Here is a 57671-nt window from a genome sequence, read left to right as displayed (position 1 = left end):
GCGTAAGGGTTGGCAGCGGTTTCCAGGCACCCCAGGCCGCAGGCAATGACGAACAGCGCAAACAGGAAGGCGCCGAAGCTGTTGGCGGAGGCCGCCGGCACAAACAACAGCGCCCCCAGCGCATACAGACACAGCCCTACCAGAATGCCGGCCTTATAGCCTTTCCTGTCCATAAAATAACCGGCGGGCAACGCCACCAGGAAATAAGCGCCGAAATACGCCGCCTGCAGTAACCCCGACTGCGCCTTGGTCACGTGCAGTGTTTCCTGAAAGTGTTTATTCAATACGTCCAACAGGCCATACGACAGCCCCCACATAAAGAACAGGCTGGTGACCAGGATAAAGGCCCAGCGTAAATTGGAGATCGCCTTGACGCCCAGCTGTGGCGGGGCCGCACTTTTTTCAGCAAGCATTGATATATCCTCGGGTAGGGTAATGAGATGTTGTTATTGCTGTTGCAAAGAGAATATCCGCTCCATCGCCACCCATTTTTCGCCCTGCGGCGTCCAGGGGGTAGCCACCTGGTATTTCCACATCAGGGCTTCCCAGCGCTGAACATGGGGATTGCTCAGACCGGCGGCGTCAAACCGCCCGGCATCGAACGCGGCGCTGACCTCGACGATCATGAACAGCCGGGTGCCCAGCCGGTAAATCTCCATATCCAGGATGCCGTGCTCACGCAGATGTTCGGCAATGTCCGGCCAGATGCGTTGGTGGTGGCGCTGATACTCCTCAATCAGCGCCGGTGAATCGACCAGATCGAGCGCCTGGCAAAAGCGCCGCGGCAACCCCGCCGGGCCGCTCATGTGATCGCCCGATCAAGGTGCAGGTAGCCGCCGTCCACCGACAACCACTGCCCGGTGGTGTGCGACGATCGCGACGAGATCAAAAACACCACGGTGTTGGCGATTTCCTGCGGCGTGGTCATCCGCCGTTCGAACGGAATGCGCGCGGTAATTTTCTCAAGCTGCTGCTCCGGCTGTTCGAAGGTATTGATCCAGCGCTGATACTGCGGCGTGATCACTTCCGCCGGCACTACGGCATTCACTCGCACTCCGTCATGGCGCAGCGACACCGCCCACTCACGCGTTAACGCCAGCACGGCGCCCTTGGCGGCGGTATAACCGCTGGTGCCGCCCTGCCCGCTGAGTGCCGTTTTGGAGGCGATGTTGACGATGGCCCCCTTGCTGCTTTGCAACGCCTGCTGGCACAGGTGCGCCATCAGATAGTAATGAACCAGGTTTTTCTCCAGCGAGCCGACAAACGCCTCTCGCCCCGCTTCCAGCCCTACGCCGTCGTTCACCCCGGCGTTATTCACCAACCCGTCGAGGCGGCCGAAGGTTGCCAGGGTTTGCGCCACCGCTCGCCGGCAGTCGTTTTCTTCACAGAGATCGGTGATGATCACTTCGCTCTGCGGCTGCAACCGGCGCAGCGCCGTCAGGAAACCCGCCTCCGGGGCCGCGTTGGTGACTATCACCGGAATAGCCCCTTCTTCCGCCAGCAGGCGGGAAATGGCCGCGCCGATGCCGGAACCGCCGCCGGTGACAATCACCACCTTCTCGTTCAGATACAAATCCATAATTCCACTCCGTTAATCCGTAGCTAGCCCCTGGCCAGGCTGTACACGCGGCTGGCAGTGCCGCCCCAAATCGCCGCCTGCTGTGCAGGGCTCAGCGTGGCGACGGCCTGTTCGCACAGGCGATAAACCTGGCCGTAATCGCCGGCCAGCAGGCACACCGGCCAGTCGGAACCGAACATCAGCCGCTGCGGGCCGAATGCCTCCAGCGCCGCCTCAAAAAACGGCAACAGCTGCTGCGCCTGCCAACCGCCGCCGGGCGCTTCGGTAATCAACCCGGACAGCTTGCAGGCTACGTGGGGCAGCGCCGCCAGCGGTTTGATTTGCTGCGCCCAATGCTGCGCGCCACGGGCAATATCCGGCTTGCCGAGATGATCCAACACCAGCCAGTAATCGTCGTGCCGGGCGGCAAACTGCGCCGCAGCCGCCAGATCCCGGTGAGTGACCAGAATGTCGTAGACATAGCCGTGCCGTTGCAGCGTCTGCATGCCGCGCCGCACCTCCGGCCGTTCCAGCCAGGCTGCCGGCTGCGGCTCATCCTGAACCAGATGACGCAGGCCGCGCAGCAGCGGCTGTTGGCGCAGTTGATCAAGCCGCTGCGGCAACTGAGGCGCGGCAATGTCCAGCCATCCCACCACGCCGCATATGCCGCGGCTTTTCTGCACCTGCGCCAGCAGCGTCTGGGTTTCCTGCTCGCACTGGCGGGCCTGCACCACCAACGCGCCGTCGAAACCGTGGCGTTCCAGCAGCGGTTCGAGTTGCGCCGGGCCGTAGTCCTGGCGCAGCACCGCCATCTGTTCGCTAATCCACGGATAACTCTGCGGCCGGTAGCGCCAGTAGTGTTGGTGGGCGTCGATGCGCAGCATGCCGTGCCCCCGCTTCAACCGCGAAACCGGTACTGTTCGATCGACGCAGGATGCATCTCGATCGAATACCCAGGGTGTTGCGGCGGCATGTAAGCCGCGCCCCGGATATCGCAAGGATGAATAAAATGCTCATGCAGGTGATCTACATATTCGATCACTCGCCCGTCGTGGGTACCGGCGATGCACAGGTAATCGATCATCGACAGATGCTGCACGTATTCGCACAACCCCACGCCGCCGGCATGCGGGCACACCGGCAGGTTGTATTTCGCCGCCATCAGCATCACCGCCAACACCTCGTTGACCCCGCCAAGGCGGCAGGCGTCGATCTGCACCACGTCAATCGCCCCGCGCATGATGAACTGCTTGAACATAATGCGGTTCTGGCACATCTCGCCGGTGGCGACCTTGACCGGATGGATCCCTTCGCGGATGCGGCGATGCCCCTCGACGTCGTCCGGGCTGGTCGGTTCTTCGATAAACCAGGGTTTGGCGAACGCCAGGTGCTTCACCCACGGAATGGCGTCGTTAACTTCCCACACCTGGTTGGCGTCGATCATCAGTTGGCGATCGGGGCCGATCACCTCGCGGGCGATGCGCACGCGGCGGATATCGTCTTCCAGGTCGCGGCCCACTTTCAGCTTCAGGTAGGAGAAACCGGCGTCGACCGCTTCCTGACACAGCCGGCGCAGCTTGTCGTCCGGGTAACCCAGCCAGCCGGCGGAGGTGGTGTAGCACGGATAGCCTTCTTCCAGCAGCCGCGCCAGTCGCTGTTCTTTACCTTCGGCCCGCTGTTTCAGCAGGTTGAGCGCCTCCTGCGGCGTAATGCAGTCGGTGATATAACGGAAATCGATGCAACGCACCAGCTCCTCCGGCGTCATCTCCGCCACCAGCCGCCACACCGGTTTGCCCACGGATTTGGCCCACAGATCCCATAGCGCATTCACCACCGCCCCGGTCGCCAGGTGAATAGCGCCCTTGTCCGGCCCAATCCAGCGCAGTTGGCTGTCGCCGGTAAAGCGCCGCCAGAACGCGCCCATGTCGGCGGCGATCTCCTCAAGCCGAACGCCGACAATCTGATGCTCCAGCGCGCGGATCGCCGCGCAGCAGATCTCGTTGCCGCGGCCGATGGTAAAGGTCAGCCCGTGGCCGCGCAGATCGGCGCGATCGGTCTCCAGGATCACGTACGCCGCCGAATAGTCCGGATCCGGATTCATCGCGTCGGATCCGTCCAGCCCCAGCGAGGTGGGGAAACGAATATCTTCAACCCGCAGTGCGGTAATCGTCGTCATGGTGCGGCTCCCCATCAGGCCTGTACGGTTGTTTGACGCTGTTCACCCAATCCCTCGATGCCCAGGCGCATCGTCTGCCCGGCCTTCAGGTAGATGGGCTGCGGCTTCTGCCCCATACCCACACCCGGTGGCGTGCCGGTGGAGATCACGTCGCCCGGTTGCAGGCTCATAAAGCGGCTCAGGTAGCTGATAATGTATGGAATGCGGAAGATCATGGTGCTGGTGTTGCCGTCCTGATAGCGTTTGCCGTCCACCTCCAGCCACAGGTTCAGGCGGTGAGGGTCGGCAATTTCATCGGCGGTTACCAGCCAGGGGCCGGTGGGGCCGAAGGTGTCGCAGCCCTTGCCCTTGTCCCAGGTGCCACCGCGCTCCATCTGGAATTCACGCTCGGAAACGTCGTTAATGACGCAATAGCCGGCGACGTGGCGCAGGGCATCCTGCTCACTGATATAGCGCCCGCCCTGGCCGATGATCACGCCCAGCTCCACTTCCCAGTCGGTTTTGACCGAATCGCGCGGAATTTGCACCTCGTCGTTCGGCCCCACCACCGCGCTGGTCCATTTGCTGAACACCACAGGTTCACCGGGGATCGCCGCACCGGTTTCCGCCGCGTGATCGGCGTAATTGAGGCCAATGCAGATGAACTTGCCGATCTGACCGACGCACGGCCCCAGGCGCGGCTGCCCCTCGACCAGCGGCAGTTGGTTGATATCCAGCGCACGCAGTTTTTCCAGTGACGCCGGCAGCAGCGCCTCGCCGCCGACATCAGTGATATGCTGCGAAAGGTCGCGGATCTGGCCGTTATTGTCCCATACCCCTGGGCGCTCCTGCCCCGGTGCGCCATAGCGTAAAAGTTTCATGTCATCCTCTCTAAGAAAGTGGAGGGATGAGTCAGCAGGCATCCTGAGCGCAGGGCCCGGAACGTACACGGCGTACGTGAGGAGTCCGAGCACTGCCCAAGCTCAACAGCCTGATGGCCCATCCCTCAGTTGCTCCAGCCGCCGTCTATGATCTGCACCGTGCCGGTGGTATAAGCGCTGGCGTCCGAGGCCAGATACAGCGCCAATTGGGCGATCTCGGCAGTAGTGCCGATGCGGCCAATCGGCTGGCGGGCGACAAACGCCTGGTAAACCTCTTCCTCGCTGCGCCCCTGTTCACGCGCCTGCTCGGCAATGCGCTGGCGCAGCGACGGCGACTCCACCGTGCCGGGGCAGATGGCGTTACAGCGAATGCCCTGGGTAACGTAATCCGCCGCCACCGAACGCGTCAGGCCGATCACCGCCGCCTTGGTGGTGCCGTAAGCAAAGCGGTTCGGCACCCCTTTCACGCTTGAGGCAACCGAAGACATATTGATAATCGAGCCGTTTTTACGCGCCAGCATGCCGGGCAGGAAGGCGCGGATCATGCGGAACATCGCCGTCACGTTAAGCTCGTTGGCGAACGCCCACTGCGCTTCGCTGCATTCCAGAATCGACCCGCTGTGCACCACGCCTGCGCAGTTAAACAGCACGTCGACTGGCCCGAGGGTTTCCGCCGCCACGGCTATTGCGGCCGGGTCGGTCACGTCAAGCGCCAGCGCCTGAATGCCGGGCAGCCCCTGCAGTTGGCCGGTGTTGATATCGGTGGCGATCACTTCCGCGCCCGCCTCGGCGAACAGCCTGGCGGTGCTGAAACCGATCCCCTGTCCGGCAGCGGTGATCAGCACGCGTTTCCCGGTTAAATTCATTTTCGCTCCCTTGGCCTAAAGGTCCAATGGTCAGGCCATTAAAGGCGGTTAAAGGTCAGGCCTTTAACATGACAAAAGACGCTTTACGCGTTATCGTTTGGTGAGAATGTTATGAGACACAGTTAAAACAGCATTTTGATTAACCAACTTTTTACACTTGATTAACCATTACTCAAGCGAGTTGACCAATAACTGTGCGCTGAATCACTTATCGCTAAACAGCTCAAGGTAACCCATGCCCATTACCAGACTGGAAAATCCTCGTATTTACAGACAGATAGCTGATCAATTAAAACGACTCATCGAAAACAACGAATTTCCCCCTGGCAGCCGCCTGCCGTCCGAACGGGATCTGGCACAGCAGTTACAGGTCAGCCGCGCCTCGGTACGTGAGGCGCTGATCGCGCTGGAAGTGATTGGTCTGGTCGACGTGAAAGTCGGTAACGGCGTGATCGTCCGTTCGCAAACGCCGCTGGCACCGTCGCAAGAGCCGGTGATGGCGCAGGCCGGGCGCGGCCAATGGGCGGAAATCGATGATGAACTCAATATCGAGCTGGATTTTAACGCCGAACTGCCGCCGTTCTCGCTGCTGCAAACCCGCCTGTTGATCGAACCGGAAACCGCCGCACTGGCGGCGCGCCACGCCACCGACGAAGAGCTGGCGGGCATTCGGGCGGCCTATGAGCAAAACTGCCGCGATAATCGAGCCGGATCGGCTACCCACCCCGGCGACCGGCTGTTCCATATCCGCATTGCCCAGGCCAGCGGCAACCCCGCCTATGCGTTCATTATCGGTCACCTGCTCGGCCACCGCTACGGCAGCATGTTCCGCGTACTGCAGCGTCACTATACGCCGGACGATATGCCGCACCGTTCGGAACAGGAACACAGGGCGATCCTGGAGGCGATCGAGGCGCGTGACGTGCGCGGCGCGCGCAAGGCCATGAAAGCGCATCTGGATGAAGTGATCGCCATCTTTACCCGTGCGCAATAGGCCGTTTCGGCACGGCGGGGGCAAGGGTAAAAATTTTGACGGACCGCTCTTTTTTCCACATGCAGCAGGGGCCAAGGCACATTACACTGGCAGCATATTGCACCCTATGGCTTTCCAGTTGCGGCGACGCCGCAGCCTGAAAGACGACGGGTATAGGCCGTGTCAGTCACGCCGCGGCCCGGCCCTCTCCCTGCAGCCTTTTAACATGGATAACGATCGTTGAAGAACTCTTTCCGCGCTTCATTGCTGGCGCTGAGCCTGTGCGCCGCGCCACTGGCCGCTCAAGCCGCCGACCCGCAACTGGCCTCGCAAATCGTCGACCAGTATGCCGAACACATTTTCTTCAACAGCGGCGCCACCGGCATGGCGCTGGTGGTGATTGATAACAATCAGGTGGTCAACCGCAGCTTTGGCGATACCAAGCCGGGCAACGATCTGCGCCCGCGCCCGGATTCGCTGATCCGCATCGCCTCGATAACCAAGCTGATGACCAGCGAAGTGATGGTCAAAATGGCGGCGGAAGGCCGGGTCAAGCTGACCGATCCGCTGCGAAAATACGCCCCGCAGGGCGCCTTCGTGCCGGCCTATAATTCGCGCCAGCCCATCACCCTGCTGAGCCTGGCGACTCACACCAGCTCGCTGCCGCGCGAGCAACCGGGCCAAAAACCGGCGAAAACGCCGGTGTTCACCTGGCCGACCAAGGCACAGCGCTGGCAGTGGCTCGAACATGCCAACGTCACGGTGCCGCCGGGCGTGCGCGCCGCCTATTCCAACCTGGCCTATGATCTGTTGGCGGATGCGTTGTCGCAGGCGGCAAACAAACCCTACAGCGCCCTACTGCGCGAAAAAATCACCGCGCCGCTGGGCATGGTCGATACCACTCTCACCCCCAGCGCCGAACAGTGTTCGCGCCTGATGGTGGCGGCCGCCGGGCCAAGCGCCTGCCGCGACACCACCGCAGCGGGCGGCAGCGGCGGGGTTTATTCCACCCCGCGCGACATGCAGCGCTGGATGCAACAGTTCCTCTCTTCCAACACCGCCGGCGCGCGTAAATCGACGGCGGCCAGCGAACAAACCATGTACTTCCAGCGCAACGATCTGGTGTCGCTGAAAGGCATGGACGTACCGGGGGAAGCAAGCGCGTTGGGATTGGGTTGGGTATATATGGCGCCGAAGGACGGCCTGCCGGGCATTATTCAGAAAACCGGCGGCGGCGGTGGCTTTATTACCTATATGGCGATGATCCCGCAGAAAAATATCGGCGTCTTCGTGGTGGTAACCCGTTCCGAACTGACCAAATTCACCAATATGAGCGATCCGGTTAACCGGCTGGTGGGGGATTTGGCCGCCAACAAAAGTTAGCGCCGCAGAGTGAATGTCGGGGCGAGCAGGCTCGCCCCGACAATACTCACGCCAGGGTCATTTCGTGCATCACCGGGTGGAAGTTGCGTTTGAAGTAGATCAGACCGTTACCGGCAGCGTTCACCAGGATCTGGCGGATCTGCACCAGATACACCTGATGGGTGCCGATGCTCTGGATCTGCGCGATCTCCCCTTCCAGGCTGGCCAGCGTATTGCGCAGCACCGGCTGGCCCAGCGGCCCACTTTGCCACTCCTCCAGCCGGAAGCGATCCTCCATGCTGACGTCGGTCATGCCGGCGAAATGGCGCGCCATCAGTTCCTGTTCATGGTTCAGCACGTTGACGCACAGCCGTTGATTCTCCTGGAAGACCGGGTTCATCGCGCTGTTGCGGTTAATGCATACCAGCAGCGTCGGCGGCGTATCTGTCACCGAGCAGACCGCCGTGGCGGTGATGCCGCAGCGCCCCGCCGGGCCGTCGGTAGTCACAATATTCACCGCGGCAGACAGGTTGGCCATGGCGTCGCGAAACAGCAGACGGTGTTCATTTTCCTGAGACATACAACCCTCCTCCTGAATTACTTCAGCAGATTATCCAGCTGATTAATATCGTCATTGTTATGCAGGTGCGGCACTTTCCAGCCGTGCTGATCGTAATCGGACAGGCACTTGTCGACCATCTGCATCATCTGATCCATGGTGCCGGATCCCTGCGCATGGCGCAGACACTGCAGGCGGATCTCGTCCTGGCTGCCGGCATAGTTGATCTCATACAGCTCATGACGGCCGCCGAACTCGCTGCCGATCGCATCCCACATCAGCTTGAGGATCTTGATGCGCTCGACGTGATCCATCCCATCGGATCCGCGCACGTAGCGAGCCAGGTATTTGTCGATCTCGGGGTTGTTCATATCGCGCACGCTGGACGGCAGATAAATCAGCCCGCTGGTGACGTTCTTTTCGATGATGTGCTTCACCTTGGTGTAGGCCATCGGCGCCATCACGCGGTAGGTCTGCAACGCGGCGGAATCCGGCAGATAAGCGCCGTTTTCCCATTTTGTGGACTCCGCGCACATCGCATCGCTCAGCGACCAGAACAGGTTGCGCCAGGCCACCACCTCGCCGAGATCGGCCTGCACGCCGCGGAACTCCAGCACGCCGGTACAAGACAGGCTCTTTTGCAGCAGCGCGGTGATAAAGTCCATCTTCACCGCCAGGCGCACGCAGGCCTGCAGCGGGAACAGCCGGGCGAAACCGCCCTGGGTGCTCCAACGGCGACAACGGTCGAAATCGCGGTAGATCAGCACGTTTTCCCAGGGGATCAGCACGTGATCCATAATCAGGATCGCATCGTTCTCGTCAAAACGGCTCGAAAGCGGGTAATCGAACGGCGATCCGGTCGCGCCGGCCACCAGCTCATAGGAGGCGCGGGAGATAAGCTTCACCCCTTCGGCGTCCATCGGCGCCACAAACATCAGCGCAAAGTCCGGGTTATCGCCCATTACCTGGGCGGATCCGAAGCCGATAAAGTTGTAGTGGGTCAGCGCCGAGTTGGTCGCCACCACCTTGGCGCCGCTGACGATAATGCCGGCGTCGGTCTCTTTCTCCACCTGGATGTAAACGTCTTTCACTTCGTTGACCGGTTTGTGGCGGTCAATCGGCGGATTGACGATGGCGTGGTTAAAGTACAGACCGGTTTCCTGAATGCGTTGATACCAGTGGCGGGCATTATCGGCGAACTGGCCGTAAAACTCCGGGTAAGCCCCCAACGCGCAGCCGAAGGCCGCCTTGTAGTCCGGCGTGCGCCCCATCCAGCCGTAGGTCTGGCGCGACCAGTCGGCGATGGCGTCACGCTGTTGGCGCATTTCTTCCGGGCTGCGGGCGTAGCGGAAGAACTTGTGGGTGTAGCCGCCGTTGCCGGTGTCGGTATTCCAGCACAGGCGATCCTGGCTGACCGGATCGTGCAGCGCGTCGTACAGTTGGCCGACCGAAGCCGCCGCATTGCGGAACGCCGGGTGGGTGGTGACGTCCTTCACCCGCTCGCCGTAAATATAGATTTCGCGGCCATCTTGCAGGCTTTTCAGGTATTCGGCGCCGGTGAACGGGCGTTTGCTGTCGGCACGAAAGTCTTCTGGTTTCATCGGGTCTTCCTCGTAATCGGCATTTTTCAGGCCGTGGAGTCGGCCATTTGTTAAAATAATGTTTTCTTTTGGTTGCTTAATTGAAGCTGTCAAAGCCGGTTTCGAGAAGAGACTTTTGCGGCAATCGCCGGTACTTTTCAGGTCAGTTTGCCGCTTTCGCGGCAAACTGTGATCGCAGTTACGAAAGGGGATGTTGTGCGGCGCGGTAGGTCGAAGGCGAACAACCTTCCAGACGATTGAAAAAACGGGCGAAATAGGCCGGATCCTTGAACCCCAGGCTGTAGGCAGTCTCATGCACGGTACAGGCGCTGAACAGCAGCATGCGCTTGGCCTCGCGCAGCAGCCTGTCGAAGATCAGCCGTTTGGGGGGCTGGTTGGCGAAGCGCCGGCACAGATCGTTCAGCCGGGATTCGGTCACCCCCAGCGCCTGCGCATAGTCCGGCACCGGCAGATGATCGCGGAAACGTTCATCCACCATTTTGTTGAAACGCTGGAACAATTTCAGCTCGCCGCGCACCCCGCTGGCGGCGGTATCCTCCAACGAGGCATTGCGCAGCAGCAGAGTAAACACCGCCTGCGCCAACAGCGCCAGCGTCTGCTCGCGGCCGGCCAACTGCTGGCCGAACTCGCGGCGGATCAGCGCCCAGTAATGGCTCAGCGCCGTCAACTCCTGCGGGGCGTCCGCCATCGACAGACAGATGCCCGGCATATCGAGCGCCAGATTGCTGCCGGGGTACAGCCGCTCCAGCAGCGGCCAAATCAGCTCCTGGCGCACCGTCAGCACGTGACCGTCACTGACCGGCTCGGTGAAGAACGCATGCGGCACCGAAGGGGGCGTCAGGATAAACAGCGGCGCCTGCACCGAATAGTGCTGGCTGTCCAGCTGCAACTCAATCTTGCCGGTCTCCAGAAAATGCACCTGGAAGAAACGGTCGTGCCAGTGCACCTGCATGTCGCGGCCAAAAAACGCCGCCAGCCCGGCAAAGGTTTCGTAGTGCACCTCATCGGCGGCGTAGCGCGCATCGTACTCTTTGCAAATATCGATGTTGGCGATAAAGCCGGTACTTTTCCGCACTTCATGACCTCCTGCAATCATGTCCACTTACGTATCAAGGTGTCGCTCTCGGACGCGCCCCCTGCATCGGAATGCGCCAGACGATCAACGCCCCGATGACCAACAGCGCCGCCACGAAATACAGCCCGGCGTTGAAACTGCCGGTCAGATCCTTAAGCCAACCGATCAACAGCGGGCTGACCGCCGATCCTATATTGCCGGTGGCGTTGATCACCGCGATCCCTATCGCGCGCGCCTCCAGGCTGATGGATTGATCCGGCGTGGTCCAGAAGATCGCCATCGCGGTGAAGGACCCCACCGAAGCCATGACGATCCCAAGCAGTTGGATCAGGCTGTGATCGGTAGCCGAGGCCAGCAGCCAGCCGGCGGCGGCAAACAGGTACGGCAGCGCGGTATGCCGCTTGCGCTCCTGCAGGCGATCCGATCTTTTGCTCCACCACACCATGCCGGCGATGGTGCAGATCTGCGGGATCGCCGCCAGAATGCCGATCACGATATTGCTGCTGCCCTGATTGAAGCTCTGCAGGATCTGCGGCGTCCAGATGTTGATGGCGCTCAGGGTATTGGTCAGGCAAAAATAGGCCAGCGTGTACATCAGTACGATCGGGGTGAACACCTCACGCCACAGGCTGCGCTGCTGCATCGCCCGGTGGCTGCGCGGCCCGTTCGGCTGCACCAGTTGCAGCTTGTCGGCGTCCATCATCGCCTTCAGGCTGGCTTTTTCTTCGTCGGTCAGCCACCTGGCCTTGGCCGGCGTATCGTCGAGATAGAACCACACCACCACGCCCAGCAACACCGAAGGAATGCCTTCCAGCAGGAACAGCCATTGCCAGCCCTTGAGGTTCATCACCCCGTCCAATGCCAGAATGTAGCCCGAGACCAGGGAACCGATCGCCATCGTCACCGGCATGGCAATCATAAACAGCGCGTTGGCACGGGCGCGGTAAAACGCCGGGAACCAATAGGTGAGATACACCAGAATACCGGGCAGGAAACCGGCTTCGGTGATGCCGACGATCATGCGCAGCACGTACAGGCTGGTCGGGCCGGTGGCGAACAGCGTGCAGGTCGAAGCGATGCCCCACAGCACCATGATGGTCGCTATCCAGCGTCGCGCGCCGACGATCCCGAGCATGATATTGCTCGGAATGCCGAAGATCACATAGGTGACGTAAAACAGCGTCGCCGCCAGGCCAAACATGGTCGAACTGAGGCCGAGATCCTTGCCCATCGTCAACCCGGCGAAGCCGATGTTGATGCGATCGAGGAAAGAGAAAACAAACAGCACGAACAGGAAAATAATCAGTCGCCGAAACAGCTTTTTAATCACCGATTGCTCGGCGGCGGTTAACGCTTTATGTTGCTGCGCCGGGTTGACCGGCGGCAGCGAATCGACGTTGCTCATGGTGGCTCCGATTAATAAACGCTCGGGGATGGCGGTTGCGCCGGCGGCAGATCCTGTTTAAAACGGCTCGCCAGGGATTCCGCCGCGCGCGCCAGCAAGGTGGTATCAACCCCAACGGCGACAAACAGCGCGCCGGAGGCCAGGTAATGCTGCGCCAGCTGCGGATGGGCCATCAGAATGCCCGGCGCTTTGCCGGCCGCGCTGATACGCGCGATGGCGTCGTCAATGGTGCGTTGCACTTCCGGGTGCTGCGGATTGCCGGCAAAACCCATATCGGCGCTCAGATCCGCCGGGCCGATAAACACCCCGTCGACGCCTTCCACCTGCAAGATGGCGTCCAGATTTTTCACCGCCTCGCGGGTCTCGATCTGCACCAGCACGCACATCTGCGCATCGGCCTGCTGCAGATAATCCGGCACCCGATTCCAGCGAGAAGCCCGCGCCAGCGCGCTGCCGACGCCGCGTACGCCGTGCGGCGGATAACGGGTGGCTCGCACCGCCTCGCGCGCTTGTTCGGCATTCTGAATCATCGGGATCAGCAGGGTTTGCGCACCGACGTCCAGCAGCTGTTTGATGATCACCGCATCGTTCCACGGCGGGCGCACCACCGGGTGGCTCGGGTAAGGCGCTATCGCCTGCAACTGGCCCAGCACCGTCTGCACGTTGTTGGGCGCGTGTTCGCCGTCGATCAGCAGCCAGTCGAAGCCGGCGCCGGCCAACAGCTCCGCGCTGTAGCTGCTGCACAGACCCAGCCACAGGCCAATCTGCGGGCGCTTTTCCTGTAATGCCCGTTTGAAATGGTTGGTTAACATGGAACCCCCTTAAACGAACCGGCAGCTGATACAGCCCATAGGGCCATAATCGACGTGGAAGGTATCGCCGCGCCGCGCGGGCACCGGCCGGGTAAAGGAGCCGCCGAGGATCACCTGGCCGGCCTCCAGCTCCACGTCATACGGGAACAGTTTGTTGGCCAGCCAGGCGACGCCGTTGGCCGGGTGGTTGAGCACCGCCGCCGCCACCCCGGACTCTTCGATCACCCCGTTGCGGTACAGCAACGCGCTGATCCAACGCAGGTCCAGCGCGTCCGGTTTGATCGGCCGGCCGCCCATCACCACCCCGGCGTTGGCGGCGTTGTCGGAAATGGTGTCGAACACCTTGCGCGGCCGCTGGGTCTGCGGATCGACGTTATGGCTGCGCGCATCGATGATCTCCAGCGCCGGAATGATGTAATCGGTGGCGTTGTACACGTCGAACAGCGTGCAGTTCGGCCCGCGCAGCGGTTTGGCCAACACGAACGCCAGCTCCACCTCAACGCGCGGCACGATAAAGCGATCGACTGGAATGTCGCTGCCGTCGTTGAAAAACATGTCGTCCAGCAGCGCGCCGAAATCCGGTTCGCTGATCTGCGAGCTGACCTGCATGGCGCGCGAGGTCAGGCCGATCTTATGGCCCTTCAGCGTACGGCCTTCGGCGATCTTCAGCGCCACCCACTGCCGCTGAATGGCATAGGCGTCTTCAAGGGTGATCTCGGGATGGTCCAGCGACAGCGCGCGGATCTGTTCGCGGCTCTGCTCCGCCTGATGCAAGCGCTGTACGGCGCGGCTAATCAGCTCTTTATCCAACATTTACGGCCCCTTACTCTTTGCGAAATAGCGCATGGACATTGTTTTGCTTGTAATTCAGCACCGGATCCAGCTCTTCCATGGTGAAAGAGAGCGCCAGATAACGGCTGGCCATCAGCGCGGCAAAGTGTTCCTTGATCAGCGCGAACAGCATCTCCCCTACCTGCTCGCGGCTCTCCAGGCTGCGGCCGTGGCCGATTTTCAACGTCATGTGCACGAAGGCGTAATCCTGCTTGCCGTCGGCCATTTGCCAGGTGTCCAGCCAGATGGCGCGGCTGCGTACCCCGGCCAGCGGGAAAATGCCGGTGTCCGCCAGCGCCTGATTGACCCTGGCGAACAGGGCGGGAAGATCGGCCTCTTCGCGGATGTTGTTGGTGCATTCAGCATAAAAATGCGGCATAGCGATCTCCGAACGGCGAATTTGCGCGGGCAAGCCGCCCGCGCGGCGGTGGTTACAGGGTGTTGCCGAGTTTGAAGCCTTTTTCCGTATCGCCCTCGCGGGTGTAGGAAAAACCATCGGCACCGATGGTGACAGCCATTTCGCTTGGCGCGCTGCGTTCGATAACCGGCTGCGGCTTGCCGTCGAGATCCAGCACCAGCGAGCCCTCGGTGTACCAGCTCGGGACCACCGGGTTACCCCACCAGTCGCGGCGCTGGTTGTCGTGCACATCCCAGGTCACGGTCGGGTTATCCGGATCGCCGGTGTAGTAATCCTGGGTATAGATCTCCACCCGGTGGCCATCGGGATCGCGCAGATAGAGATAGAAAGCGTTGGAGACGCCGTGGCGCCCGGGGCCGCGTTCGATCACATCGGATTTACGCAGCGCGCCGAGCTTGTCGCAAATGGCCAGAATGTTGTGCTTTTCATGGGTGGCGAAGGCGATATGGTGCATGCGCGGCCCGGCCCCGCCGGTCATCGCGGTATCGTGCACCGTGGCTTTGCGGCGCATCCAGGCGGCGTAAACCACGCCGTTTTCGTCACGAATATCTTCCGTCACGCGGAAACCCAGCCCCTGGATGTATTCCACGGCGCTCGGGACGTCGGGCGTAATTTGGTTAAAGTGGTCGAGGCGCACCAGCGCGCCCGGCGTGTAGAGATCGTAACGCCAGGCCAGGCGCTCGACGTGCTGCACGTCGTAGAAAAATTCGTACGGGAAGCCGAGCGGATCTTCAACCCGCACCGCATCGCCGATGCCCTTGACGAAGCCCTGCACCCGGCGCTCGGTGCGACAGCCCAGCGCGTTGAAATAGGCTTCGGCGCGGTCGACGTCTTCCGGCGTGCGCACGCGGAAAGCAAAGGCCGCAACGGCGGCCACCGGGCCTTCACGCAGCACCAGGTTGTGGTGGATAAACTCTTCCATCGAACGCAGATACAGGGTTTTCTCATCCTCGGCGGTGACCACCAGGCCAAGGATGTCGACGTAGAATTCGCGTGCCGCTTTAAGGCTCGTTACCTGAATTTCCATATAGGCACAGCGCACAACGTCGGGAGCAGGGACAGCTTGGGTGGTAAGTTTTGTCGTCATCGTTCTCATCTCTTTCGTTTTTATTGTGGCCTGAGGCTTAGACGCCCCATTTCGGGATTGGGTGGTCCCCCATGGAAATGCACACGTTCTTCATCTCGGCGAACACTTCAAAGCTGTATTCCCCGCCTTCGCGGCCGGTGCCGGAAGATTTCACGCCACCGAACGGCTGGCGCAGATCGCGTACGTTTTGGGTGTTGACGAAAACCATGCCCGCTTCAATATTGCGGGCCAGACGCAGAACCTTGCTCACATCTTGCGTCCAGATGTACGACGCCAGGCCGTACTCCACGTCGTTGGCCATGCGCAGGCCGTCTTCTTCCGATTTGAACGGCAGCAGGCAGGCCACCGGCCCGAAGATCTCCTCCTGCGCGATGCGCATCCGGTTATCGACATCCGCCAGCACCGTCGGGCGCAGGAAGTTGCCGTGGCTCAGCCCGGCCGGTTTATCCGGGCCGCCGGCCAGCAGGGTCGCCCCTTCCTCTATCCCAAGGCGGATATAGCCGGAGACCTTTTCCCAGTGCTGCGGGCTGATCAGCGCCCCCACCTGGGTATTGGGATCCTGCGGATCGCCCACGCGCAGGCGGTTGGCGCGCTCGGCGAAACGTTTGACGAATTCCGGGTAAATGCTTTCCTGAATGAAAATGCGCGAACCGGCGGTGCAGCGTTCGCCGTTGATCGAGAAAATGGTGAACAGCGCGGCGTCCAGCGCGCGTTCGATGTCCGCATCCTCAAAAATCAGCACCGGCGATTTGCCGCCCAGTTCCATTGAGAATTTCTTCAATCCGGCGCTCTCGATAATACGGCGGCCGGTGGCGGTACCGCCGGTGAAGGACACGGCACGCACGTCCTTATGGCGCACCAGCGCGTCGCCGGCGGTGGCGCCGTAGCCCTGCACCACGTTGAGCACCCCGGCCGGGATGCCGGCTTCCAGCGCCAGCTCCCCCAGACGATCGGCGGTCAGCGGCGACAGCTCGGACATTTTCAGCACCGCAGTATTGCCCAGCGCCAGGCAGGGCGCGGTTTTCCAGGTGGCGGTCATAAAGGGCACATTCCACGGCGACACCAGCGCGCACACGCCAACCGGCTGGATCAGCGTGTAGTTGAGCATCTTGTCGTCCACCGGGTAGGTGCGGCCGTTCATCTGCTGGCAGATTTCGGCGAAAAACTCGAAGTTGTGCGAGGCCCGCGGGATCAGCACGTTTTTGGTCTGGTGGATCGGCAGGCCGGTATCGGCGGTTTCCAGCTCGGCGATCTGCGGCACGTTCTCGTCAATCAGCTCGCCCAAACGGCGCATCAGGCGCGCGCGCTCTTTCATCGGCGTATTGGCCCATTTCGGGAACGCGGCCTTGGCGGCGGCCACCGCCTGGTCGATCTCCTGTTGCCCACCGGACGCCACCTCCGCCAGCACCTCGCCGTTGGCCGGGTTGCTGGTAGTGAAATACTCTTTGCCGGCGACGTTCTTGCCGTCGATCCAATGGTTGATGGTTTTCATCGCAAACTTTCCTCGTAATCTTTTTCACTGATGATGTGGTTAACCAGACGGCCGATGCCCTCGATTTCCACCACCACCTCGTCGCCCGGCTGCACGTCGGCCAGCCCTTTCGGCGTGCCGGTGGCGATCATGTCGCCCGGTTGCAGCGTCATAAATTCGCTCAGGTAGCCGATCAGGAACGGGATATCGAAAATCATGTCGGCGGTGCTGCCGCTCTGGCGCAGCTCGCCGTTGACGTAGGTGCTGAGCGCCAGGCGGTGCGGATCGGCGATATCATCGCGATCGACGATGTACGGCCCAATTGGCGTCAGGGTGTCGCGGCTTTTCACCCGCAGGTTCGGGCGGTAGTAGTTTTCCAGATAGTCGCGGATGGCGTAGTCGTTGCACAGCGTGTAACCCGCCACATATTCCATCGCCTGTTCGCGGCTGACGTTGCGGGCGGTTTTACCGATCACCACCACCAGTTCGGCTTCGTAGTGCATGTATTCCACACCGGCCGGGCGTACCGACACCTGGCGGTGGCCGGTCAGGGTGTTCGGCGCTTTCAGGAACACCAGCGGCTCTTCCGGCGCCTTGAATTCCAGCTCGCTGGCGTGGTCGGCGTAGTTGAGGCCCAGGGCAAACACCGTGCCCTGCGCCGGCGGCAACCATTCGGCGTCCCGTTCCTGCAACACCGTGCCGTCCGGCAAGGTAACGCGCAGCTGGTCATCCACGCGGGCGTTAACGATCTGGCCGTGATGGCGAATACGGGCGTGTCTCATGATAATTCTCCTGCCTGCGTCACGCGGTTGGTCAGGGTGGGCAGACCGGCGGCGCGCACCGTCACTTCATCCCCAGGTTTGATCTCCACCCGCTGATGCGGCGTGCCAATCAGCACCGCGTCGCCCGGTTGCAGGGTAATAAAATCGCTGAGGGCGGCGATCAGTTCAGGCACCGAGCGCACCAGATCGGCCGTCGACCAGCGATCCTGCTCCACCCCGTTGATTTCGGTGACGATCTCAAGCTTGCCGGTTGCCGACAGCTGGCCGATATCCCCCAGCGGGCAAAAACCGTCGCGGCACTTCGCCTTGATCGCCGGGCGGTAAAAGCTGCTTTCCGGCAGGCTGACGTCGTTGGCCAGCGCATAGCCCGCCAGATAGTCCGCCACCTGCTCGGCCGGCACCTTACGGGCGGTATTGCCGATCACCACCGCCAGCGTAGCGCCGCTTTGCACCTTTTCACCGGCCGGGAACGGGATCGCCCCGCCGTTGGCGAGGTGGGTATTGCGCGGTTTGATAAACCACACCGGGGTCTTGGGCGGGGTCTGATACGGCGGCTCATGAAACGCCTGATCCCAGGCGTCAATCTGGCTGCGGTGGTTCAACGCGACGGAAAATACGGTGCCTTTCATGCAAACTCCTCTTGTGACAGAACATGACAACCGGCATTCATTAATATATTAACGATTAGTTTTATACGCTGTTTACGATTTACGCAACGCGGTTGGATTGATTTGTGATCCTGATAACAAAATATTCACAATTGCGGAACATTAGCGTTATTATTCAAATGATTAATCGTTTTTTGGCGTATTTTCACCCGCCAACTGCTTTTTCGCTTTATCCGTTGGGGTAAATCTGGCTATTATTAAGTTATTAACAAATCAGGCTTTGCAGGGGCGCGCTCTATTGCGCTCGTGGTCTCAGCATGCTGAGGCCCTGCGATAAGAGCCGACATATCGAACACCTTGATAGTAAAGGCCAAACCTATGCATGAGTCCTTAACCATTGCCCTGTTGCAGGCGCGTGAAACTGCCATGGGCTTTTTCCGCCCGATCCTGAAAAGCCACAATCTGACGGAACAGCAGTGGCGCATCATCCGCGTGCTGGCCAACAATCGCTCGATTGAATTCCACGAGTTGGCGGCGGAAACCTGCATCCTGCGCCCCAGCCTGACCGGCATTTTGTCGCGCATGGAGCGCGATAAGCTGATCTTCCGCCTGAAGCCGGTCAACGATCAGCGCAAGCTGTACGTTTCGCTGACCCAGCCGGGCCAGGAGCTGTACGACGTGGCACGCCATCAGGTGGAACAGGGTTATCGCGAGATTGAAGCCGCGTTTTCGCAGCAGAAGATGGATCAACTGATGACCTTGCTGGACGAGCTGATCACCCTGGGCGACAAACTGCCGGCCAACGTGACGGCCCATCCCGCCAAGAAATGATTCATCTCAAATGAATGGGCGTTGCCGCTAAATAGCTGCGTTTAATACCGCTACACCCAAGCTTGCGGTGGGTGGGCGTTCTGCATGACCCCCACCTGTAGCACGATTCGTGCGCAGCTATGTAGGCCAGCAGCCAACAACGCTACCGCTAGATAGCTGTGTTTAATACCGCTACACCCTAAGCTTGAGGAGGGTGGGTCATGGCAGGTCAGCCGACCGTTGAGCGCAGGGATGCGCGATACGAGCCCCCAGGGACGGGTTCACGGCGTGTCGGCGTTCTGCATGACCCCACCTGTAGCACGATTCGGCGCAGCTATGTAGGCCTGCAGCCAACAACGCTACCGCTAGATAGCTGTGTTTAATACCGCTACACCCTAAGCTTGAGGAGGGTGGGGTCATGGCAGGTCAGCCGACCGTTGAGCGCAGGGATGCGCGATACGAGCCCCCAGGGACGGGTTCACGGCGTGTCGGCGTTCTGCATGACCCCACCTGTAGCACGATTCGGCGCAGCTATGTAGGCCTTCAGCCAACAACGCTGCAGCGTCAAGTAAGCAGAGAATTCACTTCCGGCAGCAAGGCGCCGCCGTCCACCACCAGCGTCTGGCCGGTGATATAGGCCGCCGCCGGCGAGGCGAGAAACACCATCGCCGCGGCGATGTCTTCCGGCTCCCCCAGCCGCCCGAGCGGGACTGCGGCGGCAATCGCCTGATTGACCGCCGCGCCGCCCAAATTGGCCATTGCCGGCGTGCGGATCATCCCCGGCTCCACGCCGTTAACCCGAATGCCCGCCGGTGCCAGCTCCAGCGCCGCCGCGCGAATAAACCCGTTCACGCCCGCCTTTGAAGCGGCGTAATGCGCCAGCCCCGGATAAGCCACCCGCGGCCCGGTCACCGACGAGGTCACCAGCATGCAGCCGCCCTGGCGCCGCATCCACGGCAGCGCCGCCTGCGCCAGAAAGAACGGCGCCATCAGATTAACGCTCAGCGTGCGTTGCAACAGCGGGGCGTCAATGTCGGCAAACGGCGTCAGCGGGAAGTAGGCCGCATTGTGGATAACCACGTCCAGCCGCTGATATTGCTCCCCCACTGCCGCGACCCGTTCGGCAATCTGCACCGCGTTAGCCACATCGCAGGCCATCGCCTGCACCCGCCAACCTTGCCGTTGCAAAGTCTCCGCCGCATCCTGCGCCTTGCGCAGTTGCAGATCGGCCATCACCACCGTCGCGCCCAGGCGGGCAAAGGCGCTGACAATCGCCAGCCCAATGCCCTGAGCGCCGCCGGTCACCAACACCACCTGGCCGCTGAAGGCATCGGCCGCATAGGTTGCGTTCATCGGCTTATCCTCTTGGATGGCGAGTGATGTTCAGCACCTGCGCATGGGCGCCCACCGCAAAGTTGCTCAGCGCGCTGAAGTCGCTGCCCTGATAGCCGAGGATCTTGCCGTCGGTGCGCATCGCCTGCAGATCGATCATCACCACCCCCAGCGTCGGCACGATCTTCTCGCGCCACACGAACAGGTACAGCTGCTCGGCGACTTTCACGTAATGGCAACGATCGACGTCCGCCAGTCCTTTCTCTACCCCGTCCAGACACTGCCAGGCGTAAAAATTGTCGTTCAGGTAGATGTGCTCGTAACGCTCGGTCGGGCTGTAGGTGTACATATTGCGCATGCCGATCAGTTCGTCGGTGAAATGCGGCAGCGCGGCGGCCGCACTATCCAGCGTGCCGAAGCGGAACTCGGCGTTGACCGCCGTGAGCGGCAACCCTTGTTCAACGCGGCTAAACGCATCCAGCCGGGTTTGCTGCTCGTCCGGCAATTGACCGTACACCAGGGTGAAATTGCCCTGATTGCGATCGCATACCAGCGTCATGCTGGCGTTGTCTCGTGAAGGATCGAGAAAATCGATAAACAAAATGCCGGAACGAATGCTGGTGGCGCGATAAGCGATACCCGCGTGCGCGCCCCAGTTCAGCGTTTGGTCATCGGTAAAATGGCACTTCAGCGTTTCGCCCTCGGCAAAATGCAATGTCAGCGTGCTGCCGCTCAGCCCCAGTTGCCGTTCCAGCGTATTGCTGTGCGGCGCAAAGCCCTCAGCCAGTGCGCCAACCTGAATAAATACCGCTTCTGAACTCATCTGACTCTCCTTAAAGGGAAGTAAAAGCCAACGTCGGCACGTCGACGACGGTAGAGCCGCCATCGGCCACCAGCGCCGCACCGGTAATGATTGACGCCTCGGCCGAGCAGAGAAAACGGCAGATGCCGGCGATTTCCTCCGCGCTGGCCGGGCGACGCAGCGGCACGTCGCGGCACACCATCCGGTAAGCCTGCTCCAGCGAGATCTGATGGGCGTCCATCAGCAGTTGCATCTCCTCGTCCGCCATTGGCGTGGTCACCCAACCGGGGCACACCGCATTGGCGCGTACCCCGAGCGGGCCATAATCGCGGGCGATGGAACGCATCAGCCCGATCAGCGCATGTTTGGCGGTGACGTAACCGCACACCTCCGGCCCGGCGGCCAGCGAAGCGATAGAGGCGACAAACAGCAGGTTGCCGCCGGTTTTCACCAGTTCCGGCAGGCAGGCGCGCGCGCTGGCGAACGCGCTGTTGAGATTGCTGTCCAGCGCGCCTTGCCACTGCGCGTCACTCATCTCGGTAATGCGCCCAAACCCCATACCGCCGGCGCAACCGATCAGACAATCTATGCGCCCGGCCTGCTGCAAAATGGTCGGCAGCAGGGTGGCGTTCCAACTTTCACCGCTCGACGCGTCGCCCACCAGCGCCACGGCGCCGATGTCCTCCGCCAGCAGCGCCAAGGGTTCGCGGCGGCGGCCGACGATAAACACCCGATCGCCCTGGGCCGCCAGCAGCCGGGCGCAGGCGGCGCCCACGCCGGTGCCGCCGCCGGTAATCACTACGACTCTACTCATTGAGCTTCTCCATCAGTTGGCCGATCATCAGCAGGCTGCTCAGCAGCAACCGCCGCTGTTCCGGCTCCAGCCGCAGGTAGCGACGGCCGGCCGGCAAACGGCTGACCACTTCAGACGCGGCAAAATGTTCGATATCCAGCCGCCAGCGGCCGTCGGCCACCCTCAGTTGGATACTGCGGAAATCGAGCTGCGTCAGCGTCTGGCCAATCTGCGGATAACGCTGCAAGGCGTCGATCACCCGCTGCGCCGTGGCATTGCCGCGGGTGGCGCGATAAACCACGTCCCGCCGCCGCAGCCAACCCCCGGCGGTGACGCGCAGCGTCAGCGGCTCGGCCAACCGGCTTGCCCCCTGCAGGCGGAAGCGGTGGCTGACGATATGCGCCATAAACAGCGAGCTGACCCGTTCGCTGACCTCAACCACCTGTCCCTGCGGCAGCGTCAAGCGCAGTTGGCACGGCGCCAGGCGTTCGCAGGCATAGGGCTGCAGATTTTGCGCCAGCCGAGTGAGCGTCACCCCCGGCTGATAACCCGCAGGCGCCCGCTGCCACACGCGATTAAGTGAGGGAAGTAAGCCGATCATACTGCGCCTCCTCGTTTTCCGTTTTGGCGAAGGCGGTTTCCAGCACCTGCTCGACCGGCACCGGCTTGAACGGGTTGACCTTCTGCACGCACAGCGTCCAGAACAGCGCATAGACGGCGGTCAGGCCGATCATGATGCTGAAAGGAATATAGACGTCACGCGGATTCATGCCCGGCGGAGTGATGTAGATAATCGCCAGCACAATGCCGATGCTGGAGACGATTTGCGGCAGCGGGAACCACGGCGATTTGTAGGCGCGCGGCAGATCCGGCCGGCGGATACGCAGGATCACCACTGAGCAAGTCACCAACAGATAGGCCACGCCCCAGGCGCACACCGCCGCCAGCACCAGGGGAATGATGCGCTCGAGATTGCCCTGAATGACGAAGGCGTGTACGCAGGGGATCAGCACCGCCACCAGAATGCCCACCACCGGGGTTTTAAAGCGCGGATGCAGATAAGCGAAGATGCGCGGCAGCGCGCCGTCCAGCGCCATGCCGTACAGAATGCGCGGCACCGCCGCCATCAGCGTATTAATGGTGGCGGCCCCGGCCAGCAGCAGCCCGATACCGAGCCAATATTTGCCGAACTCGCCCATAACCTGCCCGGCAAAAGCCGGGATCGCCATCGGCGTATCCAGCAAGTGAACGCCGTTGGCGGCATCCACCACCACGTTATCCACCTGATGGCTGAGCGCGGCGCCGTAAAGCGCCATGCAGACCGCCACGCCGCACAGCCCCAGCGACATGGCGCGCGGGATCACGCTGGCGGAGCCTTTGATCTCCGGCGCCATCGGCGTCACCAGTTCACAACCGACAAACATAAACATCGCCATACCGATCAGGCTGAACACCGCAAAGGGATCGCTCAGACTCAACGTGCTGCCGAACCAACCTTCCAGCGGCACCGCATGCGGCGACAGCAGCCCGGCGATCCCGAAGATCACCAGCGTGCTCCACATGGCGAAAGTCAGCACGATCTCCGCCTTGCCGAACGCCTCGATGCCAAACGCATTGAGCAGGCCGAACAGGATCACCAACCCGACGCCAATCATCCAGGAGGTGTTGTGGGTTTCCATCAGGGTGTTGAGGTGTTCGAAATTCACCAGCGCCATGATGCCGGAAAGAATGGTTTCGGCGGTGCCGGCAAAGATATGCACGATCAGATAGGCCGACAGCGCGCCAGTAATGGCAAAAAATCGCCCCATGCCGCAGGCGATATAGTCATACACCGAGCCGGAGGTCGGCAGCATCGCCGCCGCCTCCGAGAAGGTGGTGAGCTGGGCTTGCATCATGATAAAGGCGATCAGCATCGCCAGCGCGAAGGTGTCGCCGCCCATGCCGAAACCGCTGGTGACGGTGAGGATCACCGGACTGGCCATAATCACCCCGACCGAGCTGGCCAGCGTAGTGGGGAATCCGACCTTGCCCCGTTCAAGGTGGGCATGAAGCCGCGACGACAGGTTCATGGGTAGTTCCTCTTATAGTTTTTGCCCTGGTGTGGTTTGTGCAGGTTTATGCCGCCGGTAGCGGTGATCTCACTATAGAGAGGAAAGGAAAATACTGGCTATCGTCCTTAAGGACGAGGCCGCACCATAGCTTTTTCGTCTTACCTTTTAGCCCGGCGAGCCGTTATGGTTTGAGTCTCGCCGAGGGGGTTTTCGAGAGGATGCGGAGAACATACGTCTGTCCATCGTTCTCAGGAACGAGCCTCCGGTTGCCGGCGGAAAGGGGGCGCTAACCGGCGGCAGGGGGAAATCACTTTAAATTCAGCGGGAAGGATGCGCCCCATTCATTAACATATGAACAAAATATTGACGCAAGGCCGCCAACCCTCCTGCCAACCCTGAGTCGTCGCCTTGTTATTTATGTATTTTATTGCAATCAGGCTCACGTTGTTAATATGTTCTTATTGTGTTACGGAATTGCGACAATTATGCTGACATCGTTCATATAGTGAACGACGCATTCTCCAGATCGCAGGGCAGGTAAGGAGGGAAATGAATCATGCACAGCACATCATCCGATGCCTTTATCAGCAGCTGTCTGACCACCATTGCGCATTTGATCCCGGTATCCGCCGGGGTGTTTTACCTGGTCAATCAAGATCTGCGGCCCGACCACTATATTCTGCACGGCATTTCCGATAAAACGCATCAGCAATATTTGACCCATTTTCAGCAGATTGATCCGCTCAAACCCGCCAATTTCCACCAGCAGGATATCAGCATGGTCGGCATGAGCCCGGCGGCGATCGCCAATAACCGCCACTATTATCATGACTTTATGCTGCCGAATGACATGCGCGATATGACGGAGATTTTTATCCGCCAGCGTAAACGCATCATCGCCGGGGTGTCTTTGATCCGCGATACGCCGTTTACCGAAGTGGAGCGCGGCCGCCTGCGGGCGGTACTGCCGCTGATAGAACTGGCGACGCGCGATCTGCTGCCCGGTGGCGAAACCCAGTTGCTGACCGCCAAGGAGCAGGAGATCGTCAATATGGTGCGCGAGGGGGCCAGCAATAAACGCATCGCTCTGAAACTGGGCATTTCACTTTCGACGGTGAAAACCCATATGCGCAATATCTTTGCCAAAACCGAGGTAGTGAACCGCACCGAATTGGTGGCCAGCAGCTTTATTGCCCGGGGTTAATTAACCCATAGCGATTGCTTATGGCTTCACGGACGTGGCGCCCCGAACTCTAAGCTCCCTCTGCGGCACCGCACGTTGCGCCCCTGCACCTTCCCGCTTTGCCGCTACGCTGAATAAGGTTTCCGTTATCCTACCGATGAGAAAATACGATGTCTGAACAAAAGATTAGCTTTATCAAAGGTGACCAGGGCGACATTGCGGTACATGACTGGCGCCACGATCGGCCGCGCTTTCTGGCGCTGCTGGTACACGGTTACGGCGAGCATCTCGGCCGTTATCAGTACGTGGCACGTACGCTGGAGGCACAGGGCGCACGCGTGTTCGGCCCCGACCATCTCGGCCACGGGCTGTCGCAAGGCGAGCGCGTCTTGATTGAGGATTATGATGCGGTAGTCGACGACGTTCACCGCGTAGTGGTGCATTTTCAGCAGCTGCACCCAGACGTACCGCTGGTGGTCATCGGCCATTCGATGGGCGGCATGATCGCCACCCGTTACGTTCAACGTCATGGCGATGGTGTGCGTGCGCTGGTGCTGTCCGGTCCGTTGCTCGGCGAAAGAACCCAGATCTCCGACTTGCTTGATCTGCCCGCTATTCCGAACGAACCGCTGGATACCGCCACTCTGTCGCGCGATCCGGCCGTTGGCGAAGCCTATCAGGCCGATCCCTTGGTGTGGCACGGGCCATTCAAACGACCGACGCTGCGCGCCATGCAGCAGATCCTGGCAAAAATCAACGCAGGGCCGGGTTTCGGCGCGCTGCCTACGCTGTGGATACACGGCGATGACGATCGGCTGGTGCTGATGGCCGAATCGCAGACCGCCATCAATCGGCTGAAGGGCAGCGATTTCGACGCCATGATCAACCCCGGCGGGCGGCATGAGAGTTTTAACGAGACCAACAAAGATCAGATATTGAAGCGGGTCACCGATTTTATTGAGCGGGTGCTGGGATAGCGGATTTCCCCTCTCCCTGCGGAGAGGGGATAACGCGGAGATCAGCCTTCGACGATGGCGAGATAGTGTTTTACAAAACGATCTGAGGTGATTTCCCACCGCACCGGCGTGCCCTTCTCGACAAACCACGAATCCCCTGCCTGATACTGCACGGACTGCCCGGTGCTCTCATCGGTCAGCGTCGCGGTGCCTTCCCACACCGTGGCGTGTTCGGCAAACGGATACTCCATCACAAAGGTGCCGCGCGTACAGCTGAAAACGCCGCAGTTCAGGTTGTCGGTCGGCTCACCGAAAATAGTCGCGACCCCGACGTTCGGTGAACCGGCGATCACTCTGGCGCCCAGGTTGCTGACGCTGCCAATCTCCAGCAGTTCAGGCAGCGGCTGCTTAAGCAATAATGGTTTCATGTCTTTCTCCTCTGATAAGAATTAACGACGGCCTTTCCAGTAGCCGGATGTCTGGTGCCAAACCTTGCCGGCAGTGGTCATCACCCGGCGTAGCCGATCTTTGCCGAAGATGTTGACGTGCGGGATCGAACTCATCAGATCGTAACGATCGGATCCTTCGCTCATGCCCTCCGCCAGCACCTTGCAAACGATATGGCTTGGCGTCACGCCAAAGCCGGAATAGCCCTGTACGTAGAACACGTTGTCGTGCTGCGGCAAGGTGCCGATCTGCGGGAACAGGTTAGCGCTGCAACACAGCGGCCCACCCCAGGCCAGATCGATCTTCACGTCATGCAGGTACGGGAACACTTTCAGCATCAGATTGCGGTTCCAGGCTTTGAGATCCGCCGGGATGTATTCGATCAACCGGGTGGCGCTGCCGAACAGCAGGCGGTTTTCATTGGTGACACGGTAGTAATCGATCACCGGGCGAATGTCGCTGTAGGCGCCGCGGATCGGGCTGATAAGCCGGATCAGCTCTTCGGGCAGCGGTTCGGTCGCCAACTGGAAAGCGTAGGTATTGATGGTTTTGTTATGGATGAACGGCTCCATGCCGTTGAGAAAGCCGTTGCATGCCCACAGCATCTTGTTGGCGCGCACCGAGCCCATGGCGGTGCGAACCTTAATGCGCGAACCGTACTCGACGTCAAGCACGCTGCTGTTTTCGAAGATTTTCACGCCGTAGCCGCTCAATGCCTTGGCCTCGCCCAACAGCAGGTTGAGCGAATGCACGTGCCCGCCGCCCATGTGTTTCAATGCGCAGGTGTAGGCGTCAGATCCCACCACCTGCTTCACCTCCGCACCGGTATAAAGTTCGATCTCTTCATTCGGCGATACCGCCTGGAACTCTTTCAGCCAGCTGCGCAGGGTTTTCTCCTGGCGCGCATTGCTGCCAAGGTAGCCGTAGCCAAAGCGGAAATCGGCGTCGATAGCGTATTTCTTGATGCGCTCACGGATAATGCCGGCGCCGAGGTTGCTGATTTTGAACAGGGTTTCCAGCCCGGATGGGCCGACGTGACGTTTGATTTTCTCCAGATCGTGACCGATGCCGGCCATCACCTGCCCGCCGTTGCGCCCGGTGCCGCCGTAGCCCAGATGGCGCCCCTCCAGAATGGCGATGTTGGTGATGCCCCGCTCCGCCAGCTCCAGCGCGGTGTTGATACCGGAGAAACCGCCGCCGATGATCACCACGTCAACGTCCAGATCGTCTTCCAGCGTCGGGAAGCGCAAATCGTACTTTTTGGTTGCCGCGTAGTAGGTTAACGATTCGATATTATTGTTCACTGCCGCACTCCCGAAGACCCTATGCCATAACAGCGGATTATCGGGAGGTGGGCGCGACGTCGCCATGTCCCTTTAGGGACATTTTTCCCCTTCATCTTTCAAACTACAGCGTTGTTGGCTGCTGACATTCACCCCAGTCACTTACCTAAGTAAGCTCCTGGGGACTCTCGTCCTTGCCGCCTGGCTGTAGTTCGAAAGCTATAGGGGATAGATCGATGCACTCAGGCGCTGCGGCGCAGCGGGGTGGCCAACAGCAGATTGAACAGCTCGGCCTGCGAACCAATCGCCAGCTTGCCGTAGATGTTCTTGCGGTGGTTTTTCACCGTTCCCAGACTGATGAACAGCCGATCGGCGATTTGCTGCGAACCGCAGCCGGCGAGGATCAGATCGACAATCTCGCGCTCACGTGGCGTCAACAGATAACGCGCCTGCGCGCCGTCGTCGTTCACCGTAGCAACATCGGCCGGCGCCGCCACCACTTCGCCATGCAGGCGCGCGATGCTTTTGAGCAGCGTCAACGCACTCTTCAGCTCAGCCAGTTGCGGATAACGTACCCCCACCGCCTGGCGCGCCGAACCGAAAAACACCCCTAATCCGCGTTCCGGCGTCAATGGCAGCAGCACGCCGGCCTCGTCGTGCCAGCCGGTTTTACGGTAGAAATTACGGTAATAGTCAGTGTGATAGAAACCGCACGGCGCCAACTGGCGCAGCGAAAACACCTCGCCGCTGCCGCCGCCGTTCAGCACCTGATAAAACGGATCCTGCAGGTAAGCGCCCTGCTGGTAGATTTGGTTGACCGCATCGCTGTTTTCTCGCTCGGTTTTGAGCAGGCAACGCGGCGCACGGCCGCGTTCGAAGGCATAAACAATGGCGTTGTCGAAGGCGAAGAAAGCTTCCATCCAGGCCAACAGGTTGGGATAAAACCTGGGGGTCGCTACCGCGTCAATCACCGTCGATAACCGTTCGACCTGAATATTCATCTCCGCCCTCGCCATCATTAATAAATTAACAATCACCTTGTTCCGGATAAAACCGGCGGTGTCATGGCCCACTTGTTATAAAATGCACTCAACGGCGCCAAATGCAAGGTTTCGCTTGCTCACATGCTAAACAAATCACAGCTTCGCCAGATTATGGCGCCCCGTCGCGTACGGACCCGGTTAATATATTAACGAATGGGTTTCCGGCAGTGAAAAGCAGTGGTTCACCCGCCGATGCTGGCTTATGCTGTGATTTTACCGCGCCAAGGAGAGAACATGACCACCAGCCTGACGATCGCCAACCGACATACCTGGTTCGGCCACGGCAGTATTAGCCAACTGATCCCACTACTGGCCGCCGATCCCCAGCCGACATTGCTGTTCAGCTGCCGCTCGTTCCTCAATGGCGCGGTGTATGCCTCGTTGGCCGATGCCCTGACGCCGCTGCTGATCGGCACCGAGATCGTCAGCCACGAAGCCTCGCCGCAGGAGATCGACGCCTGGGTCGCACGCTGGCGCGGCAAGGCATTGCGCGTGGTGGCCATTGGCGGCGGCAGCGTGCTGGATGCCGCCAAGGCGTTTGCTGCCTTGGTGGAACACCCGCTGCCGACGCTGCGCTATATGGAAAAGATCGGCGATAGCAAAATCAGCGGCGCCACCCTGCCGCTGATCGCCATCCCGACCACTGCCGGCACCGGCAGTGAAGTGACCCAGAATGCGGTGATCACCGACACCCGGCTCAGCAAGGTGAAAGCCTCGCTGCGCCATAACAACTTCGTGCCGCATACCGCCATCCTGGATCCGCAGCTGCTGCAGGGCGCGCCGGACAAGGTGCTGGCTTACTGCGCCATCGACGCTTTTACCCACCTGTTCGAAGCCTATTTGTCCAAAACCGCCAGCGCCATGACGCGCGAGATGTCGCTGGCCGGCATCCGCCATTTCCTGGACGCCTGGCCGTCGCTCAACCGCAGCGATCGCGCCCGTGAAGCCATCATGCAGGCCTCGTACCTTGGCGGGCTGACGCTGAGCGCCGCCGGGCTGGGGGTGATCCACGGCATTGCCGGCGAAATTGGCGCGCTGCACGATTACCACCACGGCCAGGTCTGCGGCCGCCTGCTGTTGCCCTTCCTCGAACTGCTGGCGCAAAGCGAGCAGCCGCAACAGCGCGCGCTGATGAGCGATCTGGCCGCACGGCTGTTTCCCGAACAGCAAGACAGCCCGGAACGCTATCTGATCGAGTTTATTACCCGCAACGCCATCGCGCCGTTCTGGCAGGATGACCTGCCGATTTCCAGCGGCGAACTGGCGGTGACGCTGGAGAAATCCAACAGCAAAAACTCGTTGATCGACTATACCGCCGCGCAACGGCAACAGATGATCGAAGGCGCATTCCGCGTCGAATGATAATATAATGAGATCAAAGCAATAGCGGGAGATCGAACATGGGTATCATCAGCTGGATTTTTACCGGCATCGCCATTGGCATTCTGGTAGGCGTGCTGCTAAAGATTTTTGGCAAGAAAAAGGAAGACGACCAGTAAACCGCCTTCAGAAACACGCGGCGCCGAAGGCCGGGAATAAGCGTTCACCCCGCCTCATGCGCCGCCAGCAGGCACTCGTGGAATACCTTCACCACCCGTTGCGGGCTGGGTGAACGCCGTACCACGCAGGAATATTCGCAGTGGTAGCGGAACAGCTCCGGTTTGATTGCCCGCATCATGTTCTGCGCGACGAAAAACGCCGCATAGTGGTCGGGAAGAAAGCCGACATACTTGCCGGAGAGGATTAAGGTCGCTATCGACTCCTGAGCAAAACCCGTCGCCTTGCGCTGCAAATGCTGCTGCAAACTTAACGCCATATTCGGCGAATGGTAGCCCAACCCTGCAAAGGCATAATTGTGCAACAGATCCCAATTCAGCATATCGTGAGGAGAGGAAAATAACTCATGCTGCGTGCCGCAATATAAGAACATCCTCTCATTGAATAAAGAACTATAAGATAAACTTTCCGCACTGCGGTGCATTGGAATAACGCCAATCTGAAACTGCCCGTCAATAACGCCACGCTCAATGGTATTTATCGGTTCCACGTACATTTGCAAAGACACATCCGGCGCACGCTCGCTGAATAACGCAATTGCCCGGCCGATATGCGCCTGCGGATTACTGACGGTATGATCAAATATTGCCACGTGCAGCTGGCCGCCCATGCGTCGATGCACGTCATCCACCCCACGGCGGAAAGCCTCGGTGGCCGCCAGCAGGTTGGTGGTTTCCTGGTAAATCAACAGCCCTTCATCGGTGACGGCGAAACCTTCCCGCCCGCGTTGGCACAGCGTCAGCCCCAGCCTTTGCTCCAGATCCTTGATATGTTTGCTGATGGTCGACAGGCTGATATTCAGCTCCAGCTCGGCGGCGCTCATTCCTCCGCAGTCGACCACCGCTTTAAACACCCGCAGCAACCGCAGATCCATATCCGACAACTGCCCTAAAAGCGCGCGTTTTTTTACTTGCATAAAACCTTAAGTAAGTTTCGATATATGATTATTCACATTAGTGAAGAAGCGGAACATAGTCAATTTCACACAACAATTCATTAACACGTTTATTTATACCCTATCGCTTTTAAGTTACGGCCAGGCGACCAGTTCGCTCACCCCAGGCGCTTACTCAAGTAAGTAACTGGGGTGAGCGACAAATATGTCGGGAACAGATTTGAACGCTGCTTGCAGCGGCCCTGAAAGGGCAAGGACCATGGATGGGCCTTGTAAGCAGATAACAACGCTGTAACTTAAAAGATGACGGGTATATTTAATTAACCGTACCTATTCTCCCCTTCGGAGGGAAAAATGGCTGATTTACATCACTCTGAAAATAAACCCGATCGTGAATGGTTAGAAGCCCATTGGATGCCGTTTACCGGCAACCGTAATTTTAAAGCCAACCCAAGAATGATCAGTCACGCTGAAGGCGTTTATTATACCAGCCAGGATGGGCGTAAAATCTTCGACGGTTTATCCGGCCTGTGGTGCTGCGGATTAGGCCACGGCCGCCAGGAAATTGCCGATGCGGCCCACCGTCAACTTTCTCGGTTGGATTATTCCCCGGCGTTTCAATTCGGTCATTCATTATCTTTCGAACTGGCGAATAAAATTAAGGCCATGACGCCGGCCGGGCTGGATTATGTATTTTTCACCGGCTCCGGCTCAGAAGCGGCCGACACCTCGTTAAAAATGGCGCGCGCCTACTGGCGGGCCAAAGGCCAGGCAGGAAAAACCTGTTTTATCGGCCGTGAAAAGGGCTACCACGGCGTTAACTTTGGCGGTATTTCGGTGGGCGGCATCGCCGGTAACCGCAAGGCCTTTGGCGCAGGAGCGGAAGCGGACCACCTGCCGCATACCCTGCTGGCGGGTAACGCCTTTTCGCGCGGCATGCCCGCGCAGGGCGCCGAACTGGCGGAAGAGCTGAATCGAATTATCGCGCTGCGCGATGCGTCGACCATCGCGGCCGTGATTATCGAGCCCTTCTCCGGCTCCGCCGGGGTGATAGTGCCGCCAATCGGTTATCTGCAACGTATCCGAGAAATTTGCAGCCAAAACAACATCCTGCTTATTTTTGACGAAGTGATCACCGCCTTCGGCCGCTGTGGCGCCTTGACCGGCGCCGAGGCGTTCGGCGTCACGCCGGACATCATGAACATCGCCAAACAGGTGACCAACGGCGCGCAGCCGATGGGCGCGGTGGTCGTCCAACCGGCGATTTACGATGCCTTCATGCACACCGACGAGCCGGAGTACCTGCTCGAATTCCCGCACGGTTATACCTATTCCGCCCACCCGGTCAGCTGTGCCGTGGGGCTGGCGACGCTGGATATCATTGAGCGCGAACAGATGATCGAACGGGTACAGGCGCTGGCCCCCTATTTCGAACAGGCGGTACATGGCTTGCAAGGCTGCAAGCACGTCACCGATATCCGCAATGTTGGCCTGGCGGCGGGCATCACGCTGGCGGCGCGGCCAGGGGAAGCGGCGCGCAGGCCATATGAGGCGGCGATGCACTGCTGGAAAAACGGGTTTTACGTCCGCTATGGCGGCGACACCCTGCAACTGGCCCCGCCGTTTATCAGCAGCGAGGCGCAGATCGACTCGCTGATCAACGCCCTGGGCGACGCCCTCAACGCAACCGAATAAGGAGCGAGTGCCATGCCCATTTCACATTGGATCAACGGCCAGGCCGCCGCCGGCGGCACCCGCAGTCAATCGGTGTTCGATCCGGCGACCGGGCTTTCGCACCGGCAGGTGCTGCTGGCAGACCCCGCCACGGTGGAAAGCGCCATCGACGCCGCAGAGCGGGCTTACCCAGCCTGGCGGGACACCCCGCCGCTGAAGCGCGCCAGGATCATGATTCGCCTGAAAGCGCTGCTGGAACAGCACGCAGAGCATATCTGCCGGCTGATTACCGCTGAACACGGCAAGGTGCTCAGCGATGCCATGGGCGAATTGCAGCGCGGCATCGAGAATATCGAATACGCCAGCTATGCGCCGGAATTGCTGAAAGGCGAGCACAGCAAGGACGCCGGGCCGGGTATCGACAGCTGGAGCGAGTTTCAGCCGCTGGGGGTAGTGGCGGGCATCACGCCGTTCAACTTCCCGGCCATGGTGCCGCTGTGGATGTGGCCGATGGCGGTGGTGTGCGGCAATACCTTTGTGCTGAAACCGTCCGAACGCGTCCCCTCCTCCACGCTGTATATCGCCCAGTTGGCTTCAGAAGCCGGGCTGCCGCCCGGGGTGCTGAACGTCGTCAACGGCGATCGCGAAGCGGTGGACACCCTGCTGCACGATGCGCGCGTCAAGGCGGTGAGCTTTGTCGGTTCGACGCCGGTGGCGGAGCACATCTACCATACCGGCTGCGGCCAAAATAAACGGGTGCAGGCGCTGGGCGGCGCGAAAAACCACGCGGTGGTGCTGCCGGACGCCGACATCGCAGGCAGCGTCAACGCCTTGATGGGTGCGGCATTCGGCTCCTGCGGCCAGCGCTGCATGGCAATCCCGTTGGTGGTCGCCGTGGGGGATGACACCGCCGACGCATTGATTGCCGGGCTGCGGCAGCAAATGTCCGCCATGCGCGTCGGTATCGGCAGCGACAATCGCAACGACATGGGGCCATTGGTCACTCAACAGCATTATCAGAAGGTGAAAGGCTATATCGAACAAGGCGTTGAAGAAGGCGCAACCCTGGTGGTCGATGGCCGTACGTTGGCGGTGCGGGATGACGACGGGCAAATCAGCCAGGGCTATTTCCTCGGCCCTACGCTGTTCGATAACGTGCGTCCCGGCATGCGGATTTACCAGGAGGAGATCTTCGGCCCGGTGCTGGGCGTGGTGCGCGTCGGCACGCTGCAGGAGGCGATGGCGATGATTGACGCCCACGAATACGGCAACGGCACCTGCCTGTTCACCCGCGACGGCGAGGCGGCGCGTTATTTTTCCAGCCATATTCAGGTCGGCATGGTAGGCATCAACGTTGCGCTGCCGGTCCCGGTGGCCTACCACTCGTTTGGCGGGTGGAAGCGATCGCTGTTTGGCGATCTGCACGCCTACGGCCCGGATGCCGTCCGGTTTTACACCAAACGCAAAACCATCACCCAGCGCTGGCCTTCGTCCAGCGACGCCCAACATGCCATCTTCAGCTTCCCGTCCGGGCAGGGGTAATTTCAGAATAAAAATAATGATGTTATAGGGGCGAAGACATTCGCCCTCTTCTCCACGCGCTCCATTTAATCAGGCGCGGGCAGCGGCATGCCATCGCAATGCTCTACCGCACGATCGCCGCCCGCAACATAACTCACCAACGCGTTGTTAATGGGGTATTGAATGAAAGAGCCCGCACCAGAACATAAATTCAAAGGCAATCTCAGCGTCCTGGATGTGGTGATGATTACCGCCTCCGGCGTCACGCCGGCCAGCTCGATCTTCGTCATTGCCCCACTGGCGATCGCCAGCGCCGGCAGCGGCGCTTTTATCTCATTCCTGATCGCCGCCTTTATCGCCGCGACCATCGCCCTGTGTTACGCCGAGCTAGGTGCCGCCCACCCCAGCGCCGGCGGCGAATACAGCATTATCAAACGGTTGTTCGGCACCCTGTGCGGGCTGCAAACCTATTTGTTTATCCTCAGCGCCGCGCTGTTTGTGCCGGCAGTGCTGGCCACCGGTGCAGTGCCCTATCTGAACACCGCGTTGGGTACCCAACTCGACGCCTCCACCGCCGGCATGATCACCATCCTGATCGGCGGCGGCTGCGCCATTTTCAATATCAAAGCCAACGCCCTGCTGACCGGCACCTTCCTGGTGGTCGAGGTCGCGGTGCTGGGATTGATCGCCTGGCTGGGGTTCAGCAATCCGCACCAGAGCGCAGACATACTCACCGCACCGGTCATGCTCAATCTCGAAGGGGTTTTGTCGCCGGTTTCCGTGCCCTTGATCGTCGCCATGGTCGGCGTCGCGCTGTTTTCCTACAACGGCTACGGGGCGGCGGTGTATATGGCGGAGGATATGCGTGAACAGGGCAAACCTATGGCAACCGCCATCATGCTGACGCTGGCGATCGTGGTGCTGGTCGAGCTATTGCCCTTCACCGCTCTGCTGATCGGCGCGCCCTCGTTAGCCGACATGGCCAAACAGGCCGATCCGGTCGGCTATGTGGTCAGCCAACTGGGCGGCCCGACGCTGGCGCGAGTGGTCAGCGGCGCGATTTACCTGTCGGTGTTCAACGCCATTATCGCCATCGTGGCACAGTTCAGCCGGATGATGTTCTCCAGCGGGCGTGATGGCTTTTGGCTCCCGCAGGTGAATCGGGCGTTGAAAAAAATCCATCCTCGCTTCGGCACGCCATGGATCGCCACCCTGCTGTTCGGCATCCCCTCGGCGCTGCTGGCCTTTTGCTCCAACCTTGGCGATCTGACCTCCTTTACCGTGATCCTGCTGCTGTTGGTATACATCATCATGGCGGTAGCCGCGCTGATCAGCCGCCGCCGGGCGCGCTTCCATCACCCGTACCTGATGCCGCTGTGGCCGCTGCCGGTGGTGATCGCCTTGCTCGGCTGCCTGTACGTACTGTGGACAATTTTAATCGCCAGCAGCCTGAAAGACTTTATTATCATTGCCGGCATCCTCTGTTTTGGTCTGACGCTGAGCTACATGCGCAACCGGCAGGCCGCCCCCCTTGTTGAACCCTCGATTGAAGGAGAATAGCCATGTCGCAACGCGCTCAGGAGTTGGGGATTATCATCGGACAGGGCACGCCCGGTCCGCTGAACGCCATCACCGACGTGCCCGGCGTTCGCGTCGGCCACGCCGGCATCCACGCCGATCTGGCCGATGGCCGCAGCGTGCGCACCGGCGTCACGGTGATCGAACCGCGTAGCGGCCAGGCGCGGCAGTCACCCTGCTTTGCCGGCGTTCACGTGCTTAACGGCAACGGCGACGCCACCGGCCTGGAGTGGATCCGCGAAGCCGGCCTGCTCACCAGCCCGATCGCCTTCACCAACACCCACAGCGTCGGCGTCGTGCGCGACAGACTGATCGCGCTGGAACGCGAAGCCTTGCCGCCGGGTGACGACGCGGTGTACTGGAGCATGCCGGTGGTGATGGAAACCTTCGACGGTCTGCTGAACGACATCAACGGTTTTCACGTCAAACCCGATCACGTGCGGCAGGCCTTGCAGGCAGCGCATGACGGGCTGCCACAGGAAGGAGCGGTAGGTGGCGGCAGCGGCATGATCTGCCATGAATTCAAAGGCGGTATCGGCACCGCTTCGCGCCGCCTGCCTGCCGATCGCGGCGGCTGGACGGTGGGTGCCATCGTGCAGGCCAACCACGGTAAACGCGCATCGCTGTTGGTGGGTGGATATCCGGTGGGCCGCCATCTGGGGCATATCCACTCGCCGTTCACCCCGCAACTGCCGCATCCCGGCATGGGGTCGATCGTCGTTACGCTCGCTACCGACGCGCCGCTGTTGCCGCATCAGTGTACCCGCCTGGCCCAGCGCGCCAGTATCGGCATAGCCCGGACCGGCGGCGGCACCGAGGACTCGAGCGGCGATATTTTTCTCGCCTTCGCCACCGGCAACGACGGCCTGCCCCCCGCCGACTACGCCAACAAAGGCGCGTTCACTACCCCGTTGCGCATGGTGAATAACGATTACATTTCCGATCTGTTTGCGGCGGCGGCCGACGCGGTGGAAGAGGCGATAATCAATGCCCTGCTGGCGGCCAATACCCTTTCCGGCAACGGCCATCGGGCGGAAGGGCTAAGCGCGGAGCAGTTGCTTATCGCACTGGAGAAGGCCGGCTGGCGGCGGTGAAAGGTTATCGCGGGCGCCGGTTGCCCGCGCCCACGATGCATCAGGACTCGCCGCCCGGCTTGGGTGGCGGATAGTCGTAATCCAGTTTTAGCGGTTCGGCGTAAACGCTGTCCCACAACTGGCTATAGAGGTTGTCCAGCCGCTGGCTCATCGCCGGGCTGTGCAGCACCAGTTCCAGGTTGCGCGAGTTATCCAGATAGCCGCCGGTCCAGTTGCTGGTGCCCACCCAGGCGGTTTCGCCGTCGATAGTCATCAGCTTGCTGTGGATCACCCGGGCGAACGGGATAAATCCGTGGCTTGCCGGCGGAATGGTCACCACCTTTATCTGCACGTTCGGCACCAGCGCCAGGCTTTTCAGCCAGGCGATATCCGGTTTTTTGGTGTTCCAGTTGGCCACCATCAGCTCGATCTGCACGCCGCGCGCGGCGGCGCTGCGCAGGGCATTGTCGATGACAGCGTAATAAGGCCGGCTGTGCTCCGGGCCATACGACAACGGCGCATAGTCCATCACCTGCACCCGCACCCGCTGTTTGGCGCCCGCCAGCAGGCGCGGCAGCTCAACCTGCGAGTCAATCACGCCGGCCGGGTTATAGGCACGCGGGCTGGCGACCAGATAGTTGCCCTGCGGCGTTGCCGCCGTGGGCTGATACGCCAGCTCCGGCACCGGTTTATCCGCCGTCAGCAACGCCTGCGCCCGCCAGTCCTGCTCGAAGATCGCCTGGATCTGCCCGACAACCCCGGCATCGCTGATGCGCAGCCCGGTTTCATGAATATGTTCCAGCGCCCGCCAGTCGAAGTTCTGGCTACCGACAAACGCCTGCTCGCCGTCCACCAGCAGGTATTTGGCATGCAGGATGCCGCCGCTCAACCGCTGGTAAGGAATAATGCGCAGCTCCAGGTTGGGGATCGCCTTCAGCTGTTCCAGCGTCTCCGGGGTGGAGATGCGTATCCCCTTCTCTTCCATCAGAAAACGGATTTTTACCCCGCGCTCACCCGCCGCTTTCAGGTGTTGCAGCACGCCGTCCAGCAGCGAACCCTGTTGGTTCGCCACATAAAACTGCCCCAGATCGATGCGGGTTTTCGCCGCATCGAACATCTGCTGCCACACCTCGGCGGTGTTGCGCAGGTCATCCGCCCGCAACGCGGTTTCCACCGGCGCGGTATACACCAGCTCATAGCCGGGAATATCAAAACGCGCCGCCGCACTCTGGCTCAACATCAACAGACAGCCACCCCATAACGCCGTGTAAAGGCGGCCAAATGGCCGCCGTGGTTGATGGCCATTAGGCATAGCGCGGCGCCTCACTGTCAACCCATTGCTCGCGGCTGCCGTTTTCCGGGCGGCTGGCCGGCGCACCGGCACGGATCAACAGCACCTTCAGCAGTTCGTTGATGCGCTCCATGCGGCTTTGCAGGTAGTTGTTGCCCACCAGGCACAGCAGCGCGATGGCGATCCCCAGCCCGGTGGCGTACAGCGCGGTCCCCATCCCGGCAGACACCAGGCTCGGCTCCGACACCCCGGAAGCGGCCAGCGCCTTAAAGGTTTCGATAATCCCCATCACCGTCCCCAACAGCCCCAGCAGCGGAGCGGCGGTAACGATGGTTTCCAGCAGCCACAGGCCACGCGCCATCAGCGGTTTGCTCAACAGGTACTGCGCGTCGACCAGATCGCCTATCGCTTCGCGGTCACCGGCGCGGTGCTTCTGCTCCAGTACCGGCGCGATCACCGCCAGCGGCAGGCTGTTGCGCTGGGTCAGTTCGTCCGGCAGATCGGCGGCGCGATGCACGTCCGGTGTCAGCGCCTGCTCCAGACGACGGGCCTGGCGCTGGGTGTAGGCGAAATACAGCGCGCGTTCGATAATGATCACCAGCGCAATCGCCAGCGCGGCGTACATCACGTAGAAAATAATGTCGTGCAACAGATTGGCATTCATCATTTAGCCTCGAATTAGTTAAAAGGTGGCTTCCAGCGATACGCTGAAGGTACGTTCTTCCCCGACGTTGTAATACGGCGTACTGGCTTTCACGCCGCCATAAGGCGCTGCGTTGAAGGTGGTGGTACGTACCGAGGTCAGGTATTCCTTGTCAAACAGGTTGCTGACGCCAAAGCGCAGCGCTGCACTTTTGATGATTTTCTTGTCCACCGGCAAATGCACCCCCGCCGCCAGATCGAACACCGTGCGGCCGCCGATCTTCTCGTCGTTGGTCAGATCGCCGTAGAACGAACTGACGTATTTGCCGCTGACGCTGCCGTAATACAGGCCGTCGTCGTAGCCCAGCGTCATGTTCAGCAGGTTTTTCGGCACATTCGGCACCTCTTTGCCGGACGTCGGCAGCGGCAAACCGCCGTTGCTGACGATGTCGCTCTTCTGCTTCGACTGGGTATAGGTGTATGAGGTGTAGTAATTAAAGTTGTGCGGCAGTTGGCCACTCCACTCCAGCTCCAGCCCCTTGTTCTCTACGTTGCCGATGTTCATCATCTCGTAGTCGCCGGACGAGTTGGTGGTGGAGATTTGACGATCGCTGTAGCGCATATAGAACAGCGTGGCGCTCATCAGCATGTCTTCCTGCTGGAAACGCCAGCCCAGCTCGTGGTTCCAGCTCAACTCCGGCTTGGTGCTGATCGAGTCGCCGACGTTGTACAGCACGTAGTTCGGTGGAGTGCGCATGTTGCGCGTCAGGTTATAGAACACCTGATTTTCCTGGTTCAGCTTGTAGCTGGCGCTGAAGTTCGGCAGGAACTCGTGGTAAGTGGCATCGCGCTTCTCCGGCACGTTGTACAGGCTGCCCCGGTTGTCCCCTTTACGTTCCACGTACTGATAGGCCAGCCCGCCGACGAAGGTCCAGTCTGGCGTGGCGTACCAGGTATCCTGCAGCCACACTTTCTGCGCCGGGGTGATGGTGTATTGGTTACGGCCTTGCACGGTGTTGCCGTTGGCATCCTGCACCTGATCGGAACCGCCCGGTTTGCCCGAAATCTGCGCCGGGTTGCCGTCGTCCTTGATGCCGATAAACGGCTGGGTCTGCAACTGACGCGCACGTTCATACCAGTAGCCGATATCCAGGCTGTGCTGGTCGTTGATGTCCCACTTCAACTTGGTGGTAATCCCGGGGCGCCAGGTCTGGGTCCAGGATGGGCGGTAATAGGTGTTGGACTGCAAATTGCTGAGATCGTACTGCCCGGCCTTGTCCGACGTTTTGGACAGCACCGACGCCGTCTGGCCGGTGAAGCTGCCGCCGTTGCCCCAGTAATAATACGGCTGCAGGGTCAGCGACAGATTGTCGCGCAGCTGCAATTTTTGGGTGAATGACAGGGTGAAGGTATCGAACGGGTTGCGGTTGAGCTTGTAGTACTTGTTCAACTGGCCCTTGCTGTTGTATTCCGGCGTGGTGGCATAGTCGGTATCACGCCCGTCGCTTTCGAACTGCGCCTTGCTCAGGGTGTTGTAGTTGACGTTATTTTGACGGTTGTACTTCATGATCAGATTGCTGCTGTTGCCGTTGCCGTCTTCGTACAGCGAGTTCATTTCGAACTTATCGGAATAGTTGCGCCCTTCACCGCGCCACTTTTTCGCCTCGGTATGCGAGTAGGAGAGCCAGTTGCTGAAACCGTTGTACTCGCCGGTTTCCAAACGGGCAAAGGTCTTACTCAGGTTGTTGCTGCCCAGCGTCTGCTTGACGAAACCGCCGAAATCTTTTGCCGGGCGGCGCGTTACCATGCCGATATTGCCGCCGCTGGAGCCGATATGCGGGCCGTCCACCTCGGAGGATCCCTGGGTGACGAACACTTCTTCCAGGTTTTCCGAGTCGCCCAGCAGGTTCGGGTAAACCGCATAGTTGCCGGAGTCGTTGATCGGGATACCGTCCATCGACAGGCCAATCTGATCCGAGTTCATGCCGCGCATGGTGTAATCGACGCCGCTCAGGCCGCTGGCGTCGTTGCTGTTGACGTTCAGGCCCGGCGTGTACTTCAGCTTGTCGATGGCGTTGGCCGCCGCGGGCATTTTGTCCATCGCCTCTTTGGTGACGGTGGAGCGCGCCTTGGCGCTGTCGTCCTGCACCATCATGCCGCCGCCCAGCGACTGCCCCTTCACGCTGATGGTACCGACGTCGGTGGCGTCCGCCGCCAGCGCCGCGCCCGGCAGCATCGCCGACATCACCGCCAGATAAATCCCAGATCGATTGAAAGACTTCATTGTTTCCATCCCCTAAAGAATCAAACTGTTATGCCAGGTCGCTAAGGCGCCTGATAATTGAACGTGGCTGAAAATCGTTTTGTCGTTTGCCCGGCAAAAGCGTCGCTCGGGAACGGCTTCACCTGGCTGATACTTTGTAAACTGCTCATCGCCGCGCGGTTCAGCAGCATGCTGGCAGCCTTGCCGGCGATGCCGGAAGAGAGCACACGGCCACTGCGATCGACCTCCAGCCAGACCTCGACGTTGCCCTGCGGCCGTTCGAGCGAAGCCTGCCGTCCGCTCGGGTAACGCTTGCGCTGTTCCAGCTCGCGGCGCAGTGCCTGCAAATAACCGTTTTCGATCGCCTGGGCGTTGACCTTCGGTGCGGCCGGGGCGGTTACTGCCGCCGGTTTGCTGACTAATGCTCTTGGCGCTACGGGAGCGGCAACGGGTTTGGCCTTCTCTACCGGTTTGGCTTTTTCTTTCACCGGCTTAGGTTTCGGCTTCGGCTGCGGTTTTGGCACCGGCTTGGCTTCGATAACGGGCTCAGGGGCCGGTACTACCGGCTCAGGAATGGGTTCCGGCTCCGGCGGCGGGGGTTCGGGTTGTGGCGGCGTTTCCACCGGCGGTTCCGGCTGAGGTTCAGGCTCCGGCTCGACCAGCGCCAGTTCCATGGTGGTGTCGTCATAGCGTGGCTGGATTTTCAGCGCCGCCTGCTGGCTGGCGAACAGCAAACAGCCCGCCACGATCAGCGCCGGCAGCCAGCTGAAAAGGTGACGTGAACGATAGAGCAGATACATGTCACAGCTTCCGTGTGGCGATAGAGACGGAATAGAATCCGCCCTGACGCAGGTTATCCATCACCGCCACCAGCCGCTCCACCGCAACGCCCTTGTCACTGTTGACGATAATGGTGGTGGTCTGGTTTTCCTGCTGCTGCTGTTTGAGCGTACTGACCAGCGCGTTAAGCGCTACCGGGTGGCCGTCCAGCTGCAATTGTTCTTCAGCCCCCAGCGTGATGATCGCCTTCTTCTGCGGCTTCAGTTGCTGAGCGCTGCCGGCAGAGGGCAACTGGGTTTTCAGCCCCAGCGCCGGGATCACGTTCAGGCTAATCAGCACAAAAAACACCAGCAAAAACATCATCACGTCGATCATGGGAATCAACTCGATGTGCGCCTTGTTCTTTTTCGGTTCGTTCCAGTTACGCATGGCACTCCCTCCCAAAAGCAAAGCAGACAATATAGGAGGCCTTTGTTTACCTTTCGTTACGCTTTTGTGATGTTATTATCACAGTGAACATAATTTGAGATAATATTCCCAGCCAGCAACTGGTCGGGGTGATTATATAACTCATTAATTGGTGATGGTTTTTAGTGGAATAATGACGAAGGGAGATTTATAGAGGTTAATCTATAGGCAGGTAAGTTGTGATTATCGTGACACTTGACAGCAAGATCTTCAGACCGTGCTTTTGTACCAGAGAAAGGTGTTTGAGGGACGGGCCGCCCGGCAGTTTTGCACCAGACTCCCTTTTTGACGTTTCGCGGCAAAAGATATCTGGCCTTCTCAGATCGATGACAAAATCCTGCCCCTCGGGTGAGTGGATCGCAGAATTAATGACGGATTTTTGCCAACTCGTCAGCCGTCAAACCGGTTATTTTCATTACCGAGTCGCGATCGATACCGTTCGCCAGCATGGAGCGGGCAACCGCAAGCACACCTTCTTGACGCCCTTTCTCAATACCGCGCTGTTCACCAAGCTGAATACCCTTCTCGATCCCTTTCTGTTCAAGCTGTTGTGCAATACTCATTAGTTCATCCTCATGTTCCGGTACCCGCAATGCCAATTCGCGTACAAAGGCTTCAGCATTAGACGCTTCTCCGGCCTGAAGAATATAGTGTATCAGCGAAATCACCTGTGGCGAAGACAGATACCCCCCCAGCAGGATGGTGGCCAATCTGTCCGTCAGCTCTGCCAGGTCTCTCTGCCGAATATGTTTCTGCAACAGGGTCAGCGCGGCCATGCTGCGATGCTCCATGATCTCGTCATCGGGGATAACCGTCACATCAACCAGCGGAAATTCATCTGCATACAGCTTTCCCGCCAGCTCCGGATTATCAAACTCCTGCAGCCAGTTGGTGGAATAGGGATACGGGGTGCGCTTGCCGGTATAGAACAGGACCGGTATCACCATCGGCAATTTTTCGTGACCGGCATCCAAGTGTCTCTGCATAGCCGCTACCGCGTACCTGATGAGCCTGAAGGCCATGTGCTTATCTGGAGTAGACTGGTGCTCAATAAGTACGTGAACATAACCCTCATCCCCAGAGGTAGTTTTCAGGCTGTAGAGCACATCGCTGAAATACTGGCGAAGGTCATCTTCGACAAAAGAGCCGGACTCCAATTTCAACGTATTGAGGTCGCAGACAGCACGCAGTTCTGGCGGAAGATGAATATCCATGAAGTCGCGGGCAATCTCCGGTTGCGTCAAAAACTGACGGAATGTCGCATCGTGGGGCGTTGGCGTACTGTTTTTCTTTTTCATTGGCTGATAGCCTTTGAATATTATTTGATTTCACATTATCACAAGCATCTGCCAGATTATATTAGCGAGAGCAGTAAACTGATTGCGTAAGACAATAATGAAAATCGGTTATTAAAGCCAGAAAACCCATTAATTAGCTCAACAAAAACATAATATTATCACAAATAAAACAGTCACTTAACCAATCCATTCATTGGGATTTAATTTATTTAAAAATACTCATCACAATAAACCCCTCACCTAAATTTAGTGAAGATGAAAAAGCAGCGTTGTTTCTGAAAAATATTATCCATTGGCAGACGCCGATAGAGAAAACTCCTTTTATTAAAAATAGTGATATAAAAAAAGACGCCCTAAGGCGTCTTTTTCACATCACCGAATCAATCAGTTCACTTTAACCGGCATACCGGAACGCGCTTTGATCGCCGCGTCCACTTCGCTCTGGTTAACGGCAGGATCCATCACCACTTTGCCCACTGGCGCAGAAATGGTTAACGGCACCGGATCTTTGGACTTCAGCTCTTCTTCGTTCGCGGAAAGTGGGTTGTGCACTTCCACGTAACGGGAACCGTCCGGCTCAACGGTGGCTTTCACCGGCTCGTTGATAAACTGCACGCGGGTGCCGACCGGCACGTTGTCGAACAGGTATTTGATGTCGTCAGCACGCAGACGCACACAGCCGTGGCTCACGCGCAGGCCGATACCGAAGTTGGCGTTGGTGCCGTGGATCGCATACAGGCGGCCAACGTACAGCGCATACAGGCCCATCGGGTTGTCCGGACCGGCCGGGAACACCGCCGGCAGGATCTCGCCGTCTGCCGCGTATTCTTCACGCATCTTGGCGGTTGGCGTCCAGGTTGGGCCGTCTTTTTTGCGCTGCACCGAGGTAATCCAGTTCAGCGGGGTGTCTTTACCCAACTGGCCGATACCGATTGGCAACACGATCACGGTATTGGTGCCTTTCGGGTAGTAGTACAGACGCATCTCGGCGCTGTTGATGATGATGCCTTCACGCGGTGCATCCGGCAGGATCAACTGCTGCGGGATGGTCAGGGTGCTGCCCGCTTTCGGCAGGAACGGATCCACGCCCGGGTTGGCTTCCAGCATATTGCTCAGGCCCATCTGGTATTGAGCGGCAAAGCTCTCCAGCGGCAGCTTGCTGTCTTCGGGTACGGTGATTTGGATGTTTTCACCGACCAGACGGCTGTCTTTGGCAGGCAAAGGGTATACGACGGCGAGGGCAGTCTGGCTGAATGCAACCAGCGCCGTACACAGGGTTAATAACGCGCGAATGTTCATTTTCATCTTCGTGTTGGTCGTAGCCACTGGCAGATTATTGATATAGGTTATTTTCGGCCATCGTTTGCCCTAATGGATTTCAAGTTGCGGCTAGGCGGCAAGTGCGCGGCTCCCCGTGAGCTTACTCAGGTAAGCGACCGGGGTGAACGCAAGCAGCCAACAACGCTGCAGCTTGAAAGACGAAGGGCTGACCGGATGCGCATTATATGTGCACATTGACCTAAGTGCGAAACATTCCCTGTGTCATGACGCACTTTTTTGTAACCTGCTGCGGTAGGAAGATGACTTATTGTGAAAAACGCCGCTAAATCGCGACGTCTGGCGGCGTCATTCGGCGTATGGGGATCAGGTATTCACAACGGATCGCCGTGTTTGCTCCGTTGCAAACGCCACCCGCCGCCGGGTAAAAGCGCTCGATATCCTGCCCCGGCCGCCGCACCGCTTTCATCATCGGGATCGCGGTATCGTACAGACGGGCGATAAAGTTTTGCAATTCCTCCGCCCTGCCCTGATAGACAAAACTGGCGTAGTCGCCTTGCTCGATGATCACCGTCTCGCCTTCCGCCTGCTCATCCGCCAGCGCCACGGTATAGACAATGCGCTTGCCGCCGCGTTGGCGGCTGTCCGCCTCCAGGCTGGTGAGGCCGTATACCACCGCCGGCGGCTCGGCTTGCGTGCGCACCATCTGGCGCCAGGCGTGTTGACGCAACTCGTGTTTCGAATGCGGCAGTTGCCCCAGAGTGCAGTTGCCACGCTGGGAGCGCCCCACCAGTTGCATGGCAGGCAGGGTAACGATGTCCGCCTGCGGCAACGGCCCTTCGCTCAAACGCAGCGGTGGCTGCATGCCGTGGCTGGCCCAATCCGGACTGCGGCGATAGCCGGCCGGCGGCAAACCGAACTGCTTTTTGAAACAGCGGGTGAAGGTCTGCTGGGAATCAAACTGGTACTTATCGGCAATGCAGGCCACGCTGATGTGGGTGAGCCGCAACTCGCGCGCAGCGGCGCTCAGCCTTCTGCGCCGGGCGTAGGTCCCCAGAACGTGGCCGGTTAACTGCTTGAACAGCCGCTGCAGATGCCATTTGGAGTAACCGGATTTGGCGGCGATATCGTCCAGCGTCAGAGGCTGGTCGAGATTTTGCTCAATCCAGGCCAGCAGTTGAGTGATTACCTGTTGCTGATACATTGCGCCCCCTCGAAGTGCTAAAGCTGGCGCTTACTTTATCGACTACGGCGCTAGACCGCATTGCACAATCAGGACATAATGTTTTTCAATCACGCCAAATTGAGAATAATTCTCATGCCAGTTCTTACCGAACCGCGTTTCGACATCGATCAGGTACCGCGGGCGATTTTCGCCGTTCAGGGCTCCACCATCAGCAGCGACTGGGAGATGGCCCATCACCGCCACCGCAAGGCGCAGCTGATTTATACGGTGCGCGGCATGATCCGCTGCGAGGCGGAAAACGGCCTGTGGCTGGTGCCGCCGCAGTGCGCGCTTTGGATGCCGAGCAACGTGCTGCATAACGCCCAGGGGGCCGGCGACACCGAATGCTATTGCCTGTTTGTCGATCAGGACGCTATCGCCGGCCTGCCCACCCATTGCTGCACGCTGGCGGTGTCGCCGTTGCTGCGCGAGCTGCTGTTGCAGGCCAGCGGGTTCGATCCGCTCTATGACGAGCAGGGCCCGGAAGGGCGGCTGACCGCAGTGCTGCTGGACCAGGTGGTTAATGCGCCGATCGAGAATCTGCATTTGCCGGTCTCTCAGGACGTGCGCATTCGCCAACTGACCGAACGGCTGCTGGCCAACCCAGCGGACAAAGCCACCCTGAGCCAATGGGCACAGCGCATCGGCATGAGCGAACGCTCCCTCAACCGCACCCTGCAGCAGCAAATGGGCATGAGCTTCGGCCACTGGCGCCGCCAGTTGCACGTGATGCTGGCGCTGCAACGGCTGACCAAGGGCGACAGCGTGCAGAAGGTGGCGCTGGATCTGGGCTATGAGAGCGCCAGCGGCTTTGTCACTATGTTTAGAAAAGCGGTAGGCAAACCGCCGGCGCGCTATCTGGCGGAGAGGAACGCCGCAGACCCGGTGGCGGTCAGCGGAATAGCGATGTAAAAAAGGCCGTCATCGGCGCCGGCCTGCGGAAAACATCAGAAATCGTAAAACACCGTCAGGTGGAATCCGGCTCACCCAGCACCGCCTCTCTTCCGCTTGCCGGGGTGATCGAAACACGGATGGCAGCGGCCCCCCTCCACATTGTGATTTCCCCCCGCACCTGCCGAAATAACTCCCCTTCCGAATAAATAATGATTATTATTCGCAAATACAAGGATCGGCGCGCCACGACGCGACCGGCCGGATTTCCCTTTATTCAATGTTGAGCTTTCCTGGCTCCAGGGCAACTGCCCTGTGGGCGATATGCTTTGTTAACTCCATGGAGAGGTTATGAATTCTGCCACCACCACCAGCCGCCGCTTTGGCGCACGTGCCACCTTCCCGCTGCTGCTGCTCACGTCAATGCTGTTCTCCGCCCCGCTGCTCGCCCAGGGCGAACCTGAGCTGCTGCGCAAGCCTGTAGCTAAAGGCGCTTACGAGATGGTGTACAGCCAGAGCGAAAACGCGCTGTACCTGGCGACTTCGCAAAGCCGCAAGCAGGACAAGGGCGGCGTGGTTTATCGGCTGGATCCCAAGACGCTGGGCATCACCCAGGTCATTCACAACGACATCAAACCTTTTGGCGCCGCGATTAACGGCAAAACCGATACGCTGTTCTTCGGCAACACGGTAAACAGCTCGGTGACCGCTATCGACGCCAAGACCGGCGAAGTGAAAGGCCGCCTGGTGCTGGATGCCCGCCAACGCACCGAGACGGTAAAACCGCTGGCGCCGCGTGAGCTGGTAGCCGACGCCGCGACCGACACGCTGTACATTACCGGGCTGGGTGAATCCAGCGTGGTCTGGGTAGTGGACGGTAAAGATCTCACCCTGCGCGCCACCATCACCGATACCGGTAAATACGGCACCGGCCTGGCGTTGGACGCCGCAGCCGGCCGCCTGTATGTGACCAACGCCGACGGCGAGCTGGTGACTATCGACACCAAAACCAATAAGGTACTCACCCGCAAAAAGCTGGATGAAGCCAAAGAGCACTTCTTCTTGAACCTCAGCCTGGATCCGGCCACCCACCGCGCGTTTATCACCGACTCCAAGCAGGCGCAGGTGCTGGTTGTCGATACCCGCGACGGCACCGTCCTGAGCAAAATCGAGGTACCGGAATCGCTGGCGGTGTTGTTCAACCCGGCGCGCAATGAAGTTTACGTGACCCACCGCAAGGCGGGCGAAGTGAGCGTGATTGACGCCAAAAGTTACACGCTGCTGAACACCTTCAAGACGCCGACCCACCCGAACAGCCTGGCGCTGTCACCGGATGGCCAGACGCTGTACGTCAGCGTCAAGCAGGCCTCCAGCCGCGAAAAAGAAGCCACGGATCCGGATGACGTGATTCGTATCGCGTTGAAATAATCAAGACCGGGGGCGCTTCTGCGCCCCCACACTACGGCTTACCCAGAAACCCGTCGGCTTCCTGAACTACCGCCTTTTGGGTCGCCCGCTGATAGAGGCACAGCTCTTTGCCCGGCTTGTTCTTCATGAACGGCTGCGGGTAGCGCCCGCCGATCAACAACGCCGAGTAGCCGATTTGGTCATCATAATGAACGATCGCACCGGCGGCTTTGGCCGCTTTCAATCCGCTGGCCTTCAGGCAGGCAGCCTGCATCGCTTTATCGCCCTTGGCCCAGGCCGCTTCGGACGAGGCTGCCGCGTTGAAGGCAACAAAAGAAGCGAGAATAATAAGCATCTTGCACACTGACATAATGATCCCGCACGATAATGATGAATAATTAGCCCCGCAGGGATAGCACTGGCTTGATTAAATCCAGCTATGCGCTTTCGCCAGCACCTCTTCGGTTAACGATTCCCCCAACAGAAGCCCCAATTGATGGTAAGCCTCCCATTGTGCTTCGTCAAAAAACTGGTCCCCCGTGGTTTGCTGCGGGAATACGTGATTCCTCTTCGCATATTGATCAACATCCAGCGGCAATGGATCTACCAGATGCGGCTTAACCACGATCAGCACGCCAGGTTGCGGTCTGTCGGGGTAAACCACCCTTGCAAGCAAAAAGGGAGCCGGATTCGGCTCCGTGGTCAACATCTCTGGGGTGGTAAATAAAGATGCAAACGACGCTTGAACCCGGGTATTGTCCACAAACTCGATAAACGTCGCGTAATCTATTTTCGCCTTTCGCACCAGGTTTTCCACATCCTCGTAACCATATGCCGGATCTGCACCACAATCCGCCAGGACGATAAGTGACACCCTGCGTTTCAGCAATGCATAGACGCCGGTGTTATCAAAATGGCCGCCATCGGAAATATACCAATTCTCACTGTTCAAGCCGGGAAATTGCGCAAACATTTCTCCAACAATGGCGGATTGCCGTGGGCAGCGACTCGCCCATGCTTCAAATTTTGTTCTTTTTCTTCCCTTTTCTTCGCACCGTTCGTTTTTCCCCGGGGCAGAGAGCAGGCTTTTATTCCAATAACCCAAACGCAACCCCGAGATAAACAGCAACGCTGCAATCCCCCCTTTGGTGCGAGATCCCATTCCGGTCGCCGCCGCTGCGCCGGAGATAGCCAGCCATTTCGACAAGCATTCATCTTTAACATATTGAAGGTCATGACGTTGCGGACAAGAAGTCCCAATCTCAACCCCCAGAGCACTGAGCGTCAGCGAGACGCCTTTACGGTCGGCATTATAATTGCCGGTGCGATCATCCACAGTTTGGTTAATACAACAATTGATCAAATGAATAGGCCCACCGTAAAGATGTGGCCGATATTGCCCCAACGACACATCATCGCCGGAACGCGTCTCGGTGAGCCGGCTGGTTCCTTCAACCCACTTTCGGTCATATTTCATCAGTGGAGAACATGGGAAACGTGGCCCCTGGAATGCTTTGCCAGCGTAATTGCCGACGGAAACATAGGCTCGTTCCAACCGGGCACGGTACAGATTGTGCATTGAAGAGAGATTCAGCACGGCTATATTATTTTTTGATAAATAGAAAAAAATAAATATAAGAAAGATAAATGTCGTATCCGCGATAAACATAATCCAATGCGGTTCCAGCGCGATACGTAAGCTGGCGACACCAGACAGCAGCATACGCAATAAAATCACGCAGCCAATCAGCATCAATAACAAAACTGCATAACCCACAATACTAAGCACCGGGAATACGCCTGCCTTTTTCAACCATTTTAAGAAGCCGGTTTTATTCAACTGGCCGAGTCTAAAAATCAGGACCATCAGCGCAGATGAGGAAAAAAGCCACCCCGACAAATAGACGGAATGCGCTTTTAAAGCGTAAGCAGATACTTCAACAACGAACAGAAACAAAAAAACGGCAATGACACCTAACGCGTAAGAGAGCCTCTCCGTATGCGTTAAACGCATCTCGGCAGCCGTTACTTTTTCCCCCTGGCGATAAAATAAAACATGCCGTATTGCCGCGAGCATGGGGATGATGAGGAAAAGGGCAACAATTATCCCCCCAAAGCCCCCCAAATGATAATACACAACGATAACACCAACCAGCATGGCCAGCCCGACCAAAAACGCATCGGCAATATTAATATTGCCGTCGATATACTGCCTATCCTTCCCTTTTTCTTTCCCCCGTGGGCGCACCAGCCAATAAGCCGAAATTTGATAGGCAGCGAAAAGTGCAGGCAATAGGGCTAACCAGAGCCAGATACCCGTTACAGAAAATTTATTTGGCTCGCTCAGGCTTGCAAACAACGTCGGCCAAAGCGTCAGAGCCGCTAAAAACAGGATCAGCGTCGCCGCTTCAAAATGAGATGCCAATAGCCCGCGCAGCACATACGCAATAGCCTGCCCCTTGTCGCGAAGCCCGGCGGGTATCAGATAACGACCATTATTCCTTAGCCACCACAGCAGCAACGAGCGATCGTCTTTCAACCCCTCCTCGACTTTTTCAGCGTTCTGCTTATTGTCATAAAGCCGCCCCACCGCACCACCAATATAACCACCGCCAGACACTGTCGACATATAATCGAAACGGTGTAAAATTTTATTTTTCGCCAACGCTCGCAACAAACCAAGGCTGAAAGTCGCACTGCGAATGCCCCCTCCAGAAAGTGCAATAGCGTAGACAGGCACATCTTCACTTATTCCCGCTTTTTCTCTACGCAGTTTCACCGCCTGCTCATCACACTTTATTTCTTCCTGATGCGGATTATTATTTCCTTGCTCGTAAACGGGGCTCATTATTACGCACTCCTGACTCACCTTGCCATAACAACAAACATAGCTTTTAGCGATAAAAAGTAAAAAGTGTCAGTGCAAGGCAATAAGATACCGCCAGGACAGAAAAAAACGCCAATAGAACATTGCACAGAAAGACAATTCAATGCCTTAGATTTAGTAGCAAGATATAGATTAGCAAAGGAATAAAAAACAAAAATACCGAATATCCTTCCCGCTGCAATTTTCTACGTTAAAAAATCTAAAAACGGTATTTTTACGCCATTTTTATCTCGATGACAGGTAAAGTTACGGCGTTTTTACAGACAGTTTCCGGGGGCGCGGATAACATCATTACATCGCCGCTATGGCCTCACGAGACGGATGCCTCATGTGTTTATACCCTGCCTTGTTTATTATTGAATCCCCGTTTTTCATTAAGCTCGGGGGCCGCCATGTATTCTAATATTATCGGTTTCAACCCTCTGCTGGCGGATATTCCCGCCTCGCGGTCGCGCTCGTTTCGCAAAGAAGTTGAACAGTATTTACAACGCTACCCGCAGACCGAACACGTCGATATTTATCTCAACGATCTGAATGGCCAGTTTCGCGGCAAGCGGCTGCCGGTCGCCGAACTGTTTTCGCTGGATAAGGGCTGCTATTTCCCGTTGTCGATTTACGCCATGGATCTCGGCGGGCGGGTGATCGAAGAAAGCGGGCTGGGCCAGCAGGCGGGCGAGCCGGATCGGTTGTGCCTGCCGGTGCCCGGCACGCTGCGGCCCTGCGCCCGCGATCCGCAACGCCATGCCCAACTGCTGCTGACGATGCAAAATGCCGATGGCGACGCCTGCGAACTGGAACCGCGCGTCGTACTGCAACAGGTGCTCGGGCGGTTGCATGCCAAAGGCTATTACCCGGTGGTGGCGGCCGAGCTGGAGTTTTATCTGCACGATCCGCAGCAACAGCCCGCCGAGGCCGGCCACAGCCCAACGCAGAGTTTTTCTGTCGATGCGCCGGAGCGCCACCATGCGCTGCTCAATGAAATTGAGCATCAGGCCCGGTTGCAGGCGCTGCCGTTGACGGGGATCGTGGCCGAGGCCGCCTCCGGCCAGTATGAGTTGAACCTGCACCATAGCCCGCGGGTGCTGGAAGCCTGCGACCAGGTGTTGGCCCTGAAACGGCTGACGCGCCAGATGGCGGAAAAACACCGCCAGCACGCCTGCTTTATGGCCAAGCCCTGCGCGCAGGCCGCCGGCAGCGGTCTGCATTTTCATATCAGCCTGCAGGATGAACAGGGCCACAACCTGTTGGCCGGCACGCCGGGTGAGCTGAGCGCCGCCATGACGCAGGTGATGGCCGGGATGCTGGCGCTGATGCCGGCCTCGATGGCGATATTCGCGCCGAACATCAATGCGTTTCGCCGTTTCCGCCCAGGCATGCACGTGCCGCTGCGCGCCTCCTGGGGCCATAACAACCGCACGGTGGCGCTGCGCCTGCCCTGCGCCGACAGCGCCAATCAACGGATCGAATACCGGCTGGCCGGCGCCGACGCCAACCCTTATCTGGCGGTGGCGGCGATGCTGAGCGGCATGCTGTACGGGCTAGAGCACGCCCTGCCGCTGCCCCCGGCGGCCTGCGGCAACGGGTATGAAAACGACGACGCAGCGGCGCTGCCGCTTAACCAGCAAGAAGCGCTAACGCTGTTTCGGCAAAGCCTGCCGCTGCGCGAAACGCTCGGCCCGGCGTTTACCGCACTGTGGCACACCTGCAAAACCGCCGAATTGCGCCGTTTCGAAGAACAGGTCACCGAGGCGGAAATAAGCTGGATGCTGTAACGACCTTATTTATTGGCAATGCACAGAGGACGACGATGAAGCATCAACCTTGGTCGGTAATCGCCGACAATGATAATCAGCCGAACGCAGTAAATGATGGGCCGCTATTCTCCTGGCATAAAGGTGCCTTGACGATCAGCACCGATCGCCGGCTATTGGACATCGATTTTATTCATCATTTTCTCCGCCATTCGCACTGGGCGCAGGGCATCGATCGCGCCACGCTGGAGCACGCCATTCGCCACAGTCTGTGCTTCGGCCTGTACCGAAAAAAACGCCAGATCGGTTTTGCCCGGGTGGTGACGGACCACGCCACCTTCGCCTGGTTGAGCGACGTGTTTATCACTGCCGAATACCGCGGCAACGGGCTGGGGCAATGGCTGATGCACAGTTGCCTGGAACATCCGCTCATGAGCGGGCTGCACCGCATCATGCTCTACGCCAGCCAGGCGCCATGGCTGTACGCCAAGGCAGGCTATGAACCGATCAACCAGCCAGACAAGGTGTGGACCATCACGCAACCCGCGATGGATCGGCCCTGCGGCGCACTCAATATCCCCCAGTCTGTGCACTGAGTAAGGAAAACCCCATGTCCCGTTTGGTTTTGATCTCGAATAAACAATGTGACAGCAAGGATCTGGCCTGCGCCACGCAGGCCCTTGCGCCCGACGGCGCGAATGAGGCGGATCGGGGATTGTGGCTGGGCTGGAACGGCGACGTGCAAAACTTTGGCGAGCGTCCGGTCAACTATCGGCACAACGTCGGCTATGAGCAAGTGACCTTCCCGCTGTCGATAGACGAGTTTTGCCGCCACTATCAGGGTTACTATCACGATGGCCTGTGGCCGGTATTCCACAACCAGCCGGAGAAAGCGCATTTCACGCCGGAGAATTACCAGGCTTACCGGCAGCTCAACCTGCATTTCGCCGACATCGCCTGCGAGTATGTTTGCCCCGGCGACATCATCTGCATCGATGATTACCAGTTGCTGCCCTGCGGCCAGGCGCTGAAGGAACAGGGGTTGCTGAACCCGAGCGCGTTCTTTTTCCACCTGCCGTTCCCGTCGGTGGCGCTGCTCAGGCAAATCCCCGAACACCGCGGGTTAATCGAGTCGCTGTTTTTCTACGATCTGATCGGCTTTCAGTCGCTTGACGACCGCAATAACTTCCTCAGCTATCTGGCCGGCGAATACCCGCTGGAGATGTTGCCCGACGACCAGTTGCAGGTTAACGGGCACATCTTCGCCACCGGCATCTTCCCGGCCGGGATCAACGCCAGGAAGATTTACTGATTCAGGCTGCCGCATGGGCAACATCCTCCGTCGTAGCGGTGTTGCCAATGCGGTAACCGTTCACCCTGCATTTCCGACCGTTCAGCCTGCGTATTGAACCGCTGACTGAAATTCACATGTCTTCCCTTTCCCTAACCCGCAATGATGAGCTGTTGCCAAACCCGTCCCTGCCCCTGGGGGGACAACGCTACCGTTATCCGCACCCCGGCCACACGCCTGAAACATCTTATAAGCGGATTAACTCACTCATTTTTTTGCAGATTAGAATATTAAGGACACCTCATGAACCGAGAGGGGATTTTAAAACACATTCCATGGATGCTACTGGGGATACTCGGTGCTTCCTGCCTGGGCGTGGTTGCGCTGCGCCGTGGCGAACACATCAGCGCGCTGTGGATCATCGTCGCGTCGGTAGCGGTGTATCTGGTGGCGTACCGGTATTACAGCCTGTATATCGCCACCAAAGTAATGAAGCTGGACGCCTTCCGCGCCACCCCGGCGGTGGTCAACAACGACGGCCTGAACTACGTGCCGACCAACAAGAACGTGCTGTTCGGCCACCACTTCGCCGCCATTGCCGGCGCAGGCCCGCTGGTCGGCCCGGTACTGGCGGCGCAGGTCGGTTACCTGCCCGGCACGCTGTGGTTGCTGGGCGGCGTGGTGCTGGCGGGGGCGGTGCAGGACTTTATGGTGCTGTTCATCTCCTCGCGCCGCAACGGCGCTTCGCTCGGCGAGATCATCAAAAAGGAAATGGGTCCGGTGCCGGGCACCATCGCGCTGTTCGGCTGCTTCCTGATCATGATCATCATCCTGGCGGTGCTGGCCCTGATCGTGGTGAAGGCCCTGGCGGAAAGCCCGTGGGGCGTGTTCACCGTCTGCGCCACCGTGCCGATCGCGCTGTTCATGGGCATTTACATGCGCTTCCTGCGCCCCGGCCGGGTGGGCGAAGTGTCGGTGATTGGCATCGTGCTGCTGGTGGCTTCCATCTGGTTCGGCGGCGTGATCGCCCAGGACCCGTACTGGGGCCCGGCGCTGACCTTTAAAGACACCACCATCACCTTCACGCTGATTGGCTATGCGTTCGTCTCCGCCCTGCTGCCGGTGTGGCTGATCCTGGCGCCGCGCGATTATCTGGCCACCTTCCTGAAGATTGGCGTGATTGTCGGGCTGGCGATTGGCATCGTGATCCTCAACCCCGAGCTGAAAATGCCGGCGGTGACGCAGTTTGTCGACGGCACCGGCCCGGTGTGGAAAGGCTCGGTGTTCCCGTTCCTGTTCATTACCATCGCCTGCGGCGCGGTTTCCGGCTTCCATGCGTTGATCGCTTCCGGCACCACGCCGAAGCTGCTGGCCAATGAAAAAGACGCGCGCTTTATCGGTTACGGCGCGATGCTGATGGAATCCTTCGTCGCCATCATGGCGCTGGTGGCGGCCTCGATCATCGAACCTGGCCTGTACTTCGCCATGAACACTCCACCGGCGGCATTGGGCATCACCATGCCGGACCTGCACCGTCTGGGCACCGAAGACGCGCCGATGATCATGGCGTCGCTCAAAGATGTGACCGCCCACGCGGCGGCGACCGTCAGTTCCTGGGGCTTCGTCATCAGCCCGGAACAGATCCTGCAAACCGCCAAAGACATCGGCGAACCTTCGGTGCTGAACCGCGCCGGTGGCGCGCCAACGTTGGCGGTGGGCATCGCCCACGTGTTCCACCAGATCATCCCGGGCGCCAATATGGGCTTCTGGTATCACTTCGGCATTCTGTTCGAGGCGCTGTTTATCCTGACCGCGCTGGACGCCGGCACCCGTTCCGGCCGCTTTATGCTGCAGGACTTGATGGGCAACTTTGCGCCCTTCCTGAAAAAAACCGACTCGCTGGTGGCCGGTATCGTCGGCACCGCCGGTTGCGTGGGGCTGTGGGGTTACCTGCTGTACCAAGGGGTGGTCGATCCGCTCGGCGGCGTGAAGAGCCTGTGGCCGCTGTTCGGCATCTCCAACCAGATGCTGGCGGCCGTGGCGTTGGTGTTGGGCACCGTGGTGCTGATCAAGATGAAACGCACCCAATACATTTGGGTCACCGTGCTACCGGCGGTGTGGCTGCTGATTTGCACCACCTATGCGCTGGGCCTGAAGCTGTTCAGCGACAACCCGCAACTGGAAGGCTTCTTCTTCCAGGCCGGCGAGTACAAACGCAAAATCGCCGAGAGCGGCGCCGAGTTGAGCGCCCAGCAGGTGGCGAACATGCAGCATATCGTGGTGAACAACTACACCAACGCCGGGCTGAGCATTCTGTTCCTGCTGGTGGTGTACAGCATCATCTTCTACGGGGTGAAAACCGCGATGGCGGCGTATAAAAACCCGAACCGCAGCGACCAGGAAACGCCGTACGTGCCGGTGCCTGAAGAAGCGCCCTCCAGCGGCGTAACTGAGGGGGACGTCAAAGTTTCACCGCAGCATTGATGTGATTTAACGGATACCCTGCATAATGAAATCAGTTATGCAGTACCGATATGAACGTTAACCGGTACCCAAAGGATTTCGGGCCGCAGCAAGGCGGCAAATGAGCGAATCCCCAGGAGCTTACTCAAGTAAGTGACTGGGGTTCGGGAATGAAGCCAACACCGCTGCGGTTCGAAAGACGAAGGGTAAGCAGGGTATTTGGGAGAGAGGAATTATGTTTGGTAATCTTGGTCAGGCGGGTAAGTATCTCGGGCAGGCGGCGCGCATGCTGGT

General features: G+C 59.2%; 54 protein-coding genes and 1 pseudogene (2 of these 55 only partly in view). 17 read left to right on the top strand and 38 right to left on the bottom strand.

The window, feature by feature from the left end; genetic code table 11:
* The 7 genes from fucP to JK621_RS01875 form a co-directional block, all read right to left on the bottom strand.
* Positions 1-413: the start of an L-fucose:H+ symporter permease gene (fucP, locus tag JK621_RS01905; protein WP_212558419.1), read on the bottom strand. 817 nt of this gene lie to the left of the window's left edge; the window shows 413 of its 1230 coding nt (coding positions 1-413); its start codon is at positions 411-413; the stop codon falls past the left edge of the window.
* 33 nt (positions 414-446) lie between these two features.
* Positions 447-806 (bottom strand): L-rhamnose mutarotase, encoded by a 360-nt coding sequence (locus JK621_RS01900; protein ID WP_212558418.1) that lies wholly within the window; start codon positions 804-806, stop codon positions 447-449.
* Positions 803-1579 (bottom strand): SDR family oxidoreductase, encoded by a 777-nt coding sequence (locus JK621_RS01895; protein ID WP_212558417.1) that lies wholly within the window; start codon positions 1577-1579, stop codon positions 803-805. The genes JK621_RS01900 and JK621_RS01895 overlap by 4 nt, the downstream gene beginning before the upstream one ends.
* A 23-nt stretch (positions 1580-1602) precedes the next feature.
* A complete protein-coding gene (locus tag JK621_RS01890) occupies positions 1603-2442 on the bottom strand; it encodes an amidohydrolase family protein (RefSeq protein ID WP_212558416.1) in 840 nt (279 codons plus the stop codon).
* Between the two features lie 14 nt (positions 2443-2456).
* Positions 2457-3734 (bottom strand): L-fuconate dehydratase, encoded by a 1278-nt coding sequence (locus tag JK621_RS01885; protein WP_212558415.1) that lies wholly within the window; start codon positions 3732-3734, stop codon positions 2457-2459.
* Positions 3735-3748: 14 nt separating this feature from the next.
* The gene (locus tag JK621_RS01880; protein WP_212558414.1) at positions 3749-4594 is read right to left on the bottom strand and encodes a fumarylacetoacetate hydrolase family protein; all 846 of its coding nucleotides are present in this window, start codon (positions 4592-4594) and stop codon (positions 3749-3751) included.
* A gap of 125 nt (positions 4595-4719) precedes the next feature.
* Positions 4720-5460 (bottom strand): SDR family oxidoreductase, encoded by a 741-nt coding sequence (locus JK621_RS01875; protein ID WP_212558413.1) that lies wholly within the window; start codon positions 5458-5460, stop codon positions 4720-4722.
* A gap of 235 nt (positions 5461-5695) precedes the next feature.
* On the opposite strand from JK621_RS01875, the gene JK621_RS01870 reads away from it, so the two are divergent.
* Both JK621_RS01870 and ampH read left to right on the top strand, forming a co-directional pair.
* Positions 5696-6454: a FadR/GntR family transcriptional regulator gene (locus tag JK621_RS01870; protein ID WP_212558412.1), complete on the top strand. Its 759-nt coding sequence runs from the start codon at positions 5696-5698 to the stop codon at positions 6452-6454.
* A gap of 219 nt (positions 6455-6673) precedes the next feature.
* Complete coding sequence (gene ampH, locus JK621_RS01865) at positions 6674-7816, top strand: D-alanyl-D-alanine-carboxypeptidase/endopeptidase AmpH (protein ID WP_212558411.1); 1143 nt, start codon at positions 6674-6676, stop codon at positions 7814-7816.
* A gap of 46 nt (positions 7817-7862) precedes the next feature.
* Here the strand turns inward: ampH and hpaC are convergent, their stop codons facing one another.
* From hpaC to JK621_RS01810, 11 genes are all read right to left on the bottom strand, one after another.
* Complete coding sequence (gene hpaC, locus JK621_RS01860) at positions 7863-8375, bottom strand: 4-hydroxyphenylacetate 3-monooxygenase, reductase component (RefSeq protein WP_212558410.1); 513 nt, start codon at positions 8373-8375, stop codon at positions 7863-7865.
* A 17-nt stretch (positions 8376-8392) separates the two neighbouring features.
* Complete coding sequence (gene hpaB, locus JK621_RS01855) at positions 8393-9955, bottom strand: 4-hydroxyphenylacetate 3-monooxygenase, oxygenase component (protein ID WP_212558409.1); 1563 nt, start codon at positions 9953-9955, stop codon at positions 8393-8395.
* Between the two features lie 178 nt (positions 9956-10133).
* Positions 10134-11051 carry a 4-hydroxyphenylacetate catabolism regulatory protein HpaA gene (hpaA, locus tag JK621_RS01850; RefSeq protein WP_212558408.1) on the bottom strand — a complete coding sequence of 306 codons (918 nt, stop codon included), beginning with the start codon at positions 11049-11051 and terminating at the stop codon, positions 10134-10136.
* Between the two features lie 13 nt (positions 11052-11064).
* Complete coding sequence (gene hpaX, locus JK621_RS01845; RefSeq protein ID WP_212558407.1) at positions 11065-12435, bottom strand: 4-hydroxyphenylacetate permease; 1371 nt, start codon at positions 12433-12435, stop codon at positions 11065-11067.
* A gap of 11 nt (positions 12436-12446) precedes the next feature.
* Positions 12447-13247 (bottom strand): 4-hydroxy-2-oxoheptanedioate aldolase, encoded by an 801-nt coding sequence (hpaI, locus tag JK621_RS01840; RefSeq protein WP_212558406.1) that lies wholly within the window; start codon positions 13245-13247, stop codon positions 12447-12449.
* Between the two features lie 9 nt (positions 13248-13256).
* On the bottom strand, positions 13257-14060 hold the full coding sequence (gene hpaH / locus JK621_RS01835; RefSeq protein ID WP_212558405.1) for a 2-oxo-hept-4-ene-1,7-dioate hydratase: 804 nt from the start codon (positions 14058-14060) through the stop codon (positions 13257-13259).
* Between the two features lie 10 nt (positions 14061-14070).
* Positions 14071-14457, bottom strand: a complete 387-nt coding sequence (locus JK621_RS01830; RefSeq protein WP_212558404.1) for a 5-carboxymethyl-2-hydroxymuconate Delta-isomerase — start codon at positions 14455-14457, stop codon at positions 14071-14073.
* A 52-nt stretch (positions 14458-14509) separates the two neighbouring features.
* Positions 14510-15583, bottom strand: coding sequence for a 3,4-dihydroxyphenylacetate 2,3-dioxygenase (hpaD, locus tag JK621_RS01825; RefSeq protein WP_212558403.1), 1074 nt, complete (start codon positions 15581-15583; stop codon positions 14510-14512).
* A 37-nt stretch (positions 15584-15620) separates the two neighbouring features.
* A complete protein-coding gene (gene hpaE / locus JK621_RS01820) occupies positions 15621-17075 on the bottom strand; it encodes a 5-carboxymethyl-2-hydroxymuconate semialdehyde dehydrogenase (protein ID WP_212558402.1) in 1455 nt (484 codons plus the stop codon).
* Positions 17072-17836, bottom strand: a complete 765-nt coding sequence (locus tag JK621_RS01815; RefSeq protein WP_212558401.1) for a fumarylacetoacetate hydrolase family protein — start codon at positions 17834-17836, stop codon at positions 17072-17074. Before JK621_RS01815 ends, hpaE begins: the two co-directional genes overlap by 4 nt.
* Entirely contained in the window at positions 17833-18465 is a 633-nt protein-coding gene (locus JK621_RS01810) for a fumarylacetoacetate hydrolase family protein (RefSeq protein WP_212558400.1), read from the bottom strand. Before JK621_RS01810 ends, JK621_RS01815 begins: the two co-directional genes overlap by 4 nt.
* Before the next feature lie 357 nt (positions 18466-18822).
* Here JK621_RS01810 and hpaR point away from each other — a divergent pair, with 357 nt between their 5' ends.
* Positions 18823-19275, top strand: a complete 453-nt coding sequence (gene hpaR / locus JK621_RS01805; protein ID WP_119804548.1) for a homoprotocatechuate degradation operon regulator HpaR — start codon at positions 18823-18825, stop codon at positions 19273-19275.
* A gap of 543 nt (positions 19276-19818) precedes the next feature.
* Here hpaR and JK621_RS01800 read toward each other — a convergent pair.
* Genes JK621_RS01800 through JK621_RS01780 form a run of 5 tightly spaced genes read right to left on the bottom strand, consistent with a single transcriptional unit; the run spans position 19819 to position 24250 of the window.
* Positions 19819-20607, bottom strand: a complete 789-nt coding sequence (locus tag JK621_RS01800; RefSeq protein ID WP_212558399.1) for an SDR family oxidoreductase — start codon at positions 20605-20607, stop codon at positions 19819-19821.
* Positions 20608-20611: 4 nt separating this feature from the next.
* On the bottom strand, positions 20612-21409 hold the full coding sequence (locus JK621_RS01795) for a MoaF C-terminal domain-containing protein (RefSeq protein WP_212558398.1): 798 nt from the start codon (positions 21407-21409) through the stop codon (positions 20612-20614).
* 10 nt (positions 21410-21419) lie between these two features.
* A complete protein-coding gene (locus JK621_RS01790) occupies positions 21420-22202 on the bottom strand; it encodes an SDR family NAD(P)-dependent oxidoreductase (RefSeq protein ID WP_212558397.1) in 783 nt (260 codons plus the stop codon).
* Positions 22195-22782: a DUF3156 family protein gene (locus tag JK621_RS01785; RefSeq protein WP_212558396.1), complete on the bottom strand. Its 588-nt coding sequence runs from the start codon at positions 22780-22782 to the stop codon at positions 22195-22197. The genes JK621_RS01790 and JK621_RS01785 overlap by 8 nt, the downstream gene beginning before the upstream one ends.
* Entirely contained in the window at positions 22757-24250 is a 1494-nt protein-coding gene (locus JK621_RS01780; RefSeq protein ID WP_212558395.1) for an APC family permease, read from the bottom strand. Before JK621_RS01780 ends, JK621_RS01785 begins: the two co-directional genes overlap by 26 nt.
* Positions 24251-24788: 538 nt before the next feature.
* Here JK621_RS01780 and JK621_RS01775 point away from each other — a divergent pair.
* Together JK621_RS01775 and JK621_RS01770 are read left to right on the top strand one after the other, a co-directional pair.
* The gene (locus JK621_RS01775) at positions 24789-25436 is read left to right on the top strand and encodes a response regulator transcription factor (RefSeq protein WP_212558394.1); all 648 of its coding nucleotides are present in this window, start codon (positions 24789-24791) and stop codon (positions 25434-25436) included.
* Positions 25437-25585: 149 nt separating this feature from the next.
* On the top strand, positions 25586-26392 hold the full coding sequence (locus tag JK621_RS01770; protein ID WP_212558393.1) for an alpha/beta fold hydrolase: 807 nt from the start codon (positions 25586-25588) through the stop codon (positions 26390-26392).
* A gap of 41 nt (positions 26393-26433) precedes the next feature.
* Here JK621_RS01770 and JK621_RS01765 read toward each other — a convergent pair whose 3' ends face one another.
* From JK621_RS01765 to JK621_RS01755, 3 genes are all read right to left on the bottom strand, one after another.
* Positions 26434-26799, bottom strand: coding sequence for a cupin domain-containing protein (locus JK621_RS01765; RefSeq protein ID WP_212558392.1), 366 nt, complete (start codon positions 26797-26799; stop codon positions 26434-26436).
* Positions 26800-26820: 21 nt separating this feature from the next.
* Complete coding sequence (locus tag JK621_RS01760; RefSeq protein ID WP_212558391.1) at positions 26821-28122, bottom strand: NAD(P)/FAD-dependent oxidoreductase; 1302 nt, start codon at positions 28120-28122, stop codon at positions 26821-26823.
* 221 nt (positions 28123-28343) lie between these two features.
* Complete coding sequence (locus JK621_RS01755) at positions 28344-29102, bottom strand: response regulator transcription factor (protein WP_212558390.1); 759 nt, start codon at positions 29100-29102, stop codon at positions 28344-28346.
* A gap of 276 nt (positions 29103-29378) precedes the next feature.
* Between JK621_RS01755 and JK621_RS01750 the strand changes: the two genes are divergently transcribed.
* Entirely contained in the window at positions 29379-30506 is a 1128-nt protein-coding gene (locus tag JK621_RS01750) for an iron-containing alcohol dehydrogenase (protein WP_212558389.1), read from the top strand.
* A gap of 181 nt (positions 30507-30687) precedes the next feature.
* On the opposite strand, the gene JK621_RS01745 is transcribed toward JK621_RS01750, so the two are convergent.
* Complete coding sequence (locus JK621_RS01745) at positions 30688-31617, bottom strand: LysR family transcriptional regulator (protein WP_212558388.1); 930 nt, start codon at positions 31615-31617, stop codon at positions 30688-30690.
* 333 nt (positions 31618-31950) lie between these two features.
* On the opposite strand from JK621_RS01745, the gene JK621_RS01740 reads away from it, so the two are divergent.
* The 4 genes from JK621_RS01740 to JK621_RS01725 all read left to right on the top strand — a co-directional run bounded on the left by JK621_RS01740 (position 31951) and on the right by JK621_RS01725 (position 37463).
* Positions 31951-33291: an aspartate aminotransferase family protein gene (locus JK621_RS01740; RefSeq protein ID WP_212558387.1), complete on the top strand. Its 1341-nt coding sequence runs from the start codon at positions 31951-31953 to the stop codon at positions 33289-33291.
* A 12-nt stretch (positions 33292-33303) separates the two neighbouring features.
* Complete coding sequence (locus JK621_RS01735; RefSeq protein ID WP_212558386.1) at positions 33304-34812, top strand: CoA-acylating methylmalonate-semialdehyde dehydrogenase; 1509 nt, start codon at positions 33304-33306, stop codon at positions 34810-34812.
* A 162-nt stretch (positions 34813-34974) separates the two neighbouring features.
* Entirely contained in the window at positions 34975-36351 is a 1377-nt protein-coding gene (locus JK621_RS01730; RefSeq protein WP_212558385.1) for an APC family permease, read from the top strand.
* A 2-nt stretch (positions 36352-36353) separates the two neighbouring features.
* On the top strand, positions 36354-37463 hold the full coding sequence (locus tag JK621_RS01725; protein ID WP_212558384.1) for a P1 family peptidase: 1110 nt from the start codon (positions 36354-36356) through the stop codon (positions 37461-37463).
* A gap of 40 nt (positions 37464-37503) precedes the next feature.
* Here the strand turns inward: JK621_RS01725 and JK621_RS01720 are convergent, their stop codons facing one another.
* The 9 genes and pseudogenes from JK621_RS01720 to JK621_RS01685 all read right to left on the bottom strand — a co-directional run bounded on the left by JK621_RS01720 (position 37504) and on the right by JK621_RS01685 (position 46666).
* The gene (locus tag JK621_RS01720) at positions 37504-38754 is read right to left on the bottom strand and encodes a phospholipase D-like domain-containing protein (RefSeq protein WP_212558383.1); all 1251 of its coding nucleotides are present in this window, start codon (positions 38752-38754) and stop codon (positions 37504-37506) included.
* Entirely contained in the window at positions 38747-39397 is a 651-nt protein-coding gene (locus JK621_RS01715; RefSeq protein WP_004949824.1) for a MotA/TolQ/ExbB proton channel family protein, read from the bottom strand. Before JK621_RS01715 ends, JK621_RS01720 begins: the two co-directional genes overlap by 8 nt.
* Positions 39398-39415: 18 nt before the next feature.
* Positions 39416-41659 carry a TonB-dependent receptor family protein gene (locus JK621_RS01710; RefSeq protein ID WP_212558382.1) on the bottom strand — a complete coding sequence of 748 codons (2244 nt, stop codon included), beginning with the start codon at positions 41657-41659 and terminating at the stop codon, positions 39416-39418.
* Between the two features lie 41 nt (positions 41660-41700).
* Positions 41701-42438: an energy transducer TonB gene (locus tag JK621_RS01705; RefSeq protein WP_212558381.1), complete on the bottom strand. Its 738-nt coding sequence runs from the start codon at positions 42436-42438 to the stop codon at positions 41701-41703.
* A gap of 1 nt (position 42439) precedes the next feature.
* A complete protein-coding gene (locus tag JK621_RS01700) occupies positions 42440-42847 on the bottom strand; it encodes an ExbD/TolR family protein (protein WP_212558380.1) in 408 nt (135 codons plus the stop codon).
* 196 nt (positions 42848-43043) lie between these two features.
* Positions 43044-43172 (bottom strand): annotated as a pseudogene (locus tag JK621_RS25310) (hypothetical protein); the annotation flags it as partial.
* A 79-nt stretch (positions 43173-43251) separates the two neighbouring features.
* Entirely contained in the window at positions 43252-44184 is a 933-nt protein-coding gene (locus JK621_RS01695; protein WP_212558379.1) for an Rpn family recombination-promoting nuclease/putative transposase, read from the bottom strand.
* Positions 44185-44568: 384 nt separating this feature from the next.
* The gene (locus JK621_RS01690; protein ID WP_212558378.1) at positions 44569-45489 is read right to left on the bottom strand and encodes a L,D-transpeptidase family protein; all 921 of its coding nucleotides are present in this window, start codon (positions 45487-45489) and stop codon (positions 44569-44571) included.
* 298 nt (positions 45490-45787) lie between these two features.
* On the bottom strand, positions 45788-46666 hold the full coding sequence (locus tag JK621_RS01685) for a helix-turn-helix domain-containing protein (RefSeq protein WP_212558377.1): 879 nt from the start codon (positions 46664-46666) through the stop codon (positions 45788-45790).
* 114 nt (positions 46667-46780) lie between these two features.
* Here JK621_RS01685 and JK621_RS01680 point away from each other — a divergent pair, with 114 nt between their 5' ends.
* Together JK621_RS01680 and JK621_RS01675 are read left to right on the top strand one after the other, a co-directional pair.
* Positions 46781-47599 (top strand): AraC family transcriptional regulator, encoded by an 819-nt coding sequence (locus JK621_RS01680; protein ID WP_212558376.1) that lies wholly within the window; start codon positions 46781-46783, stop codon positions 47597-47599.
* A 330-nt stretch (positions 47600-47929) separates the two neighbouring features.
* Complete coding sequence (locus tag JK621_RS01675) at positions 47930-49006, top strand: YncE family protein (protein ID WP_212558375.1); 1077 nt, start codon at positions 47930-47932, stop codon at positions 49004-49006.
* A gap of 31 nt (positions 49007-49037) precedes the next feature.
* On the opposite strand, the gene JK621_RS01670 is transcribed toward JK621_RS01675, so the two are convergent.
* Both JK621_RS01670 and JK621_RS01665 read right to left on the bottom strand, forming a co-directional pair.
* Positions 49038-49340, bottom strand: coding sequence for a hypothetical protein (locus JK621_RS01670; RefSeq protein ID WP_432761918.1), 303 nt, complete (start codon positions 49338-49340; stop codon positions 49038-49040).
* A 72-nt stretch (positions 49341-49412) separates the two neighbouring features.
* Entirely contained in the window at positions 49413-51833 is a 2421-nt protein-coding gene (locus JK621_RS01665) for a patatin-like phospholipase family protein (protein WP_212558374.1), read from the bottom strand.
* 431 nt (positions 51834-52264) lie between these two features.
* Between JK621_RS01665 and JK621_RS01660 the strand changes: the two genes are divergently transcribed.
* From JK621_RS01660 to JK621_RS01640, 5 genes are all read left to right on the top strand, one after another.
* Positions 52265-53644 (top strand): glutamine synthetase family protein, encoded by a 1380-nt coding sequence (locus JK621_RS01660; RefSeq protein WP_212558373.1) that lies wholly within the window; start codon positions 52265-52267, stop codon positions 53642-53644.
* A 35-nt stretch (positions 53645-53679) separates the two neighbouring features.
* Positions 53680-54219, top strand: coding sequence for a GNAT family N-acetyltransferase (locus JK621_RS01655; RefSeq protein WP_212558372.1), 540 nt, complete (start codon positions 53680-53682; stop codon positions 54217-54219).
* Positions 54220-54233: 14 nt separating this feature from the next.
* Entirely contained in the window at positions 54234-54935 is a 702-nt protein-coding gene (locus tag JK621_RS01650; RefSeq protein WP_212558371.1) for a trehalose-6-phosphate synthase, read from the top strand.
* Between the two features lie 282 nt (positions 54936-55217).
* Positions 55218-57398 carry a carbon starvation CstA family protein gene (locus tag JK621_RS01645; RefSeq protein ID WP_212558370.1) on the top strand — a complete coding sequence of 727 codons (2181 nt, stop codon included), beginning with the start codon at positions 55218-55220 and terminating at the stop codon, positions 57396-57398.
* Positions 57399-57612: 214 nt separating this feature from the next.
* Positions 57613-57671: the 5' end (the start) of a YbdD/YjiX family protein gene (locus JK621_RS01640; RefSeq protein ID WP_004953088.1), read on the top strand. The gene runs 145 nt beyond the window's last position; the window shows 59 of its 204 coding nt (coding positions 1-59); its start codon is at positions 57613-57615; its stop codon lies beyond the right edge, outside the window.

It is taken from the genome of Serratia plymuthica, from assembly GCF_018336935.1.
In the GTDB taxonomy this organism is placed as follows: Bacteria; Pseudomonadota; Gammaproteobacteria; order Enterobacterales; family Enterobacteriaceae; genus Serratia; species Serratia plymuthica_B.
Note: the sequence above shows the minus strand (reverse complement) of the source record. Positions and strands in the feature narration are given on the sequence as shown.

Bases quoted from the DNA above. Each gene is read 5' to 3' on its own strand.
- JK621_RS01900 (WP_212558418.1), bottom strand. From the start codon at position 806: ATGAGCGGCCCGGCGGGGTTGCCGCGGCGCTTTTGCCAGGCGCTCGAT.
- JK621_RS01895 (WP_212558417.1), bottom strand. From the start codon at position 1,579: ATGGATTTGTATCTGAACGAGAAGGTGGTGATTGTCACCGGCGGCGGT.
- JK621_RS01890 (WP_212558416.1), bottom strand. From the start codon at position 2,442: ATGCTGCGCATCGACGCCCACCAACACTACTGGCGCTACCGGCCGCAG.
- JK621_RS01885 (WP_212558415.1), bottom strand. From the start codon at position 3,734: ATGACGACGATTACCGCACTGCGGGTTGAAGATATTCGTTTCCCCACC.
- JK621_RS01880 (WP_212558414.1), bottom strand. From the start codon at position 4,594: ATGAAACTTTTACGCTATGGCGCACCGGGGCAGGAGCGCCCAGGGGTA.
- JK621_RS01875 (WP_212558413.1), bottom strand. From the start codon at position 5,460: ATGAATTTAACCGGGAAACGCGTGCTGATCACCGCTGCCGGACAGGGG.
- JK621_RS01870 (WP_212558412.1), top strand. From the start codon at position 5,696: ATGCCCATTACCAGACTGGAAAATCCTCGTATTTACAGACAGATAGCT.
- hpaC (WP_212558410.1), bottom strand. From the start codon at position 8,375: ATGTCTCAGGAAAATGAACACCGTCTGCTGTTTCGCGACGCCATGGCC.
- hpaB (WP_212558409.1), bottom strand. From the start codon at position 9,955: ATGAAACCAGAAGACTTTCGTGCCGACAGCAAACGCCCGTTCACCGGC.
- hpaA (WP_212558408.1), bottom strand. From the start codon at position 11,051: ATGATTGCAGGAGGTCATGAAGTGCGGAAAAGTACCGGCTTTATCGCC.
- hpaX (WP_212558407.1), bottom strand. From the start codon at position 12,435: ATGAGCAACGTCGATTCGCTGCCGCCGGTCAACCCGGCGCAGCAACAT.
- hpaI (WP_212558406.1), bottom strand. From the start codon at position 13,247: ATGTTAACCAACCATTTCAAACGGGCATTACAGGAAAAGCGCCCGCAG.
- hpaH (WP_212558405.1), bottom strand. From the start codon at position 14,060: ATGTTGGATAAAGAGCTGATTAGCCGCGCCGTACAGCGCTTGCATCAG.
- JK621_RS01830 (WP_212558404.1), bottom strand. From the start codon at position 14,457: ATGCCGCATTTTTATGCTGAATGCACCAACAACATCCGCGAAGAGGCC.
- hpaD (WP_212558403.1), bottom strand. From the start codon at position 15,583: ATGACGACAAAACTTACCACCCAAGCTGTCCCTGCTCCCGACGTTGTG.
- hpaE (WP_212558402.1), bottom strand. From the start codon at position 17,075: ATGAAAACCATCAACCATTGGATCGACGGCAAGAACGTCGCCGGCAAA.
- JK621_RS01815 (WP_212558401.1), bottom strand. From the start codon at position 17,836: ATGAGACACGCCCGTATTCGCCATCACGGCCAGATCGTTAACGCCCGC.
- JK621_RS01810 (WP_212558400.1), bottom strand. From the start codon at position 18,465: ATGAAAGGCACCGTATTTTCCGTCGCGTTGAACCACCGCAGCCAGATT.
- hpaR (WP_119804548.1), top strand. From the start codon at position 18,823: ATGCATGAGTCCTTAACCATTGCCCTGTTGCAGGCGCGTGAAACTGCC.
- JK621_RS01800 (WP_212558399.1), bottom strand. From the start codon at position 20,607: ATGAACGCAACCTATGCGGCCGATGCCTTCAGCGGCCAGGTGGTGTTG.
- JK621_RS01795 (WP_212558398.1), bottom strand. From the start codon at position 21,409: ATGAGTTCAGAAGCGGTATTTATTCAGGTTGGCGCACTGGCTGAGGGC.
- JK621_RS01790 (WP_212558397.1), bottom strand. From the start codon at position 22,202: ATGAGTAGAGTCGTAGTGATTACCGGCGGCGGCACCGGCGTGGGCGCC.
- JK621_RS01785 (WP_212558396.1), bottom strand. From the start codon at position 22,782: ATGATCGGCTTACTTCCCTCACTTAATCGCGTGTGGCAGCGGGCGCCT.
- JK621_RS01780 (WP_212558395.1), bottom strand. From the start codon at position 24,250: ATGAACCTGTCGTCGCGGCTTCATGCCCACCTTGAACGGGGCAAGGTC.
- JK621_RS01775 (WP_212558394.1), top strand. From the start codon at position 24,789: ATGCACAGCACATCATCCGATGCCTTTATCAGCAGCTGTCTGACCACC.
- JK621_RS01770 (WP_212558393.1), top strand. From the start codon at position 25,586: ATGTCTGAACAAAAGATTAGCTTTATCAAAGGTGACCAGGGCGACATT.
- JK621_RS01765 (WP_212558392.1), bottom strand. From the start codon at position 26,799: ATGAAACCATTATTGCTTAAGCAGCCGCTGCCTGAACTGCTGGAGATT.
- JK621_RS01755 (WP_212558390.1), bottom strand. From the start codon at position 29,102: ATGAATATTCAGGTCGAACGGTTATCGACGGTGATTGACGCGGTAGCG.
- JK621_RS01750 (WP_212558389.1), top strand. From the start codon at position 29,379: ATGACCACCAGCCTGACGATCGCCAACCGACATACCTGGTTCGGCCAC.
- JK621_RS01745 (WP_212558388.1), bottom strand. From the start codon at position 31,617: ATGCAAGTAAAAAAACGCGCGCTTTTAGGGCAGTTGTCGGATATGGAT.
- JK621_RS01740 (WP_212558387.1), top strand. From the start codon at position 31,951: ATGGCTGATTTACATCACTCTGAAAATAAACCCGATCGTGAATGGTTA.
- JK621_RS01735 (WP_212558386.1), top strand. From the start codon at position 33,304: ATGCCCATTTCACATTGGATCAACGGCCAGGCCGCCGCCGGCGGCACC.
- JK621_RS01730 (WP_212558385.1), top strand. From the start codon at position 34,975: ATGAAAGAGCCCGCACCAGAACATAAATTCAAAGGCAATCTCAGCGTC.
- JK621_RS01725 (WP_212558384.1), top strand. From the start codon at position 36,354: ATGTCGCAACGCGCTCAGGAGTTGGGGATTATCATCGGACAGGGCACG.
- JK621_RS01720 (WP_212558383.1), bottom strand. From the start codon at position 38,754: ATGCCTAATGGCCATCAACCACGGCGGCCATTTGGCCGCCTTTACACG.
- JK621_RS01715 (WP_004949824.1), bottom strand. From the start codon at position 39,397: ATGAATGCCAATCTGTTGCACGACATTATTTTCTACGTGATGTACGCC.
- JK621_RS01710 (WP_212558382.1), bottom strand. From the start codon at position 41,659: ATGAAGTCTTTCAATCGATCTGGGATTTATCTGGCGGTGATGTCGGCG.
- JK621_RS01705 (WP_212558381.1), bottom strand. From the start codon at position 42,438: ATGTATCTGCTCTATCGTTCACGTCACCTTTTCAGCTGGCTGCCGGCG.
- JK621_RS01700 (WP_212558380.1), bottom strand. From the start codon at position 42,847: ATGCGTAACTGGAACGAACCGAAAAAGAACAAGGCGCACATCGAGTTG.
- JK621_RS01695 (WP_212558379.1), bottom strand. From the start codon at position 44,184: ATGAAAAAGAAAAACAGTACGCCAACGCCCCACGATGCGACATTCCGT.
- JK621_RS01690 (WP_212558378.1), bottom strand. From the start codon at position 45,489: ATGAAAATGAACATTCGCGCGTTATTAACCCTGTGTACGGCGCTGGTT.
- JK621_RS01685 (WP_212558377.1), bottom strand. From the start codon at position 46,666: ATGTATCAGCAACAGGTAATCACTCAACTGCTGGCCTGGATTGAGCAA.
- JK621_RS01680 (WP_212558376.1), top strand. From the start codon at position 46,781: ATGCCAGTTCTTACCGAACCGCGTTTCGACATCGATCAGGTACCGCGG.
- JK621_RS01675 (WP_212558375.1), top strand. From the start codon at position 47,930: ATGAATTCTGCCACCACCACCAGCCGCCGCTTTGGCGCACGTGCCACC.
- JK621_RS01670 (WP_432761918.1), bottom strand. From the start codon at position 49,340: ATGCTTATTATTCTCGCTTCTTTTGTTGCCTTCAACGCGGCAGCCTCG.
- JK621_RS01665 (WP_212558374.1), bottom strand. From the start codon at position 51,833: ATGAGCCCCGTTTACGAGCAAGGAAATAATAATCCGCATCAGGAAGAA.
- JK621_RS01660 (WP_212558373.1), top strand. From the start codon at position 52,265: ATGTATTCTAATATTATCGGTTTCAACCCTCTGCTGGCGGATATTCCC.
- JK621_RS01655 (WP_212558372.1), top strand. From the start codon at position 53,680: ATGAAGCATCAACCTTGGTCGGTAATCGCCGACAATGATAATCAGCCG.
- JK621_RS01650 (WP_212558371.1), top strand. From the start codon at position 54,234: ATGTCCCGTTTGGTTTTGATCTCGAATAAACAATGTGACAGCAAGGAT.
- JK621_RS01645 (WP_212558370.1), top strand. From the start codon at position 55,218: ATGAACCGAGAGGGGATTTTAAAACACATTCCATGGATGCTACTGGGG.